Genomic DNA, 57671 nt, shown 5'->3' on the forward strand with positions numbered 1-57671 from the left:
TTTTCAAACAAATCGGCGGGATAGGCACTTGCGTCATTGGCATTGATGGCGACAAAGCCGATGCCGAGTTCCTCAAGATCCCGGGCGTCGCGGACGATGCGCTGGATAACTGCTTTCACATAAGGACAATGGTTGCAGATGAAAGCAACAACCAGCCCCTTGTCGCCTGCCTGCGCCAGAATGGAATGCTGCCGGCCATCGGTACCAATCAGGTTCGCATCAACGGCCTTCCAGCCAAAATCACAAAGGGGTGGTATCGCCGCCATTGTCTTTCTCCTCCGCTCAAGCTGCCGCCCGATGCCTCGCATGATCGGCAGCATGACGGATTGCAGCGATATTGTCAGCATAGGCCGCCTTGCCGGTGCCCTTGAAGACCGCTGATCCCGCGACAAGCACATTCGCGCCTGCCGCCGCAACGAGGGGCGCGGTTTCAGGCGTCACGCCGCCGTCGATTTCAATATGAATCGGGCGGTTGCCGATCAACGCCTTCACACGCCGCACTTTATCCACGACGGAAGGGATGAACGCCTGCCCGCCGAAACCCGGATTGACTGTCATCAGGAGCACGAGATCAAGCCGGTCCAGCACATATTCGATGACGCTTTCCGGAGTCGAAGGGTTGAGTGAAACACCCGCCTTCTTGCCGAGACTGCGGATAGCCTGCAGCGAGCGATCGAGATGCGGGCCGGCTTCCGCATGCACGGTGATGTAATCGCAACCGGCATCGGCAAAAGCGCCGAGATAGGTATCCGTCGGGGCGATCATGAGATGACAATCGAATATTGCGGACGTCCGGTTGCGGATGGATTTTATGATCTGCGGCCCGAACGTGATGTTCGGGACGAAATGCCCATCCATCACGTCGAGATGCACCCAGTCGGCACCCGCCGCCATGACGTCTTCGACTTCCTGGCCGAGCCGGGAAAAATCCGCCGAAAGCACGGACGGCGCGATGAGTACGTTCCTGTTCATGGCGTTTGCTCCTCTCTTGACGATGCGGAAAACACACGGCTGACCCTGATATCGTCCGCGGTAATCGTTGACAACGCCGCCGCATCTGTCGGCCCGTTGGACGCCTCGAACAGCCGGTTTGCGTGGCGCAGTCTCGCCCTGTCCAGCGCGTTGCGAATGGAACGGGCATTGGCAAAATGCGGCTGCTGGCGGCGCCGTTCGATATAGTCGGCCATGATGGCGCGGCCTTCCGCATCGAACGTATAATTCTGCTTCGACAGCATCGTCTCGGAAATACTCAGCAACTCGTCAGAGCTATAGTCCGGGAAATCGATGTGATGGGCGATGCGCGACCGAAAACCCGGATTGCTCTCGAAGAATTTATCCATGCGATCGGCATAGCCCGCGAGAATCACCACGAGATCGTCCCGCTGGTTTTCCATCACCTGCAACAATATCTCGATCGCTTCCTGTCCGTAGTCGCGTTCGTTCTCCTGGCGGTGCAGATAATAGGCCTCGTCAATGAACAAGACGCCGCCCATGGCTTTCTTCAGGATCTCCTTGGTCTTCGGGGCGGTATGCCCGATATATTGCCCGACCAGATCGTCACGGGTGACAGAGACGAGATGGCCCTTGCGGATATAGCCGAGGCGATGCAACAGGTCCGCCATGCGCATTGCAACGGTGGTCTTGCCGGTGCCAGGATTGCCGCTGAAACTCATGTGCAACGTCGGCGTTTCATGCGCGAGACCCATGCGCCGGCGTGCCCGCTCGACCAGCAGCAATGCTGCGGTCTCCTTGATCCGCTGCTTGACCGGCTTCAGGCCGATCAAGTCGCGGTCGAGTTCGTCCAGCACCTCCTTGACGCCGGATTCGACATATTCAGCGCGCAGGTCGATGGCAGACGGAACCTCGAGCTGGGTGATGCTGGCGTCAGCCATAGCGTTGCCCCGCTGGCTTGTCCGTTGCGTAGGACCTCGTCGTGTAACGAACCACGCGGCCCTCGCCTTCCTGGCGGGCAAGGTGGAAGCCTGGCTCTTCCGGCGGGCGGTTGACGAGGAACGACAGCTTGACCGATTCCCAGCCGTGGGTGTTGTCGAAGGCGACAAGGCGAATGTAGTAGTCGCCATAGACCTTGCGGCATTCCTTCAGCTCCATCATGAGGGCGGCTGCATCCGGGTTGTCGAACATCGGATGTCCCCACATGTCCCAGTAGGTGTTGCGCGGGTGCGGGTCATCGGTAAATTCGAGACTGACAGCCCAGCCATTGTCGATGCAATATTGCACCTGCCTGGCGATCTGCTCGTCGGTCAGGTCAGGCAGGAACGAGAATGCTCCTTGAGTGATACGCATGTCGTTTCTCCTATTCTGCTGCTGTTGCCGTCGGAACGAAATCCGGCGAGTCGGTTGAGGTGTAGTTGAAGGAAACGTCCTTCCAGACTTCGAGCGCCTGCTGCAGAGGCTGGCAGGTGCGTGCTGCCATACGCAGGATCTCCGGTCCTTCATTGACGATGTCACGGCCTTCGTTACGCGCGAGCACCATGCATTCGAGTGCGACGCGGTTGGCCGTCGCACCCGCTGCGATGCCGAGCGGGTGACCGATCGTGCCGCCACCGAACTGCAGAACAACGTCCTCGCCCAGGAGGTCGAGCAGCTGGTGCATCTGGCCGGCGTGGATACCGCCCGAAGCCACCGGCATCATCTTGTTGAGCGAGGCCCAATGCTGATCGAAGAACACGCCGTTCTCCAGCCGCATCGGATTGAAGTCCTCGCGGCAGATGTCGTAGTAGCCGCGCGTGGTTGCCGGGTCACCCTCCAGCTTGCCGACGACAGTACCCGCGTGGATATGATCCACACCGGCGAGGCGCATCCACTTGGCGATGACGCGGAACGACACGCCATGCGACTTCTGCCGGGTGTAGGTCGAATGACCGGCACGATGCAGATGCAGGATCATGTCATTGCGCCGCGCCCACTTGGCCATGGACTGGATCGCCGTGTAACCGATGACCAGATCGATCATGACGATGTTCGACCCGAGCTCCTTGGCGAAATCGGCACGCTCATACATGTCTTCCATCGTGGCAGCTGTAACGTTGAGGTAGCTGCCCTTGATCTCGCCTGTCGCAGCCTGCGCCTTGTTGACGGCCTCCATGCAATAGAGGAAGCGCTCACGCCAGTGCATGAAGGGCTGCGAGTTGATGTTCTCATCATCCTTGGTGAAATCCAGACCGCCCTTCAGCGCTTCGTAGACCACACGGCCGTAGTTGCGGCCCGAAAGTCCGAGCTTCGGCTTGACCGTCGCACCCAGCAACGGACGTCCGAACTTGTCGAGACGTTCGCGCTCGACAACGATACCCGTTGGCGGACCCTGGAAGGTCTTCACATAGGCCACCGGCAGGCGCATGTCCTCCAGCCGCAAAGCCTTCAAAGGCTTGAAGCCAAAGACGTTGCCGATGATCGATGCCGTCAGGTTCGAGATGGAGCCCGGCTCGAACAGGTCGAGATCGTATGCAATGTAGGCGAAATACTGGCCTTCACCATTCGGAACCGGATCGACGCGGTACGCCTTGGCACGGTACTTCTCCGTAGCGGTCAGCCGGTCCGTCCACACGACGGTCCAGGTGGCAGTAGAAGATTCACCGGCAACGGCAGCGGCGGCCTCGATCGGATCGACGCCATCCTGTGGCGTGATGCGAAACAGCGCGATGATGTCGGTGTCCTTCGGTTCATAGTCAGGCTCCCAGTAGCCCATCTTCTTGTATTCCATGACACCGGACCTGTAGCGGTCCTTTCCTGTGACCGTTTCTGACTTGTTCGACATGATGAGGTCCTTTCCTTGGTAATTTTGATTTCAAGCAGCCTTGGCTGCAGCGATTTGCGGATCGAGTTTGCCGGCGGCATAGCGTTTGGCCATTTCATCGAGCCCGATAACCTTGATCCGCGATGCGTTGCCCGCCGTGCCGAACCGCTCGAAGCGGTCACGGCAAAGATCGCGCATGGCATCCATGGCCGGTTTGAGGAACTTGCGTGGATCGAACTCCGCCGGGTTTTCCGTGGCAATCCGGCGGAACTGGCCGCTCATGGCCATGCGGCAGTCCGTATCGATATTGACCTTGCGCACACCGTGGCGGATGCCGCGCTCGATCTCCTCGACCGGGACCCCGTAGGTTTGCGGCATCTCGCCGCCGAAGCGGTTGATGATGTCCTGCAAGGGCTGTGGCACCGACGACGAGCCATGCATCACGAGATGCGTGTTCGGCAGCTTGCGGTGGATTTCCTCGATGACTCCCATCGCCAGGATGTCGCCATCGGGGGCGCGGGTGAACTTGTAGGCGCCGTGCGACGTGCCGCACGCGATAGCCAGTGCATCGACCTTGGTGCGCAGCACGAAGTCCACTGCCTGATCCGGATCGGTCAAGAGCTGGTCATGACTGAGTACGCCGCTCGCACCATGACCGTCTTCAGCCTCGGCTTCGCCGCTTTCGAGCGAACCAAGCACGCCGAGCTCACCTTCGACCGAAACGCCGACCCAATGGGCGATCGTGGTGACCCGCTTCGTGATCTCGACGTTGTACTCGTATGAGGCTGGCGTTGCCGCATCGGCTTCGAGCGAACCGTCCATCATGACCGATGTGAAGCCATGACGGATCGCGGTCAGACAAGTCGCCTCGTCATTGCCGTGATCCTGATGCATGCAGATCGGAATGGATGGATAGATATCGACGAGGGCATCGATCATCCGCGCCAGCATCAAATCCTTGGCATAGGAGCGCGCACCGCGCGACGCCTGCAGAATAACCGGCGCATCGCAGGCTGCCGCAGCTTCCATCACGGCCAGGCCCTGCTCCATATTATTGATGTTGAAGGCGGGCACGCCGTAACCATACTCGGCAGCATGATCGAGCAATTGTCGCAAGGTAATCCGGGCCATGATCAATACTCCTTCAGTTCAGTTGATAAGCTTGCGCGCTGTGGCGACGATGTTTTCAGGGGTGATGCCGAAGTGACGGTAGAGATCCGGCGCCGGGGCGCTGGCGCCAAAGCCCTGCATGCCGATGAAGGCACCCTTTTCACCGATCCAGCGATCCCAACCCAAGCGGGCTGCGGCTTCGATACCGATGCGGGGCGCCGCGGCCAGTACCGAGCGGCGATAGGCCGGGGTTTGAGCTTCGAACAACTCCCAGGACGGCATCGAGACAACGGCTGCCGGGATCTTGTACTGACCGCGCAGCATGTCGGCGGCAGTACAGGCGATTTCGACTTCCGAGCCTGTCGCCATCAGCGTAATCGCACGTGGTTCCGCTGTTTCGCGCAGGACATAGGCGCCGCGGCTGGACCGGTTTTCCTCCACATGAGCGTGACGCAGCATCGCGAGATTCTGGCGTGACAGGACGATGACACTCGGCCGGTCAGTGTACTTGAGTGCAAGCTCCCAGCACTCGGCGGTTTCGATGATATCGGCGGGGCGGAACACGTTTATACCGGGTGTTGCACGCAGCATCGCCAGATGTTCGATCGGCTGATGGGTCGGACCATCCTCGCCGAGACCAATCGAGTCATGGGTCATGACGTAGATGACCTGCTGACCCATCAGCGCCGAGAGACGCATCGCACCACGCGCATAATCGGCAAAAGCCAGGAATGTGCCGCCATAGGGAATGAAGCCGCCATGCAGGGCAAGGCCGTTCATCGCCGCCGCCATGCCATGTTCGCGGATGCCATAATGGATATAGCGGCCGGAAAAGCTTTGCGGTGTAACATCCCGCATGCCCGGCGTAACGGTCAGGTTCGAATGGGTAAGGTCAGCCGAACCGCCAATCGTCAGATCGGTGGCATTGTTGACGACACCAAGCACCATTTCCGAAGCCTTGCGCGTCGCGACCTTGGTTGCCTTCTCGACATGCTCGCGGCGGAATGCACCAAGCTCTTCAAACAGGCTCGCCGGCAATTGCTTCAGAACCGCTTGCCTGAGATCTTCGCCATGCGGTGATGCCGCCATCCGTACGCACCATTCGCGCCGTTCGTCGGCTCCACGACGCGCCACGTCGCGCCAGGTCTCGATGATGTCTTCGGGAACCTCGAATGGCTGATGCGGCCAGTCGATTGCCTGACGCGCTGCCGCGATTTCGTTGTCGCCCAGCGGCGCACCATGGGTCTTCTCGGTTCCCTGCAGATTCGGCGCGCCCTTGCCGATGATGGTGCGGCACGAGATCATTGACGGCCGGTCGGAAGACCTTGCGCGGGCGATGGCATCGGCGATTTCTTCGTAGTCGTGACCGTCGATCTCCTGGACATCGAAACCTGCCGCCTCGAACCGCATCAACTGATCCATGGATGTCGAGAGGGACGTAGGCCCGTCGATCGAGATGGAATTGTTGTCCCAGAAGACGATGAGCTTCGACAGTCTCAGATGACCGGCGAGATCGATCGCTTCGTGACTTATGCCCTCCTGCAGGCAGCCATCTCCTGCGATCACATAAGTATGGTGATCGACAATATCCTCGCCGAACCGCTGCACCAGCAAACGCTCGGCCAAAGCCATGCCGACGGCTGTGGCAATACCCTGCCCGAGCGGGCCGGTGGTCATCTCGATGCCCTGCGCATGACCATATTCCGGATGGCCTGCCGTCTTCGCGCCAAGCTGACGGAAACGCTGCAACTCCTCGATCGGCATGTCGGGATAGCCGATCAGATAATGCAGTGCGTATTGCAGCATCGAGCCGTGCCCGGCCGACAAAACGAACCTGTCGCGATCCGGCCACTGCGGATGCAATGGATCGAGCTTGATGAAGCGGTTGAAGAGAACCGTTGCGACGTCGGCCATGCCCATCGGCATGCCGGGATGCCCAGAATTTGCCTTCTGAACGCTATCCATAACCAGCGCCCGGATTGCATTAGCCATATCCCGTTCCGAAACGGTTTCGGTTTCCGGCGTTTCTTGAAGCAAAGCTTGCGTATTCATCGCTATCTCCTTCACGAGGCGCGGTTTTTGCGTTCGATCAACTGCATGATCAGCGGCGTCAGGATAAGTTGCATGGCGAGATCCAGCTTGTTGCCGGGGACGACGATCGAATTGGCCCGCGACATGAAGGAATCGTGGATCATCGACAGCAGATAGGGGAAATCGATCCCGCGGGGCCGGGCAAAACGGATCACCAGCATCGACTCGTCCGGCGTCGGTATCCACCGTGCAATGAACGGGTTTGACGTATCGACAATCGGTACGCGCTGGAAATTGATGTCGGTCAGCGTGAATTGCGGCGTGATGTAGCGCACATAATCCGGCATGCGGCGCAGGATCACATCCATGACCGCCTCGGTGGAATAACCGCGGGTCGAACGATCCCGGTGGATCTTCTGGATCCATTCAAGATTGATCACGGGAACGACGCCGATCTTCAGATCCGCATGGCGGGCAAGGTTGACGCCCTCCGCTACAGCGCAGCCATGCAAGCCCTCATAGAACAGCAAGGTGCTCGGCGGAAAATCGCGCCATTCGGTAAACGTGCCCGCCGGAGTGGCGTATTGCGCGGCTTCTTCTTCGTCGTGGATATAGGTACGCGTCTGGCCAGTACCCCGGCGGCCATATTCCTCGAACACCTCATCGAGCTTGTGCAACTCGTTGGCATCGACGTGGAAATGCGTGAAGTTGGGGTTACCCTTGGCTTCCTCCTCCGCAACCTTTGCCTTCATGGCATTGCGATCATAGCGGTGGAATGCGTCGCCCTCGATGAAAGCGGCCTCGATATGCTCGCGGCGGAAAATCTGCTCGAAAATGCGCTTCACGGAGGTCGTTCCCGCGCCTGACGAGCCAGTGATCGATATGATTGGATGCTTTGCCGACATGATTTCCTCCTCCACTCAAACCCTGAACAGGCCACGCTTGCTAAACAGCGGCGCGCGTTCGCCGATGTTGCTGGGCTCGGTGTGATACCGGCTGATACGGGCGACTTCCCTCGCCGAACCGAAGATGAACGGCACACGCTGATGCATGGTCTTCGGTGTCAGATCGAGTATGCGGCTTGCCGTGTTGGTCGCGGCGCCGCCCGCCTGCTCGATGAGAAAGGCAATGGGATTGGCTTCGTAGACGAGACGAATACGACCATCGCCATAGCCCTTGCGCCTGTCTCCCGGATAGAGAAACACGCCGCTGCGCATGAGGATCCGGTACGTTTCCGCGACCAGGGATGCGATCCAGCGCATGTTGAAATCACGCTCGCGCGGTCCTTCGCTACCCTTCAGACAGTCATCGACATAGAGCTGCACCGCCTCGTCCCAATGCCGGTAATTGGCGGCATTGATGGCGAATTCATAAGCACGTTCAGGAATAACGATACTCGCATAGGCCTGAACGAAGGTCCCGAGCCGTGCCGAAAACACGAATACATGCGTACCGCTGCCAAGCGTAAGCACCAAGGCAAGTTGCGGCCCGTAAATGAAGAAACCGGCAGCGAGCTGGCGATCGCCTTTTTGGAAAAACGATGCGCCAGGCTCGCTGTCCGGCTGGCCTGCCACCGGGAGGATGGAGAAGATTGTCCCTATCGAGACATTGGTGTCGATGTTGGACGAGCCATCCAGCGGATCGATCGCCAACGCCAACGGCGCGCTTGCATCGAGCAAGGCTGGATGGGCGAGTTCCTCGGAGCCATAAAGTGCAACAGGAGCCTGACGCATGGCCTCGAGAAACATGTCGTCTGCAAAGATATCGAGGTCCTTCTGGGAATCGCCATCGGCATTCTTGCTGCCCTGACTGCTGGCGAAGGCCTTGCCGAGCGCGCCCTGATTGATCGTGTTGCGGATCTTGACCGCAGTCAGGGACAGCTGGCGCACGACCAGCGAGACGGAAGCGCGCAGCGTATCGCCGCTCTCCGCATAGGATCCAAGAAAGGCATCTAGTGTTGCCGTGGTCATGGTAGTCCTCCCTGTCCGATTATCTCCGCATCAGACTTCGGGTATGGAACCACGCGGACCACACTTAGTAAAATTTATTATATTTACGTACTCGATAAATTCTATTAACTGCTAGGCATGCGCAATCTGAATTTGAAACAACTGCGGGCGATTCAGGCGATCATGCAGCACGGCACGATCGCAGCAGCGGCTAATTCGCTGGGCCTGACTCCCCCGGCGGTAACGATCCAGCTCAAACTTCTGGAAGAAGACGCCAACATCATCCTGTTCGACCGGACGAACGAGGGCCTGCGGCCGACTGCCGCCGGGCTGGCCTTCCTCGACGCTGCGCAAATGGTCGACGAACGGCTGCGCCTGCTCGAAGACGAGATCGATGCGATAAAGGGGTTGCGCATCGGCAGTCTGACACTGGGAGTCGTATCGACGGCGAAATACTTCGCACCGCAACTGATGGCGATTTTTCGCAAGGAACACCCGGATATCGCCATAAAGCTCGCTATCGGCAACCGCGCCGAGACGATTGCCGGGCTGAAAAGCCATGCGGTTGATCTCGCCTTGATGGGCCGACCGCCGAAGGACGTGCCCTTGCGTTCGGCGGTTTTCGGCGATCATCCGCTGGTGATGATCGCGGCTCCCGACCACCCGCTCGCCAGGTGCCGCGATATCACCAAGGAACGTATCGCGCAGGAGCATTTCCTTATCCGCGAACCGGGATCGGGTACGCGCATATCGCTGGAGATTTTCCTGAGCGAACTGCCGGGCCGGCTTGATGATCTCGGCACGGAAATGTCGTCAAACGAGACGATCAAGCAGGCGGTGATGGCCGGGCTCGGCATCGCCTTTATCTCCGCACACACGATCGCACTGGAGCTCGATGTCGGCAGGCTTGTGATGCTCGACGTGATCGGCATGCCAATCCGCCGCCAGTGGTTTTCCGTCGTGCGCACCGACCGGACAATGTCGCCGGCCATGCGCGCATTCCAGGATTTCCTCAGCCGTAAAGGCGCGCAATGCCTGCCGGCAATCGACCGGCTATACCCGGCAACGGAGAATTAACCCGATTTAGTGAAGCCGATACCGAAGAGAAAAGCTTATCAGCGCTTTGAAATGCCCTCCTGAGGTTCTATATTGCAGGTGAAACCGCGCCTGGTCTGGTGCCGGTGAACGGGGGCAATTTCCATGGACTCAATAGCGGGAATTTTTCGCGCGGCAGTGGCCTTTGCCTTCGTTTTTATGCTCGGCGCAGAAGGCGCGTCGGCACAATCCGCCAATTCCGGATGCGCGCTGACGCAGGTCGGCGGGACCGGAAGGCAGATATTGAAGTGCCGCGGCGGCCTCACCATTACCGCTGAGCGCGGCGCGCGGTACACATTGTTGGACCGCAGCCGTGACGGCATCGTCGATGCAGTTCGGGCGCGGAGCAAGGCGATATTGCTCGATGCCCCGAAATCACCATCCGGATTCGTGGTCGACACGCCGCAGGCTATCGCAGCGGTCAGGGGTACGAAATGGGCTGTGGATGTCAGCGCGGGCAAGACGGCAGTTTTCGTTGTCAGGGGCGCAGTCAGCGTCAGGCGGCAGGCTGCGCCGGCGGCTGTGGTGCTCGGACCCGGTGAAGGCGTTGATGTCGACGAAAGCACCAGCGCTCTTGTTGTGAAGCGGTGGCCCCAACCTCGCGTCAACGCATTGATGGCGCGTCTCGGTCAATAATCACCCATGTCCAGTCGTGCACGGCAGATACTGGTCGCCCTGATCCTTGCGGGCATGTGGGGCACCGGGCTCGGCCTGATGCACATCAGGGGAAACACCTGGTTTCTGGAACGGGTCGAGGCTACCTTCGCCGATCTGCGCACCAATATCCGTGGCAAAAAGCCGGCACCGGATGCTGTCACAATCATAGCCATCGACGACCCGACAGTGACGCTGGTCGGAAGTTATCCTGTTCCCCGCTCGACGCTCGCTACCCTCGTCGACGCAATTGCCGAGCTCAAACCGAAAGTCATTGCGCTGGATTTGCTTCTGGTGGATCGCGGCCAGGAAGATGGCGACCGCAAGCTCGCATCATCGCTCGGGAAAGTCACGACACTTTTGGCGGGAGCGGCCGTGTTCGCGAGTGGCAAGCAACTGATAAAGCCTGCACACGACGACGCACTTGACCGCATTCCGGATGCCGCCAGCTTGTTGCTCCCGCAGCAGCAATTTGCCGATATCTCGCCGGTGGGTATCGTGAACGTCGCAACCGATCAATCCGGAACGCCGCGATTTATCCCGATGCTGTTCAAGAAGGGTGACGAGGTCCAGCCTTCTTTTCCACTGCGTGCAGTTGCGCTTGCCGCCGGAGTCGACCCTGTATTCGAACCCGGCGGCATCGCGCTGGGTGAACGCCACATCCGCACCGATATCGGCCAATCATTTCCCCTGACCTTCTATGGCCCGAGGGGTACGATAAAAACGGTCAGCGCCGCTGCGGTGCTGGATGGCAAGCTTGAGGCCAAGGACGTTACCGGCAAGATCGTCGTTCTGGGAACGACGGTAACCGGCGGCGGCGACGTTTTCCCGACACCATTTGATCAAGTACTTCCCGGCGTGGAGGTCATTTCAACGGCGATAGCTCAACTTGTAGCTGGCGATGCCACGATCCGCGATCGTCATATCCGGCTTATCGATGCAGGCTTTGCTGTCGGTCTGCCGCTCGTTCTCGTGGGACTGCTCGCGTGGCGGCGCAGTATCATTGGCCTTGCCGCAATAGTCGCCGTCGTCTGCGCATGGCTCGTCATCAACATGGTCGCGTTTGCAAATGGCATCTGGCTCAGCGCCGCAATTCCTATCACGGCTGCAGTTCCCCCACTGCTCCTATTCGGAGCGAGCCAGCTCTTGCTAGATCGGCGCCGTGCGCAGCATTTTGCTCGGCAAAGCGCGATGCTGCAAAGCGTGCAGGCGCCGGGACTTGGAAAATGGCTGGCAAGAAACCCCGATTTTCTGGCCGAGCCCGTTCGCCAGGACGCCGCCGTGGTTTTCATCGACCTTTCCGGATTTACCGGCCTCAGCGAGGTCCTTGGACCAAACGCCACGCGCGAATTATTGAACGGCTTTTACGAGCTGGTAGACGAGGAAGTCGCGGCCTGCAACGGAACCATTACGAGTTTCATGGGTGACGGCGCGATGATCCTTTTCGGCCTGCCGGAACCTGATCCGCAAGACGCGGCCAATGCCACGCTCTGCTGCATCAAGTTGTGCAACAGAACGAAACTATGGCTCGCCTCGCTTCCCGCGTCGACCGCTTCGCGCATCGGGTTCAAACTCGGTGCACATTTCGGCACAGTGGTTGCTTCGCGGCTCGGCGGCGGTGATCGCCAGCAGATCACCGCGACCGGAGATACGGTCAACGTCGCCAGCCGGCTCATGGAAGTGGCCAAGAAGAACCACGCGGAACTCGCGCTTACGACCGATATCCTGCACATTGCAGGCCCGGACAGCGCGCCGTACAAGACTGGCGTTCTGAGCGGACCGCTCGAAACGGAAATACGCGGACGCTCCGGCTCGGTCACGATCTGGCTGTGGCGCAGCGACGACAAAATTTGAAAGATGGTGTAGGATTTCCGCTTGCGCCAACGTCCTTTGGTCGTGTCAATCAAATGGAGGTTTTCTATGTCCTACGTCGATGGTTTCTTACTTGCCGTTCCTAAAGCGAAACTGGAAGCCTACAAGGAACTCGCCAGTTTGGCGGGAGAGGTCTGGAAAGAGCACGGCGCGCTCGCCTTTGTCGAGTGCGTCGCCGATGACGTACCCTATGGTGAACTTACTTCCTTCCCGCGGGCTGTACACGCAAAAGACGACGAGACCGTCGTCTTTTCCTGGATCGTTTACGAATCCCGCGAAAAGCGTGATGCCATCAATGCGAAGGTGATGGCGGACCCTCGCCTGAAAGGCGACATGGCCAGCATGCCGTTCGACGGCAAGCGCATGATCTTTGGCGGATTTTCACCTATCGTGGAGCTATAACCGGGCCAATATTCCGCTCAGGCGCCGCGCCGGCAATGACGGCGCGGCGATGAAACGACAGTAAATTCCAGCGACGTTTCCGATATTCTGTGCACCGATACTTTCGATGAGACGACTACCTGTATTTCTCGTTTATGAAATGCTAGGGTGAGGTTCTACGGATTGCGAGTTCATGTCCACAGCCGATTCCGGCAGGGAGGGGACAATAGAATGGCTGTAGTCTTAATTCTTGCTTTTGTTGCAGTTGCGTCAGTCTTGTTTCATCTTTTGAGTCCCTGGTGGTGGACGCCGATCGCGTCCAATTGGCAATACATCGATAATACAATCATCATTACTTTCTGGATCACCGGTTTCGTGTTCGTCGCGGTGGTCTTGTTCGTCGCATATTGCGTCTGGCGTTTCCGCCACAAGCCGGGAAACCGTGCGCATTATGAGCCGGAAAACAGGAAGCTTGAATTCTGGCTCGCCACGGTGACCACCATCGGCGTTGTCGCCATGCTTGCGCCCGGTTTGTTCGTATGGGACCGTTTCATCAATGTGCCGAGCGATGCGACCGAAGTTGAAGTCGTGGGCCAACAGTGGCTCTGGAGCTTCCGGTTGCCCGGAGCCAATGGCAAGCTCGGAACGTCGGAAACACGCGATATCACCGCGGAAAATCCGCTCGGCGTGAACAAGAACGACAGCGCGGGCCTCGACGACATCATCATTCAGGGCGGCGAACTGCATCTTCCGATCGGAAAGCCCGTAAAGATGGTGCTGCGCTCGGTCGATGTCCTGCATAATTTCTACGTTCCGGAATTCCGGGCGAAGATGGACATGGTGCCCGGCATGGTCACCTATTTCTGGATTACCCCGACACGAACGGGCACGTTCGAAGTGCTTTGTGCCGAGCTTTGTGGGGTCGGGCACCCGCAAATGCGTGGAACGGTGGTGGTCGATAACGAGGCCGACTATCAAACCTGGCTGCAGCAGCAGCAGACATTCACGCAGATGATGGCAGCATCCGGAGAACCACAGACGGCACAGTGAAAACGGCACCGCTCTTCGGGAGAAAGAGCGAACACAGGGAGGGCAATAGATGGTCAATATTCCATCCAGCATCAACGACCCCATTCCGGCAGCGGAAGTCGAAGATGTGGAGCTTTATCACCCGCATAGCTGGTGGACGACCTACGTCTTCAGCCAGGACGCCAAAGTCATCGCCATCCAGTATTCGCTGACAGCCATTTCGATTGGCCTCGTTGCGCTTGTGCTTTCCTGGCTGATGCGGCTGCAGCTTGCCTACCCCGGCGTTTTCGCCTTCATCGATGCCGACCGCTACTACCAGTTCATCACCATGCACGGCATGATCATGGTGATTTATCTCCTGACTGCGCTCTTCCTGGGTGGTTTTGGCAATTACCTGATCCCGCTGATGCTCGGAGCACGGGACATGGTGTTTCCCTACGCAAATATGTTGAGCTACTGGATTTACCTTCTTGCCGTGCTTGTTCTCGTCGCGGGATTCTTCGTACCAGGTGGACCAACGGGGGCAGGCTGGACCCTTTATCCACCGCAAGCGGTGCTTTCCGGCACGCCGGGCGGGCAGGACTGGGGCATCATCCTGATGCTGAGTTCGCTGATCCTGTTCATCATCGGTTTCACCATGGGCGGATTGAATTATGTCGTGACCGTTCTGCAAGGTCGGGCGCGTGGCATGACATTGATGCGCATGCCCTTGACGATCTGGGGCATTTTCACCGCGACGGTCATGGCGCTGCTTGCCTTCCCTGCCCTGTTCGTCGCCTCGGTCATGATGCTGTTCGACCGCGTCCTCGGCACGAGCTTCTTCATGCCTGCAATCGTCGAGATGGGTACACAACTGCAACATGGTGGCGGCAGTCCGATCCTCTTCCAGCACCTGTTCTGGTTCTTCGGCCATCCGGAAGTCTATATCGTCGCCTTGCCCGCCTTTGGTATCGTGTCGGACCTTATCAGCGTACATGCTCGCAAGAATATCTTCGGGTACCGGATGATGGTCTGGGCGATCGTGGTCATCGGTGCGCTGAGCTTCGTTGTCTGGGCACACCACATGTATGTGAGCGGCATGAATCCCAACTTCGGGTTCTTCTTCGCAACGACAACCTTGATCATCGCGGTTCCCACCGCCATCAAGGTCTATAACTGGGTGCTCACACTATGGCGCGGCGATATTCACCTGACGATACCCATGCTATTCGCGCTCGGCTTCATCGTTACATTCGTCAATGGGGGATTGACGGGACTGTTTCTCGGCAATGTCGTCGTGGATGTTCCGCTTTCCGATACGATGTTCGTCGTTGCGCATTTTCACATGGTGATGGGCGTTGCGCCAATCATGGTGATCTTCGGCGCGATCTACCATTGGTATCCAAAGATCACTGGGCGAATGCTGGATGAAACCATGGGGCGGATTCACTTCTGGGTGACGTTCCTCGGCGCCTATCTGATCTTCTTCCCGATGCACTATCTTGGTCTGCTGGGGGCTCCGCGCCGCTACTACGAACTCGGCGAATCCGTGGTCAACCCGCCATCGGCCCATGACTTGAATATCTTCATCACGCTGATGGCGCTGACTGTCGGTGCCGCACAGGTCCTGTTCCTGTTCAATGCCGCCTGGAGCCTTCGCAGAGGCAAGGACGCCGGGGGAAATCCCTGGCGCGCAACCACGCTCGAATGGCAGACGCCGACGACACCGCCGCCGCATGGCAATTTTGGCAAGGAACTGCCGGTCGTCTACCGCTGGGCCTATGATTACAGTGTTCCTGGCGCTCCGGAGGATTTCATTCCGCAGAATGAGCCGGATCCTGAAAACCGGTCGCGAGAACACGCATCATGAGCGCAATCCTGATCTTTCTGGCGGGGCTGGCGTCGATCATCATCTGGTGGATGGCGCAGCAGCGGCTGATGTCAAAACCGTGGCTGGAGTCCGCGCGCGCCAGCGACATTTTCCCGGTTACCCGGTCACCGATACCGACCGTAAAAATCGGCCTCGGCGTATTTCTCGCCGTGGTCGGCGCGTTGTTCACGCTTTTCATCAGCGCCTACTTCATGCGCATGGGATTGCAGGATTGGTGGGCCATTCCCCTGCCCGGCGTCCTCTGGGTCAATACGGCTGCGCTTGTCGTGAGCAGCATTGCCCTGGAGATGGCAAAATCCTCGGCACAGCAAAACGACGCCAACGCCATGAAAATCGCGCTTCTTGCAAGTTTCGTAACCGCCATCGGCTTCCTGGCCGGACAGCTGTTTGCGTGGCGCGAGCTGGTGTCTGAGGGCTATGTCCTCGCCGACAATCCCGCCAACAGCTTTTTCTATCTGATTACGGGAATGCACGGACTGCACATTCTCGGCGGTCTCCTGGTGCTCAGCCGGACCACGTTCAACGTATGGCAGGGCGAACCGCCGAAAGAAGCACGGCTCAGCATCGAACTGTGCGCCATGTACTGGCATTTCATGCTCATCGTCTGGCTGGTCATCTTTGCGCTGTTCGCGGGCTGGGCCAATGACTTCGTCGATATCTGCCGGCAACTGCTGACCTGAGGTTGAAGATGACTCAAATCGTGGAAACCGAAACCAGAATATCCCCGTCCCGGCCCGACGGCCTGAGCGGCTTCGCTTCAGACTGGGCTTCCGATCAGCGAACATTCAAGAATGTCTCCTGGGGGAAGGCCATGATGTGGATATTCCTTCTCAGCGATACGTTCGTCTTCGGTTGTTTCCTGCTGGCCTATATGAGCGCCCGCATGTCGACGACTGTTCCCTGGCCTAATCCGAGCGAGGTTTTCGCGCTCAATATCGGCGGAACTGAAGTTCCCCTGATTTTGATCGCAATCATGACGTTCGTTCTCATCAGCAGCAGCGGTACGATGGCTATGGCCGTTAATTTCGGCTACCGGCGCGACCGCCGCAAGACGGCGCTGTTGATGTTGCTGACCGCATTTTTTGGCGCAACTTTTGTCGGGATGCAGGCTTTCGAATGGACCAAGCTGATCTCCGAAGGGGTTCGTCCATGGGGAAATCCATGGGGCGCTCCGCAGTTTGGTTCAACTTTTTTCATGATCACCGGCTTTCACGGCACACACGTTACAATCGGCGTCATCTTCCTGCTCATCATAGCCCGGAAGGTTTGGCGCGGCGATTTTGACACGGAGAAACGCGGCTTTTTCACCAGCCGGAAGGGCCACTATGAGATCGTCGAAATCACCGGCCTCTATTGGCACTTCGTCGATCTGGTCTGGGTTTTCATTTTCGCATTCTTCTATCTGTGGTGAGGGCTCCAATCATGGCACAACCGGCAGCACATACGGAACATCAAGAGCATCCGATCAAGCTCTATCTCGTCGTTTGGGGTCTGCTCTTCGTCCTGAGCCTATTCTCTTATATGGTCGACTACATTGGTCTTCACGGCTATCTGCGGTGGTCGCTTATCCTGCTTTTCATGATTCTCAAGGCGGGGCTGATCATCGCGATTTTCATGCATATGGCATGGGAAAGGCTGGCTCTCATCTATGCCATCCTGCTACCGCCGGTCCTTGTGCTGGTATTCGTGGCGCTGATGGTTTCGGAATCGCACTACGTACTGCTCAGCCGGATGACCTTCTTCGGCACCGGGCCGTAAGTAAAAACAAAAAGGCGGCACCCTTTCGGCACCGCCCCTTTAGCACACTTGCTTAACTATCGCCGGACGCGAGGTTTCGCCAGATTCTGGACTTCCGCGCTAGGAAGCGGTGCGACAACCTTGCGGTAAAGATGCCATGTCGCATGGCCGAGTACCGGGATGAAGATTGCCAGGCCGACGAAAAGTGTCAAGAAGCCGACGAAAAGCAACGCGGCCACTATCAAGCCCCACAATATCATCGGTATCGGATTGGCGAGCACAGACTTGATCGATGTCACAATTGCAGCCAACGCACCCACGTCCCGATCGAGAAGGAGCGGGAAGGTGACGACGGTGGTGCATAGAACAACGACGGAAAAGACAAATCCAATCGCGTTGCCGAGGATGATCATCCGCCAGCCTTCAGATGTGTTGAACACCTGGTTCAGGAAGGCACTGATCGATTCCGGCGCTGCAGGACCGAAAAGGCTCACGTAAAGCGCTTGGGCGGTAAGCAGCCATACGATGAAGATCGCAAAGAGCAATACACCGACGGCAAAGATGGATGGCATGGCGGGCGATCGCCTGACCTCAAGTGCGTGCTGCCATGATGTATCGAGGCCAAGTTCCCGCCTGCGGCTGATCTCATAGAGACCGAGCGCTGCAAACGGACCGATCAACGCAAAACCTGACATCAGCGGAAACAGGATCGGCAGCGCGTTGGCTCCCGACGACCAGCGCGCCAATACCAGGCCAGCGACAGGATAGATCAGGCAGAGGAAAACATAATGGGAGGGCTTCTCCCAAAAATCGTCGAACCCTTGACGAAGCGCAGCAAAAACATCCGCCACGCTGATTTTACGCACCTCAGGATAGGCGCTGGTATCATTTGCGCCAGCGATCACATGAAATTGTGCCATGAGCAATTCTCCCAATCTCGTTTCGAGCGGGAAAGGCACCAGTGGTACCATGCTAGAGGCGGTACCAACGGACCTAAACCTGCACAAGACAAAACATACGCGAATCGGAAAAATTAAGCCAGAGACAAGGTGGTCACTCAGCGGGGCAAAATCATTGCCGAGCCACCATCGTGGCGATCCATGATCGCACGGTATCTGCGGAGTCCAGCTTGAATTCGGCAATGCTCTCGAAAGGCGGATCGCCCACTCTCACCGAGCGTCCCCCCGTTTCGTTGGCAAAGCGGAACATGGTTTCGTCAGTCAGATCGTCGCCCATGACGAGAAGCTTGCGCCCTGCATAGGGTGCGGTCTCCATGAAATGCGCGACCGCGATGCCTTTATTGGTTCCGGCAGGCCCAATTTCGATGACCATCTTCCCGTCCTGGCGCTTCCACCCATAACCGAGATCCTTGACCAGGCCGTCGACCGCATGCGCGGCGGGAATGGCTGCTTCCGGGACCTGCCGGTAGTGCACGGCGAGCCCCAGACCCTTGTCTTCGATCACCATACCCGGCCATCGGCTCGCAAATTTCTGCAGCATCATGCGCGGGCGGTCGAGCGCCGCTGCTTCAATCCCCTTTCGGAGAATTTCCGCATTTTCCCTGCGGATTTCCGCGCCATGCAGACCCGCAACGGTGAAGTGGTAGGGTTCAAACATCGCATCGACTGCAGCGATGGAACGGCCGGTCACAAGTGCCATGGCACCATCTGCCTTTTGTGACAGCTTCATGAGTTGAGATGGTAACTCCGGAGGAACGACGATGCTTTCAGGCGTTGCCGCAAGATCAATAAGCGTGCCATCAATGTCTATGAAGAGCGCCCAACCATTCAGATCGTCAGGCAGTGGGTGATTTGCAGTATCAACCGCCGTGCTCGGCTGCATATCTCTTTCCTTTGCTCGAACTCCCATCATTGAAGAACTCAACCGGCCCTGAATCGTTCAATGAAAGTTGGCTTGATGCCGACTTTTTCCGGAACCATCAAGCCTTTGAGGAGTTGGTTAGAGTCCTGACTGCATGCAAGGGACATCTTATGGGACGGCTAGTCGTAATCTCAAATCGCACTGCGAATTTGGGAAAGAACACTCAAATTGGCGGACTTGCTGTCGGTATCGTGGATGCACTTAAAGCTCAAGGCGGCCTTTGGGCCGGCTGGGACGGAAGTGTCGTAGACGCCGAAGAAGCCGCAACAATCAAGATCCAGACGCATGGCAATGTCACGAGCCTGACCACCCCACTGACGAGCCAGGAACACGAAAAATACTACCTCGGCTTCGCCAACAAAGTGCTTTGGCCTGCCTTTCATTATCGCCTTGACCTGATGGACTATCGCATGGAGTTCGTGGATTGCTACTCTGCAACGAATGCGAAGTTCGCCGAGATGGTCAGTCCGCATCTGCGGGACGACGATGTTATCTGGGTGCATGACTACCATCTGATACCTATGGCTGCGGAGCTCCGCAAACGGGGCCACAAGAACAGGATCGGATTTTTCCTGCACATCCCGTTCCCCTCTGCCGACATCTTCTCCGCCGTCCCTCGCCACGAATGGCTGCGATACTGCATGCTGCAGTTTGATCTCATCGGCTTCCAGACGATCAATGACGTCCATAATTTTCATCGCTATCTCAAAGAGCATTCCGATGCGGCAATCATTTCGCCCGAACTGGTTCGCGTTAACGATCGCACGATCCATATCGGGCATTTCCCCATCGGCATCGATGTGAAGCAGTTTGCGAAAGTGTCGGCCAGAACCGACGATACGATCGAACTCGAACGCATGCGCCGCACCGTTCTGAAGCGCTTCCAGGTCATTTCCGCGGATCGCCTCGATTATTCGAAAGGCCTGCCGCACCGCATGAAAGCCTTTAGAAAATTTCTGGAGATTTGTCCTGAATATCAAGGACATGCCGATTACTTGCAGATTGCCTCGCCCTCCAGGGAAGATGTCACCGCCTATTCCGATATCAAGGCCGAACTCGAGCAGCTTGCCGGCGCGGTCAATGGCAGGTTCGCGGATTTCAACTGGGCGCCTGTCCAATACATCAATCGTAACATTCCAAGAGAAAAGCTGGCCCCGCTGTTTCGGGCAAGTCTGATCGGGCTGGTGACGCCATTGCGGGACGGAATGAACCTTGTGGCCAAAGAATATATCGCCGCTCAGGACAACAAGGATCCAGGCATCCTTATCCTCTCCAAGTTCGCGGGTGCAGCCGAAGAACTGAGCGAGGCGCTCATTGTCAATCCCTACGACATCAGCGAGGTTGCGCACGCTTTGAAAACCGCTGTCACAATGCCGCTGGAAGAGCGGCAACTGCGCCATCGCAAGCTTCTGAAACGCGTCATCGATCGCGATGCGCAATGGTGGCAGCGGGAATATCTTCATGCCCTGCAACATGGCGATCATCACTCCGCCAATGAACGGGTTGCTTGAAGAATATGACCCTACCCAATTCCGCCTATCGCATTCAGTTGAGGAACGGACTGTCCTTCAATGATGTAGCGGCAATCGTCCCGTACCTGAACAATCTCGGCATCGATACGCTCACCATTTCTCCAATTTTCAGCTCGATCGATGTCGGGCGCGGCAAGAAATCCTATAACCCGACGAAGCTGGACAGGGACGCGGGGGGCGAAGATGGCTTCGTCGCCCTTGATTCTGCACTTCGCAAGTTCGGTATGGGGCTCATCGTCGATATCAATCCAAACCAGCTGCCAGCTACGCACCACAATCCCTGGTGGTTTGATGTTCTCGAATGGGGATCAAAGAGCCGCTACGCCGAGCATTTCGACGTGGACTGGAAAAAACGTCTGGCGCTTCCCGTTCTACAACGTCCGTTGGTCGAAGAAGTCCAGGCCGGGACTCTGCAGCTCAAATTCGATCCGAACAAATTTGCCCTCGGCATCTCTTACGGCGAGGTGTTTTATCCACTGCATCCAAAATCCTATGAAACTATCCTTCGCGGCGTCGACAACGCCCTTTCGAATGATTTTCTGGATGCAGTAAACGAGGCCGACCCGCAACGATCCGACGAATTTCATGTCCGGTTGCGAGAACTCTACGACACCAGTGAACTCGCGCATCGTCTCGTGCTTGCGTCGCGCCTGAAAGATATCTCTCAGGACATCTCGATGCTCGAAGACGTGCTTTCGACGCAAAAGTGGCGTCTGGTGACACGTCAGAAGGCTCGCCGCCGGATGAATTATCGCCACTCTTTCGAATCCATGCATTCTGTCGGTGTTCAGGTCGAAAAGACACAGCCATTCAAGGACTTTCACGAGGTTCCGCTCGATCTGCTCGAGATCAGCCAAGTCATCGGTTTTCGTGTCAACCAGATCGACGGTCTGGCCGATCCTGAGACATATTCGCAGGAATTGCGCCGGCACGCCGGCGAAAAAGCCTATCTGGTCGCCGACAAGATTCTTCTGGACGGCGAACCTTATCCCGCTTCATGGCATGTCGATGGAACTGCAGGCTACGAGTTCATCTCTGTGACCGCGAACCTTATGGTCGATCATGCAAAGCTGGCTGAACTCGAACAGCTCTACAGCCACAATATTGGCGCGCAAAGTACGCTCCACTATCGCGTTGCAAAGTCAGCTGTGCTGCACAGCAGATTCGCTGCGGAACTGCAGGCACTGGTCGACCTGCTCATTCTGATAGAGCCGAATACGGCCGACGAACTTGAGCTGAGGCGCGCGGTAAGCGATCTCGTAGTCGAACTCCCGGTTTTCCGGACCTATTCGAATGAGGCGGGAATCCTCGAATCCTATCGATCCATTCTCCAGTCCACCATTTCCGATATTTTGGCACGTCCTGACGCTGCCGATCCCGCTCCGCTGAAGTTCGTGCAGCGCATATTGGAAGCGGCGAATGATCCTGACGGGAAAATTGGTGAATTCATCGTGAGATTCCAGCAATTGACCGCCGCTGTCATGGCCCAGGCAATCGAACAATCTTACCAATACGGTCGTGGGCCGATCGCGCTTGACGAAGTCATATTGCGCTCGAGTGATGCCGGGGATTCGGTGCAGCTCTTCCACGAAAAGATGCTGCGCAAAGCCACGGTGGCACCCAAGGGAATGTTGGCGACAACGTTCTCCTACACCACAAAATTCGGCGAGGATGCGAGGATGCGGCTTCTCGCTCTGTCCGAAGCGCCGGAAATCTGGTGCGAGGCGGTGGCGCGCTGGCGCAAGCTCCATGCGCGCAGTGTTGCAACCATCGAGGAAACGCTGGCGCCTGACCCCCAGACCGAATGGCTGATCTATCAAACCCTTGGCGCGATCTGGCCTTTGACGCTGCAGATCGACGATGAAAATAGTTTGCAGGCCGTTCATAACGATCTCTGCGCATTCATTCAGAAGGCGATCAGCGAAATTCAAAGGGATTCCTTCTGGACCGAAATAAACAAGCCCTATGAGCTGGCCGTGATGGACTATATCGGTCAGCTCTTCGCCGACCGCTCGTTCCTGCTGGACTTCACAAAGACGTTGCGGCCTTTCTGGATAGCCGGGGCGATCAATAGTTTTTCGCAAACTGTCCTGAAGGCAACTGCTCCGGGCGTTCCTGTCATCTACAATGGAGCGGAATCCTGGGATTTCGCCGTATCGAACATTCCGGCATCGAATGACATAGATTTCGATGCGCTGACTGCCCGGCTTTCCTATGCAGATCAGTGCCCCTTGAACATTCTCCTGGAGGATTGGCATACGGGTGCCGTCAAACAGCGGCTTGTCGCCGCCCATCTTCGGGCTCGAAAACGCAAGCCTGAATTGTTCATCGACGGAGAATACATTCCTCTGAAGGTCACCGGCAAGAAGCGAAGAAACGTTATCGCTTTTCTGCGCAAGCATGAATCGGACTATTGTCTGGTTGCCGTGCCCCGCCAACCCTTCGAAGCAGTGAAACGGTTTCACGAACCCTTCATGCCGATACCTGCCTGGGGCGACACGACAGTTCATATTCCGGCGGAAATCAAAGGCAAGGATTTTCAGGACATCATGACGGGCAATCGATTGACCTTGACGGACAAGTGTCTCGTGGCCGATGCGATGCGGGGATTTTCCACGCTGTCGCTGATGTCGGATTAGGAATTACGTCGCATCGAGAGACTGATTGCGTTTCCTGCGTGAAACGTTCATCGCTTTTCTCTCTTTGGCCATATCGCTGACTGCGGCTCGAAGTGCGGGATGCTTCGACATGAAAACATTGAAATCCCGGCGCTCGAGAACCAGGAACTGACAAAAATCGACTGCAATGACGTCCGCGGTCCTGCGCCCACCGCTCAGAAGCGCCATTTCACCAAAGAAGGATCCAGCCTTCAGGCGAACCGGGTCGTCCTCCAGTTGAACCTCCACTGCTCCCGATGAAATGAAATACATGCCATCGCCACGATCGCCGACGCGAATGACGCGTTCGCCCGGCGACGCCACCTTTGGCCGAAACAACAGGAGAAGCTCTTCCTGAGAATTTTCGTCGACCTGGGCAAACATCGGGAAAGTCTCGATCAGCTGCTGCATTTCCAGCTGATGCTGCCTGTTTCTTTCATCGCTGATCTTCCGGATACGCTCCAGCTCGCGGCAAAGTGCGTCATGCTTGCGCTTTCCGTATTGTTCAAACTGAGATGGCCACTTTCGATGGACGGCCTTTTGCAGCCAATCGCCGCCGAGCAGGACGAGTGGGTTGACTGTGATCGACAGTATGGCACCGGCGAGTATGAGGTCCTGTCCCTCACGTGGCAAAAGGCCGAGCGAAACACCGAGACTAGCCAAAATGAAAGAAAACTCGCCGATCTGCGCCAGACCGGCAGCGACCGACAGCCCCATCGCAATCGGATAGCGCAAGAGGACGACGATCAGAAACCCAATCAACGATTTACCAAAGATGATCAGCGCCAGCACGGCAGCAACCGCAAGCGGGTCGCGGATGATGACATAGGGGTCGAAAAGCATCCCGACAGAAACGAAAAACAGTACGGCGAATGCATTCTGCAAAGGTAGGGAGTCGGCCGCCGCACGATGGCTGAGATGCGACTCGCTCATGACGACGCCTGCGACAAACGCCCCGAGCGCAAAGGATACCCCGAAAATCTGCGCCGAGCCGAAGGCGATACCGAGGGCAACGGCGAGAACGGAAAGCGTGAACAGTTCGGGTGAGCCGGTGCGGGCAACCAATGTGAGAATCCACGGAACGACCTTGGGCCCGAAATATATCGCCATCACCGTAAAAGCGCCGACCTTGAGCAGGGTTATGCCGATGGTCAATGTGATGGCAAGGCCACCGCCTGTGGTGGCGGCATCTCCGGCTGCTGCGTCCGCATTACCGCCCAGAACCCCTGAAAAGGCTGGCAACAGCACCAAGGCGAGAACCATCGCCAGATCCTCGACGATGAGCCAGCCGACGGTCACGCGGCCATTTACAGAGTCGACCTGGTTGTGCTCTTCCAGTGCCTTGAGCAGGACCACCGTGCTGGCGACGGAAAGACTTAGGCCAAAGACGATACCCGCACCAAGACCCCAGCCCCACAACGAACAAAGGCCGATACCGAGCAAGGTAGCAAGCAGGATACGCCCCAGCGCTCCGGGGACAGCGACACCTCGAACCGCCAAAAGATCGGAGGCGGAAAAATGCAGGCCCACGCCGAACATCAGCAGGATAACGCCCATTTCCGCGAGCTGCGAGGCAAGCCCGCTATCGGCGACGATGCCTGGTGTATACGGCCCCATCATGATGCCGGCGACGAGATAGCCGACCAGCGGCGGCAAGCGCAGACGATCGGCCAGATAGCCGAAGACCGCGGCAAACACAAAGCCGATAGCAACCGTCGCTAAGAGCGAGACCTCTTGATGCACGTCCCTCTTTCCATGATTTTTCTGCAGGTTTTCACAAAAGGTCGATCTACAGGAAATTGCAATAGATCGTTCGATTATGTTTGAAACCCGGCAGTTACAACTGATCGCACGTAAATTTCAATCCTGCGTAGCGAAATTGGTCCCGGATTCGATGGTTCGCGTGCCGGAATCGGATGTTCGCGTGCGAAAATGACACCATTTCATGCAAAAGCTTTACAGAAACAAGAACATGCTACGCAAAAATCGATTTGCCCCCAGCTCTCTTGCTATCCCCAGTTGAAAACCGCCTATATATAATACCAGTTGGATTTCCAAAAAAATAATGCGAGGGTGAAAATCCAGCCTTTGGGAAGACCGCGGGCAAGGAGAAATCATGGACCGCCAGCAGCTGTTTGCGGAGATCCGGTCGCGGATCGACGCGTTCGAAACGGGAATTCCCCTGCACAAGAAATTGAAGATGGCGCTGCAGGATCTCATCATCAGCAACCGCATAAAACGCGGATCTACTCTTCCAGGCGAGCGAGCGGTGGCGGAGGCTCTTGTCCTTTCGCGTGTCACCGTAAGAAAGGCCCTCGAACTTCTTATCCAGGATGGCCATTTGCGGCGGCGACATGGCGCGAAGACTGAAGTAAGCGTTCCTGTCGAGAAATCGCTTTCGACCCTCGCGAGCTTTTCCGAGGATATGATTGCGCGCGGACTTCAACCCGGATGTATCTGGATTTCCAAGGAAATCAGCCGCCCATCCCCGGCGGAAGCGATGGCGCTCGCCTTGCCGCCAAATGCCGATATCATTCGCTTGAAACGAATACGGACTGCTGACGGAGAGCCCGCCGCCTACGAGACTGCAGTCGTTCCGGCAAAGTTTCTGCCATCACCCGAACTCGTTGGCGATTCCCTATACGAGGCACTGGCAAAGCGCAATGCGCTGCCACAGCGGGCCATACAACGGCTGCGTTCTCGGCCTGCTTCGGTCCTTGACAGCGAGCTCTTGAAGTGTGCGGTTGGCGCACCGCTGCTCATCATTGAACGGCGTTGTTTCCTTGCCGACGATCAGCCCGTGGAATTTACCGAGACAAGATATCGCGGCGATCTCTATGATTTCGTTACGGAGCTAAGCCGCTAATACCAGTTTTTGACTGGTTGCAATCTGGTATGAACTGGATATCGTTCTCGTCATAAGCGAGGATTTTGAAGTGAAAATCGGGGATCTCGAACGCAGCCTTATCGTCTCCTGCCAGCCGGTTCCGGAAGGCCCGATGGATCGTGCCGGCATGGTCACGGCGTTTGCCTTGGCGGCGATTGCCGGAGGTGCAAGCGCACTCAGGATCGAATCGGTGGAATATGTGCGAGCGGTCCGCCAGGTGACGGACGCGCCTATCATCGGCATCGTCAAAAAAGATCTTGAAACGTCACCCGTCCGCATCACGCCCGGTGTGGCTGACGCAGTGGCGCTGATCGACGCCGGCGCACAGATTGTGGCGTTCGACGCAACATCGCGCCCGCGGCTGGATAATGTCGCGGATATCATCGCGGCCATTCACGCGAAAGGCGCTTTGGCGATGGCGGACTGTGCATCGGTCGAGGATGGCCGCGCCGCGCTGGCCGCGGGTGCCGATTGTGTCGGGTCGACGCTGTCCGGATATACCGGCGGTCCGGTTCCCGATGCGCCGGATTTCGAGCTGATCGCCGGACTGCGGAAACTGACCCCTTATGTGATCGCGGAGGGCCGCATCCGGACGCCCGAGCAGGCAGCGGAAGCACTTCGCCAGGGCGCCTTCAGCATTGTGGTCGGCTCCGCCATCACCCGCACCGAGCATGTCACCTCATGGTTCAGGCAGGCAATGGATGCCGGGTTTGCACGCAGAGCCAACCAAGCCGTGCTTGCGATCGATGTCGGCGGTACGAAAACGATGGCGTGCCTGGTGAAGGAAGGCAAAGTCATCGAGGAGGTGCAATTTGCTACCGACCACAATCTTGGTCCCGACGGCTGGATCGACGCTATCGCCGCGAAGGTCTCGAACTGGCGCGGCTCCTATGGGCGGGTTGCTGCTGCCGTCACGGGGATTGTCGTCGACGGAAACTGGCAGGCGCTCAATCCGGCAACGCTCAATCTGCCGCAAGGCTATCCGCTCATCGACAGGTTGCGCGGTACGTTCGGCGTCAATGCTATTGCCGTCAACGATGCGCAATGTGCCGCCTGGGGCGAGCACCGGCTTGGCGCCGGCGCACAGAAGGACATGGTGTTCCTCACGGTCTCGACCGGCATTGGTGGAGGCATCGTCATCAACGGCAGGCTCTTGCAAGGAACCGCCGGTCATTTCGGCTTGTTTCAGGGCTACTTTGAATGTTCGCACCGACCGCTTGAAGACAGCATCTCCGGTCACTGGATGAATGCGGAAGCCTGCAAGGCGGGCTATGAGCTGGACGCCCCGGCCATCTTCGCCGCGGCGAGGTCCGGCGCGCCATGGGCATCGCATATTATCGCAATTTCCGCCCGCCGCCTCGCTATACTCTGCCAGAACATACAGCTGGCGCTCGACCCGAAGTGCATCGTCATTGGCGGCGGGATCGGGCTTGCAGAAGGATATATCGATCAGGTTCGGGGCGCATTTACATTTCCCAAAATATCGCTGCGTCCAACCCTTGTGAGTGCCGGTCTCGGCCGTCACGCGGGGGTAATCGGCGCGGCGGATCTTGCCATTGCACAATCCAACTCAATTATTGGAGGCTAGAACATGCTTAAATTTACAAAAATCACTTTATCGGCTCTCGCACTGGTTATCACATCTCTTGGCGCCGCCAACGCCGCAGTTACCGTTCTGGGCTGGCCGGGCGGTTCGGAGGAAACCGCGTTGCGCGCTGTCGCTGAGGCCTACAACGCACAAAGTGGCGTTGCCGACGCGGATAAGGTAGAGCTTCTTTTCTATAGCCGCGATGGCTTCTACGACAAATTGCAGGCCGACATGGCAGCGGGGTCGAGCGCCTTTGATATCAATCTTCTCGCGACGTATTCGATCGGCCGCTACGCGTCCTACATGGAGCCGGTCGACCTCGGTCCGGATGCCGCCAAGGTATTTGGCGAGTCAGTACTGAAGACCATGCAGTTCGACGGCAAGCAATATGGCGTCCCGACCGATCTCTCCTTGCATTTCATGTATTACCGCAAGGACCTCGTCGACGCCCTCATCGCCGACCCGGCGGCCAAGGCCAAATATGCCGAGATCAGTGAAAAATATCTCGGCAAGGCTCTGGAGCCGAAAGCGCCCGACAGCTGGACCTGGGATGACTGGGCGGCGACCGCGCTCTATTTCGCAAAGTCCGTAAATCCCGAAAGCCCGGTTCGCTACGGCACGGTGCTGCAGATGAAGAACCTCCTCTTCAACATCATGGTGTGGCAATCCGTGGCCCGTGCCCATGGCGGCGACTGGATGGATGCTTCGGGCAATATCACCATCGACTCTCCGGCCTACCGGACGGCGCTGGAACTTTACAAGAAGCTCTATGATGCGGGTGCTTCGCCGAAAGATTCGCTGTCGTACGAATATGCCGAAACGAATGCTGCGTTCGGCTCCGGTCAGGTGGCGACGGCATTGCAGTGGAATGCTGCAGCCAGCGAACTGACTGATCCCGCCAAATCTCCGGCGGTTGCGGAGAATGTCGGCATTGTTGCGCCGCCAGCCGGTGCGGCGGGTCGGGCTGACCATATCCATGGGCTCGGGCTTGGCATCAACAAGAACGCCAGGAACAAGCCAGGTGCGGCGAAGTTCCTCCAATGGCTCGCAACCGAAGACGCTGCCTTGCTTTATGCCCGCAGCGGCGGTTCGCCTGCACTCCTGCCCGATGTCGCGGCAAAGATCGCGAAGGAGCGGCCGGATCTCGTTACGCTCGGTCAATATGCCGGCGCCTATGGCTATGTCATGACCGGCGCTACATCGGCCAATGCCTTTCCGGTTTACGAACTGCAGGCAAAGGAATTCACCGGCTACTGGTCGGGGCAGGAAACCCTTGACGAAGCGCTCGCCAATACCAAGGCCGGCATGCAGAAACTGCTGAAGCCTTAGGCCCCCGGCGCGGTATCTCTCCCCTTGCGGGAGAGAAAGGATTTTCCTGGGTTTAGCCTCTTGGCTAAATCCTTGGAAAAGCCAAGTGGGGGGATTTGGAGTACATCAGCATCCCCTCTCTTGCGACTTCTAGCACTTGGCAAAGAGGCTAAGCTTCTGAAATTGCTACCGGGGCGAGCCACGGGTCTCGCCCGCCTTCGGCCCCCAGGAGGGGGGAGATAAAGAACGCATCTTGTTCCAAGCCAATTGCAAAGGAAAAACATGGTCGATTTGGACCACAAAGGCTGGAGAATTTTTGCGATCCCACTGGTCGGCTTTCTGCTGTTGTTTCTCGGATTTCCGATCCTGATCGATCTCGTCTACAGCCTTTCCCGCGTCAGTTTCACAAATTTGCGCAGCCCGGAAATCGTCGGTTTCGGAAACTACGGCGAGGTGCTCGGCGATGCACAATTCTGGCGTGCCAGCTGGTTTTCGCTGCGTTTCGGCGTGATCACTGCAGTTCTGGAATGTGTTCTCGGCCTCGGACTTGCCGTGTTCCTGTCGCCCCTGATCGAGAAGCGCTCATGGCTCATGGCGCCGCTGATGTTGCCGCTGATGGTTGCGCCAGCGATGATCGGGCTGATGTACCGGCTCGTGCTGCACGAGTTCGTCGGTCCTGTTCCGTATTATTTGTATTTATGGTTTGGCGATAGCCCGTCATTCCTCAATGCGGAAAATGCCTTCTGGACCCTTGTCGTCGTCGAGACATTGCAGTGGACACCCTTCGCGCTGCTGCTCTTCTACACCGCCTATCGGGCCATTCCGAACGATGTGCGCGAAGCCTCGGCCATCGATGGTGCTTCCGCTCGCCAAATCCTTACGGCTATTGAATTGCCGCTGATGCGGCCAACGCTCGTCTTCACTTTTTTCATCCGGTTCATCGATGGATTTCGCGTATTCGACAATGTCTATACGCTGACCGGCAGCGGTCCCGGCGGCTCGACCACATCGCTGCCGATCTACATCTACGAGGCCTTCTTCAAACAGGGCGCCATCGGCAAGGCAATCGCCGCTTCCGTCATTCTGTTCCTGGCGTCCTTCATTGGTTTATACGCGCTGACATGGCTATCCCGCCGCGGGAAAGGCGCAGCGTCATGATCAAACTCGTGCGCTGGATCGTCTATGCCGTGGCTGCTCTTGCCCTGAATTTTCCGGTTATCGTCACGCTGCTCACATCCTTTAAGAGCGGTAAGGAAATCTCGGTCAATCCTGGATTCTGGATTTCGAGCCCTACCCTTGAAAACTATGCGCAGGTTCTGCAGGTGAGCGACCGGTTGAACATTTTCGCCTATCTCTTCAACAGTCTGGCGGCCTCCCTGATCGGCACGGTGCTTGCCATGATCGTTACTTTTCCGGCAGCCTATGCCATTGCGCGCGGCGGATATGGCCGCAAGGTCCTGATGCCGCTGATCGTCAATCTGCGCGCGGTGCCGCTGATCATCTTTGCGATCCCGCTCTACATGATGTTCCAGTTTGCCGGCCTGCTCGATACGCAACTTGGTCTCGGACTGATCCTGACGATCGTCAATCTGCCGCTTTCGCTGATCGTATTCGTCAACGCGATTGCGGAAGTGCCGATCGAGATCGATGAGGCGGCCAAGCTGGACGGTATGGGCAAATGGGCAATCATGAAGGGGATGATGTTGCCGGTCTGCCGTCCGGCACTGGCAACGGTCTTCATATTCGGGTTCATCACAGCATGGAATGAATTCCTGTTCGGACTGATGCTGACGTCAAACAGGGCCGTTCCGATGACAGTCGGTGCTTCTTTCTTCTTCGCGGCGAGCGGCGGCGGCATTCAATGGGGCGCGGCGTCGGCCGTCATGATCGTCGGCGCATTGCCGCCGATGCTCATCGGCATCGTCATGTACCGCCAAATCAGCGGTTCCATGACGGCAGGTGCGGTGAAGGGATAGAGAGTCTACACTGTAGCTCCTCCTTCTCCGTCATCCTCGGGCTTGACCCGAGGACCCATAGCAAAGGAGCATCGTGCGTCCACTGGATTCAGCAGCACAAAACAGTCTCTCATCGAATGATGCGCAGTAGTCGATTGCGTCGCGCGTGGCGCTGTCATGGTGCTTCTCAGCCGTGGGTCCTCGGGTCAAGCCCGAGGATGACGGAGAGGTGGTGAGTAGCAATCTATAGAAACTCCCTTGCTGTCTGAGCCTCGCCGGTACAGACTTGAGCCAAAAATGCGGGGGATCATGCGTACCCAGATCGTCATCATAGGCTCGGGACCATCGGGCTTGTTGCTTGGACAGCTCTTGAGCGATGCCGGTATCAGCAACATCGTCCTCGACCGCGTCGGCAAGGACTATATCCTCGGCCGCGTTCGCGCGGGGGTACTCGAGGAAGGCACAGTTGAGCTGATCGACAGGGCGAAATCCGGCACGCGGATGCATGTGGAGGGCCTGCCGCATGATGGCTTTTCTCTTGTCTTCGACGGACGTGATCATCGCATCGACCTGACTGGCCTTACCGGCGGCAAGCGCGTCATGGTCTACGGCCAGACGGAACTCACCCGCGACCTGATGGAACGGCGCGAAACGAGCGGCGGCGAGAGCATCTATGATGCAAGCAACGTTCAGCCGCATGACTTCGATGGCAACTCGCCTTATGTCACTTATGAGAAAGACGGCACCACCCATCGGATCGACTGCGATTTCATCGCCGGTTGCGATGGTTTTCATGGTGTCAGCCGAAAATCCATCCCGGAGAGGTCGCTGCGCGTCTTCGAGAAAGTCTACCCTTTCGGCTGGCTCGGCATCCTTGCCGATGTGCCGCCGGTCAATCACGAACTGATCTATGCCAATCATCCGCGCGGCTTTGCGCTTTGCTCCATGCGCTCCGCAACCCGCAGCCGCTATTATGTGCAATGCGCGCTCGACCAGAAAATCGAGGACTGGAGTGACGATCGCTTCTGGGACGAGCTGCGGCGCCGACTGCCTCCCCACCATGCGGACGCGGTGATAACCGGACCTTCGTTCGAAAAGTCGATCGCGCCACTGCGCTCCTTCGTTGCGGAACCCATGCGCTTCGGACGTCTTTTCCTCGTTGGCGATGCGGCGCATATTGTGCCCCCTACGGGAGCCAAGGGGCTCAATCTGGCGGCGAGTGACGTCCATTATCTTTTCTCCGGGCTTGCCGAACATTATCGCGACGGTTCGGATAAGGGCATAAACGCCTATTCGGCGCGGGCGCTGTCACGTGTCTGGAAAGCGGTGCGGTTTTCCTGGTGGATGACAACAATTATGCATCGTTTTCCGGATACGGGGGAATTCGACCAGAGGATTCAGGAGACCGAACTCGACTATCTCACTCATTCCCGCGCCGCCTCTACGGTGCTGGCGGAAAACTATGTCGGTCTGCCTTACTGAACGCGATTTTAATTCGACCGGTCTATGGCTGCGCCGGACACCGCGCGCTAGTGTGATTTGCCAGTTCGCTCATTTGGAATAGAGCCTATGATCTCGCGCCACCTGCCGGCTTCGTCATATGTGGTACCGCTGGGGGCGCTCGCACTTGCCATTGCTGTACAGCTGTTCGGTATTCCGGGAGGCCATGGACATGCCTGGGTTACGGTCCTGGTTTCATTCTTCACCCTGTGTGTGCTGCTCGTCACTGTGTTCGTCGTCCTCGAGCATGCGGAAGCCCTGGCGTTCCGTCTCGGCCAGCCCTACGGAACGCTGCTGCTTACCTTCGCCGTTACGACGGTGGAGGTTTCGATTATCGTCTCGATGATGTTGCATGGCGCAAACAATCCGACACTGGCGCGCGAGTCGGTCTTCTCGACGGTGATGATCGTCTGCGCCGGTGTCGTCGGCCTGTGTCTCACGCTTGGAGCATGGCAACATCGCCAGCAGGATCTGAAACGGCAGGGAACAAGCGCCATCCTTTCGGTTCTGACCGCCTTGACGGTATTGACGCTCGTTCTGCCCAACTACACGCTTTCGACCGATCCGGGCACCTTTTCGCCAGTGCAGCTCGTCTTCGTCAGCCTCTGTTCGGTACTGCTCTATGCGAGTTTCGTGTTCGCGCAGACGGTGCGGCATCGTGATGATTTCCTCGATGAAAGCGCCGCCTATGCCGGTGTTCATGCGGGAAATACATCCAGGCGGGCACTTTACGCGAATGCATTTTTCCTGGTGATCGGACTGGTTGGCATCGTCTTGCTCGCGGAACAGGTGGCCGTCGGTATCGAGGACGGCCTTGCCGCGCTGGACGTCGCGCAGAGCGATGCGATCGTCGGCGCCTTTATCGCGACACTGGTACTTCTGCCTGAAGGTCTGGCTGCCATACGTGCCGCGCTTAACAATGAATTGCAGCGCAGCCTCAACATTGCGCTCGGTTCGGCCCTGGCGACAATCGGGCTGACTATCCCCGCTGTCGGCATGGCAAGTCTTGTCACCGGCCGGGAACTCACGCTCGGCCTTTCGTCGGGCGATACGGTGCTTCTGGCACTGGTCCTTTTGATCAGCATTCACAGTTTCGGAACGGGACGAACCAACGTGCTCACCGGAATGGTGCATCTCGTCGTCTTCATCGCCTTCCTGCTTCTGCTTGCAGTTCCTTAAGACAGGAGACGCATTTACCGTATCGTAGCCGTATATTTGCCGCCGCTGCATTTCCAGTGTCGGGCCCAACATCTATTGTTGCCGGGGTGAAATGGATCACGGAGCAATTCGATGAAAAGCAAATTCGGCAAAGTCATATTGGCGGGTGTCCTCGGTCTCTGTCTGGCAACGAACGCCACGGCGGCAACGATCAAGGATCTGCAGGGCGCGTGGACCATGAACGGAACCAAGTGTGAAGACACATTCAAGAAGGTCGGCAAGACAATCGAGTTCAAGGACCGGACGGCTTCGACTTCAACGGGATTGCTGATCAGCGGCAGCAAGGTCACAGGGCCGAATGCCGTGTGCACGACAAAAAGCGTGAAAAAACAGAAAGACCGGCTGTCGGCGACATTGTCCTGCACCGACTCAATGATCGAGAGCGACATGACCCAGACGTTCAAGATCGTCGACGCCAATACGTTTCAGAGGTTCGACCCCTTCGGCGATAACATGTATGTCACCTACCAGAAGTGCGACATGTGATATTTGAGCCTTGCCGCCCGCTCGCGGCGGGCTGGCCTGGCTGTCAGAAATGCATGACGACGCCGAAGATCGGTCCCTGCTGGACGACATTCATGACAAAACCGTCATTGCTGTAATCAACGCCAAGCGCCCGATAACCGGCGACCGCTGAAACCTTTTCGTTGAAACTGTAGCCGATGCCACCGGCAACATCCCAGTCGACATCGGCACCACCGCCGCCAACCAAACCCCACCCCGTAAAATACACCTTGTCGGTGATCGAATATTTGGCGCGTATGCCACCGAGGCCATCGACCCAGGTCGCGCTGTCTTCACGTTTCACACCATCGAGAATGCCGCCACTGAACGCAATCTCGGTGCTCGCATTCCAGACCCTCAACCCGGCAACCAGATCAAGGTTGCCCCTGTCGCTCTGCAGCACGGAATATCCGGCTCCAACGAGCCCGGCAAAGGTTTCGGAGGTCACGCTGACATTGTCGGCGATAATCCCGCGTGGCGTGCCCCGGCCACTGGAGATCTTCGTATACATGATATCGGTGAAAATGCTGTAGCGATCGTAGCGCGCCTCGCCAATGGCCATGGCGGCAAAATCGAGCTCGTTGAGGATGTCGCCAAAGTCCATGTCCATGTGCACTGTCGGCAGGCCGAAGAGACCCGTGTCGCCGGACATGCCCGCCGCCCAGAAATACGGGCTGACTGCAAAGGTCCAACCATCCTTTTCGATCTGCTTGAGTTCTGGCGCCATCGGCGAAGTAATGTCGGCCGCCGAGACGGGGTTTGCAAACAGCAAACCAGCCGCAAGCGCCGATGCCAAAGTATTAGAAAGTTTCATCGCTGTCCCCCTTTTGAACGCCGCGATCAGTCGTCAACCGAATCCCATGTTTGATCCGGATTGAATGACCTTATCTCTTTAACCATCTTGTCGGTAGCCGGTCCGAGGTCCTTTTCGTAAATAGTCCCATGGTGACTGACAACGAAAGTCTTGATTCCGGTTTCGCCATATATTGCCGGCCAGGCGATCAAGGCGTGTCCGGCGATCATGTTGCCATTGATGACAAAATCATACTTGCCGCCGGCAATGTTGCTGCCCTGAGCTCTAAGTATCCGGTAGCGATAACCGAAATAGCCGCGGTCTGACTTCGCGCTGGCTTCGATCTTGGCGTCATCTCCGAAACTGCCTGCAGGGCTTTCCTCGCCGCCGTCCGATTTCCAGTAGAGCCCGTCGTGCTTTCCTTCTTCACTGATGAGCTTCTGAGCAAATTCGAGCACGCCATCATCATCGTGATCCTCCTGCGCGTATGCAGTTTGGGCTAGGATATAATTACGCAACGTCTCGATGGCCGCGGTTTCGTTCTCGCCGATTCGCCGCGCCAGAATCTCCTCCAGCCCCTTCTTCGTATCGAACTGCCAGCCGGCGTCCTGCTTGACCAAGGGGAACGGAAATGGCCAGGCAAGATTGCCAAGAATGACTTCCTTGCTGCCATCTGTCCGGTCTTTCAGTTCGGCGCGCTCCCCGGAGGCCTTCTGAAGATCAGTCAAACGATCATCGAAGTCATCTGATTTCTTGGCCGCCTCGGCGTTCAGGCCAAGGACCTTGGCCAGAGCATCGACATCCTTGGCACCGAGATCCTTTTTCAGAGCATCAAGTGCCTCCCCTGGTTCCTTGAATGTTTCGGATGCTGCGCCAACGAAACGTTCAAACGAAGGCTCCGCCGCAATCAAAGGAGACATTGCCGCCATCGAAAGGAATGCGGAAGCGAGAAGTATTTTCAGAGTTGCGCGATACATTTTCGTAATCCCTTCACAAGGAATGGTGATGGCTTTGACAGGTCAGCGACGGCCGCGACCTCCGCCGCCTCTGCCGCCGCCGCCGCGTTGCACCCTGGGGCCGCCACCGCCCCTGGCGCGCTGGCCGCCACCCTGGACTCTGGCACCACCGCCAGGCTGGGCTCTGGGACGTCCGCCGCCGCCCAAGCTGGCATTGCCGCGCTGCGACGAGGCGCGAGCATCCCGTCCAGAGCCATAATTACCGATGGCGCTTGGCTGCCTTGGACGGTTATCGACTCGGCCACCTGCCGGCTGTTGCCGAGGGCGATCCGGGCGGCTGGCGTTAGGTCTGTCCCGATTCGGGCGGTTGGCCCCTGCGCCTTGTCCGATGTTGCGGTTACCCGCTCCTGCTCCTTGCCCGATATCGCGATTGGCCGGCCGATTTGCACCTTGACCAGGACGATTGCCGGCGAAATTGCCACCATCCCTTTGCTTCAGGCTGTTCTGCACATCGCGTCGCACATCACTGCTCTGGATCCTTGATCCGAGAGCGCCACCCGCGGCGCCTGCGAGCCCGGCACCCGCGAGTCCGCCAAGGTTACCGAGGTTGCCGCCGTTTTCTCTTAGATCGAGCCGGTTCCCCCTGTCCTCGCGAATATTGTTCGTGATGGAATCCCGGTCGAAATTGAATTTACTGCTGTCGAAATTGAGGTTGTTGATATTGTTCTTGTCAAAATTGAAATCGTTGCGATTGATTTCACCGATGTCGATGTCGACGTCATTGCCTCCCCATGAGTGCCAATTGTCCCAGTCGACCGCCGCACCGAAGACCGCCCCGGTGATAAATCCGCTCCAATAGGGAGCGTAGGGATAATAGTACGAAGGATAGGGATCACCATAAACGATCGGGGCCGTCGCCACATAGGTCGGGCTGGTCAAGATGACGGGATCATAAGTCGGAACGTACGTCACTTCCTTCTTGGCGGGACGGATGATGACGTTGTTGTCGTTGTTCGTCTCCACGACAACCTGGTCATTTGACTTGATTGTACCATTGTCCACTGCCTTGTCGCGGAGTTCCTGTATCGCCACAAGCACGTCTTTCTGCTGATTGACGACCGCCTCGCCCAGTTGCTGCGTCCATTCGAGATCGTCGTTCATCATCGTCAGAACTGTTGGATAGTTGAGGAGCGATATGACACTTCCGTCCCATGACGGATCGGGTTTCGCATCAGGCTTTGCTTTCGCCTGATCCTGAAACCGCGCCGCCTGGACGATCTGAAGAGGGTTAAGCGCGGCCGAAAGCACGAGGGCCACAAGGTCGTCGGGATAGAGCGCGATGCGCGCGGTCAGTGTTTGCAGCTCTGACGCCGTCAGCAGTGCCGGCGCGGGTGCTGCTGGTGCAGGCGCTGCCGGCTCCGTTGCAGCGGGCGCAGGCTGCGTTTGTGTCCAAGCTTGCATGCCGGGGCCACACATCAGCAGCGCTGCCGAAGCGACGACGGCAATCGTTTTTTGGTGCAATGACATAGCTGCTCTCCTCAAATTCCACGTTCTGGCGACGTGTGACACCCGGGTAATTTCTTGCAGTCGGTTCGTTCAGGGCATCAAACCTTTTCCACAGACAGGACGGCTCCGGTGGAGTCGATCAGACAAGTCGAACGCTGACCCTTGGCGTCGAGGATGATCTGATATTTGCCACCATCCACCGCCGCCGAACTCACGGGAAGGACCGTCGCGCTGTCGCCGCCAAACTTTGTCGCCGAAGCGCTGGCACAGGCCAGTTGCAAATCGGCTGGTGCCGTTTGTGCCGTGTTTCTTGCCATGTTTTCGGGTGTGGGGCCGTTGTCCGACACACATCCTGCCAGCGCCAAAATACCACTCGCAATAATAATGAAGTTGATATTTTTCAAATGTCCTCGACCTGATTTGCAAAGCATCGTTTTCCCCCTGACTTTGCTGCTCAAACACCTTTGTAAAGTGACGCGCCCTGCATGAGCACGATCACTTTCGCTCCGACCTGGATCTGCGAAGCGAGATCGACAATGTCTTCATTGTTCATTCTGATGCAGCCCGACGACACATTGAGGCCGATAGACCAGGGCTCGGGCGTGCCGTGGATACGATAGATCGTGTCCTGATCTCCCTCGTAGAGATAAAGCGCGCGTGCCCCGAGCGGATTGTCTGGACCGCCTGGCATTCCCCCTGCAAACTTTACAGCTTTGGGGTCACGTGCCACCATCTCGGCTGGCGGCGTCCAGGTTGGCCATTCGGCTACGCGGCCGACGCGCACTATACCCGCCCATCCGAAGCCATCACGGCCAACGCCAATGCCATAACGAACGGCCTGACCGCCACCTTTGACGAGATAAAGGAAATGCTGGTTGCCATCGATGATGATGGTCCCCGGTTTTTCGGCGGTCCGGAACGGAACCACCTGCTTGCGAAATGCCTCGGGCACCTGACCATTCGCCGCGTAATATTTGCGGGCTTTCTTGCTGTCATAGGCGATCCAGGTCCGGGTCTTCGTATCGTAGATCTGGGTCTTTGGAACCTGAGCCGATCCCGCGGCGATACCGCCAATTAGTAATCCCGCTACAGCCAGAAAAGTCGCTGAATGCATACCGAGAAACGATGCGGAACTTCTTTTCATTTCGCCGTCCCCTTCAACCATTTTTCTACCCGGTCGGCGTTCTTTGCGACCCATGCCTTGGCGTAGTCTGCTGGCGGTTGCCGGTCGACTTCGACCGCATAACTCATCTCTGTGATTTCATCGGGCGTGAAATCGATGCTCTCCAGAAACCTGGTAACTTCCGGTTTGCTCGTGGCCAATGCCTTCGAGTAGGCGATATGAAAGCGTGCGGTATCCCAGGCGACGGGCGCATTCGATTTGGCCAGCCAATCGGGGTCGTCCGCTGGCAGAATTACATGCCACTTGGATGCATCGTGGGCGGGCTCCTCAAGTTTGACGATATCGTGCAGCTTGAAGACGACATGGGGGCTGTAGCAGGCAAAAATAATCGGTTTATCTGTCGCTTCGGCCGCATCGACCGCCGCCATGCCCATTTCCTCCGGCATTTCGAGAAGCCGCATTGTCTTGGCATAACCATAACTGTTGGCCCGGATGCGTTCGATGACTGTGGATGACCATGTCTCGGCGCCAATCCATATCTCTCCCTGCCCATCGCCGTCCGTGTCGAAGGCTGCAGTCTTTTTTGGATCGAGGAGATCGGCGACCGCATGGATGCCCGTTTTATCGACTGTCTGCCTGGTCGTGCAAATGCCCTGCCAGGCGGCAACGCCGAAATCCGCGAGCTGGACTTTGTCGCCGTACTTCTCCACCAGTGAATTGAGGTTCGGCAGCCAGACCTCCGGATGGACATCGACCTCCCCGGAAGCAAGCCCGGCGAAAGCGGTCATCGTCCCCATCTCCTCGACGTCGACGCTCACATGCATGTTCGCTTCGAGAGTTGTCTTGATGATGTTTGCGGTGACCTGGCCCGACGGCCAATTAGGCATGGCGACAACCAGGTCGGCTGCAATTGAAATCGCGGGAACCGTCATCCAGACCGACAGGACCAATCCCGCAAATTGACCGAGCCTCTTTAATCGTTGCGTCATCTGCCACGCTCCCACATGATATGGTCGGCATTAGCAGGCATCGATTGCATTATCGTAAGTACGTAACTGTTAATTTTTGCCGGGAAAGCGTTTCCGGTGTAGAACTTGAAGGGTCCATTCGGACGCGTGGGGCGATATGACACGGATTCTGATCGCGGACGATCACGAGATCGTCCGGCAAGGCGTGAAAGCGATTCTGTCGAAGCGAGAACGCTGGCAAATCGTCGGGGAAGCAGCCGACGGGCGCGACGCTGTCGGGCAGGCGCGGCTGACCGAACCGGAAATCGCCATTCTCGACTACGCCCTGCCCTTCATCAATGGTGTGGAAGCAGCACGGCAAATCCGCCTGCACAGTCCAAAGACCGAGGTCCTGATATTTACCCAGCACGATAATGAAGCTCTGCTGCGCAATATTCTTGAAGCGGGCGTGCGCGGCTATCTGCTGAAATCCGATGCCACGCAATATCTCATCCAGGCGGTGGAAGCATTGGAGCACCGCCAGCCGTTCTTTACGAAGACGGTGTCCGACATGCTCGTGTCATCCTATCTCGCTAAATCCGATGCTGCGTCGAGCATTCTCACCTCGCGCGAAACGGCAGTGGTCAAACTGATCGCCGAGGGTCACAGCAACAAGGAGACGGCAGCAGTGCTTGGCCTCAGCGAGAAGACCATCGAAAGCCACCGGGCAGCTGCAATGCGGAAACTGGATGCCAAGTCCACCGCCGCGCTTGTTCGATATGCCATACGAAACCGGTTGATCGAGGCTTGACGATGGTTTCGCGCGCAATACTCAAGCACTACGATTGGTCACCCGCCGCAATTTCCTCGAGCGAAAGCATCAATATGCATGACACCTCCGGAGCGATTGAGCTTCTGCCGCCACCCAGGCGCAATCGCGTGGCTGCATTGCCAGTGCTCGGGCTTTTGCTCACGCTCGTATTGGCCGGTTGCGCCGGGCATGCCAAAGGCGTAATGACGCCAGTGGCTGTGACGGGTGCAACCGGTGGTTCAACAGTCGACATGCTCGTCGTGACCAGCCGCGTACCCTCGCACGATCCGGCAACGTTGTTTACAGGGGAGCGCAGCCCGACGCCCTATTTGACGGATATCACTGTATCCATCCCTTCCGATGCCAAGCGCAAACCGGGAACAGTCCAGTGGCCGAAAAAGGTACCGCCGAATCCGGAAACGGACTTTGCCGTGACAAAAGTGCAGCAACTGAATTCCCCCGAAGAGGGACGCGCCTGGTTCCGCAAGCATGTCGTTGATGGGCATGCGATGGTCTTTGTCCATGGTTTCAACAACCGCTACGAAGATTCGGTATTCCGCTTCGCCCAAATTGTCCACGATTCCAAGGCGAAGGTAACGCCGATCCTGTTCACCTGGCCCTCGAGAGCACGCGTCTTCGATTATAATTACGACAAGGAGAGCACCAACTTTTCGCGCACTGCGTTGGAACAGGGACTGCAAACGCTTGCCAAGGACAAGGACGTCAAGGAAATCACGGTCATGGCCCATTCGATGGGAACATGGCTCGCCATGGAATCACTGCGGCAGATGGCGATACGCGACGGCCGGGTGCAGCCCAAGATAAAGAACGTGATCCTTGCCTCGCCCGATATCGATGTCGACGTCTTCGCAAGACAATGGAACGAACTCGGCAAGGACAAGCCGAAAATCACCATCTTCGTGTCGCAGGACGACAGGGCCTTGAAGGTGTCGCGATTGATCTCGGGCGATGTCGATCGTCTTGGTGCAATCAATCCGGCGGCAGAGCCTTACAAGACCAAGCTGGAAGCAGCCGGAATAACCGTCGTTGACCTGACCCAGGTCAAAACCGATGATGGGTTGCGGCACGGCAAATTCGCCGAAAGCCCGGAAATCGTTCAGCTTATTGGACAGCGGCTCGTGACGGGACAGACGCTTACTGATTCAGACGTCTCGTTTGCTGACGGCGTGACGGCGGTCGTGGCGGGAAGCGTCGGTACAGTGGGCAAGGTCGCAGCGACCACCGTGACCGCGCCGCTCACCGTGCTCGAAGGCAACAGGATCGAATATAGACGCCCTAAATCCGACAGGGTGCACGAGACCCTGAACAGCAAGTCACCCACGCCCGAGCTGAGCTATTGAATTGGGCGACGCAGTTTTGCTCAAGGAAACGACTCCCTCGCCAACGCGGTGGAGGGGCCCGAGCGTGTCCGTAACTGTCCGACTTCGCGGTGGGTGCAAGGGAGAGCGAATTCGCCAATCGCCGGCCCCGCTCGGGCGGGCCAACGGGAAGGGAGGCACCCTGTTTGCCCTTGGCGATGCTGGTCCAAAATAGCGCAGGCAGCAACGATGTTACTGTAACATCGTTGCAAGAAATCCGGCCTCAACGCATCTTTGTTGCCTGAAGGCGTTTCTCGCGCCGATTCCGGCAAAAATACTGAAACAGGCTTACCGCATGAAACGCATACTGCCAGCTCTTCTAATCCTGCTCTGCGTCTCCGAGATTGCCGCAGCCGAGCCGCTGCAATCGCGCATGCTCCAGCGGCAAACGGCTCGCGCCATCCGCAATGCGGGGTTCTGGTGTGACAGGATCACCGACGCTCGGATCGACAAGGCACGATCCGCCGACGGTCCCACGATCGTGCAGGTGACCTGCGATGACAAAACGACATTCGCGCAATACAGCCTGACCATGAACGCCGACAACAGCAAGGTAACGAAAATCGAACCTTGGAAATAAAGGTTTCATCGCCCGCTTCGTAATTTTAATTGGTTGCGTCTGCCACCGGAGCAGGCAGGACAAAACCCGCCTTCGTCAGTCCCGCACCAAGCTGATCGACGATCTCCGGCGAATAGTGGCGGGCCGCCATGTCTGAGCGGAACGATGCGGGGAAGTGCTTGCGCTTGGCGTTCAGGCGTTTCGCCGCTTCGTCTATGTCTGCGGCATTGTTCATCTGGCCAGCTGCCGCAAGTTCAAGAACGTTGGCGATATAGTTTTCCGATCTGCCCATCTGTTGAACGCGAAGCAGAGCTTCCGCAAATTCTCCCCGCCGGTAAGCGTCGAGCGCAAGCGTAAGTCCGGCATCGCTGGGCGGAGCACCATCGATCATCTCCGCTTTGATCGCCATTCCCGCACCCTCCGCCCATCGCCCTGCGGCGAACAGCATCGCTCCGAGCTCGGCCGGAATAAGGCTATTGCCGGGATTGAGTCCCATTGCACGATAACCGGACACGAAAGCCGCTTCCCTCAGGTCATTGCGGAATTGTGCCAGCATCTGGGCATATCCGGCACGGTCGGACATGGGGGCGAGCGAAACGGCTTTGTCTGCCAGCGTCAGTGCCTGCACAGTCAATTCGGTCGGGGCTTCAGGCGCGTCCAGCTCAAGATTGACGATTGCGAGTTCAGCGTTGATGTCTGGATCATTCGGCGCGTTCAGCAGCGATGCCGCGAGGCAGGTTTGCACCTCTTGTAGCAGGCTTGTATCGAGCTGCTCGAGAGCCACGACCGACCGCAGGATGCAACCATTACCAAACGTCGGCGACGTCAGTTCACGCGTCAACTCCAGGCTGTTGATCACGCCGCGTGTGCCGGCAAACCGGTTTGCCAGGTCCGCTATCAGTTCGCGACGAACATCTATACCCGGCCTACCGTCGATGTCGATGCGCTCGACTCCGGAGCGCAGGGCTTCTCCCGTCGCGGGATTGACCACCTGCCACCACACCGCACGTTCGCGGTCGCCAGGGTGATATTTGAGGATTACCTGATACCGGCTATCCACTCGACTTTCGGAACCAAACAGGGACCCTGCTGCCGATCGGATTCCGCCCGTTTCCGACGGCTTGTCTCCGGCAGCAAGCTTGAGAGTCTGATACTGCGACAGGGCCGTCATCAGGTAGTCGCGGATAAGCTCGGCCTCTATATCTGTCTGGTCACCAGCCAATTTCATGTCGATGGCAACATTTGGCTTGTCCGAAAAAACAGGACCCGTTCCAGAAAGAAACCACAAGAAACCGCAAGCGGCTGCTGCAAGTCCTGCAAGAACGAGCCGCCGATTGAAGGTCATGCTCTTCCAGCCGGAATTTGCACTCCCTATTTCGGACGCATCAAGAAGTTCGGCCTCGTCCAGAATTTCGATCTGAGGTGGAGCTTTGGTAAAAACCGGAATATAGCGCCCGCGCGGCAGCTCGATGCGGACGCTACCTTCTTCGGCGTGGGCCTCATAATACTGGGCAAGTGAGGCGCGAAGCCGCGTCGCTTCTATTCGGACAATTGGATCCGTCGTGGGATCAAAGCTGCAGGGGCGACCAAATACATCGACCGCGATCGTATAGGCCTTCACCGCAGCAGCACGGCCCGCGAACATTTCGCTGGCTACAAATCGCAGGAAATTCCTGTTGCGATCGGTCGAGTGAAACTGGGGATCGGACAAGAGCCTGTCCAGTTCCTGCTTCGCCTCCTGTTCGGTGACCTCTTCGGCTTCCGTTGCGTCGACCTTTACGTCAACTTCCATGGCCACCCCCGTGCTTCAGCCTGGACAGAATTGAACGGAACAGGCGAAGAAGCCATAGGGTGAATACCCCAGGTTGCACTGGAATTATACTGAGACACTTAGTTTAAGCAGGATTGATCAGGAAACGAAGAGCTACGCCAGATTGATTGGTCAAGGTATTTTGCTGCGCGCCGCAATGCAAATATCAATAACTTCGTTTTCGATATCGGAACACAAGGTCTCGTATTCCACCAATAGTCTGTCGTCCGAGGAACCGTTTCGCCGCAAGCGGTCGAGCGTTGAACTCGCTTCGTCGAAGGCGTCGCAGAGGCTTACCAAAGTAGAATTCCGGGTACTGAGCATCTGCAGCTGACCGCGCATCGCGGGCAGTTTGAGCATCAATTTCCAGAGCCCCCTTTGGGATGAAGCCGTTGACATTGCCGATGCTGAACCTCCGCTTCCGTCGTAATCCATTCGAGCTATATTCCAGGTCAAAAGGCAGACGAACCGGCAACTACGCAGAACACCCGGTTTCTGTCTGACGATAGTGCATAATCGATGCTCGCCGCGGGAGTACGTTACGGTAAAAACCGCGGGGACAGCTCCTAAGGGGCGCAAAATATTCTGATCGTGTTCAACGTGGATGTATGGCCTTGTCTCTTCTGGCCCCGCCTTTGTTACCGTTACGTACTTACAAGCGGGCATTCCCATAGCGAACGTGTACGCGACGAACAGGGCCAATGACCTTCATGGAACATGCGAATTCAAAATCCCCGTCCGATGCGATTTCGGTGGATTTGTCCGCACGGCGTACTGGAATGTCGTTCCAGCGGACTCGCATGAGCGCCGACCGCACCTTGATGTCGGTGATCCGCACTTCCCTTTCACTGATTGGCTTTGGATTTACAATATTCCAGTTCTTCGAGAAGTTGCGCGATGCCGGCACACTCACCCATGCCGGGGCGCCGCGCAGTTTCGGACTGGCGCTTGTCCTTCTCGGCATATGCATGCTTGTGATCGGCATCGTCTATCACACGCAGTTCATGCTCGAACTTCGACGTACCCGGGAGGAAATGGTGGCGGATGGCATCATTCACGGGGAGAGCCGCTATCCGGTTTCGTACACACTTGTGACGGCGGTAATCCTGCTTCTTATCGGTCTCTTCGCCGTCGCAAGCATGGTCTTTGATATCGGCCCATTTCAGGACGGAACGGGCAGCTGATTCCTGGAGTAATCGTTCAAAGAGAGGAGTTATGAAGTTGGCTAAAGATAAAAAGAGCGGCAAACCAAAGAAGGGCGGCGGTCAACCCAATATTCTCGTTATTTGGGGTGACGATATCGGCATCTCCAATCTGAGCTGCTACAGCCGCGGCTTGATGGGCTATCAGACGCCCAACATCGATCGCCTCGCCAAAGAAGGCATGATGTTTACCGACAGCTATGGTGAGCAATCGTGCACGGCCGGAAGGTCTTCCTTCATCACGGGCCAGAGCGCTTACCGAACCGGTCTTTCCAAAGTAGGCATTCCTGGCGCATCGGCCGGGCTACAACCCGAGATCGTGACAATCGCGGACCTGTTGAAGAACCAAGGGCTATGCTACCGGCCAGTTTGGCAAGAACCACCTTGGCGACCTCAACAAGTTCCTGCCGACGGTCCACGGTTTCGATGAATTCTACGGCAATCTTTATCACCTCAATGCCGAGGAAGAACCGGAGATGTATGACTACTTCCCGGAGAAGGACTTCCCCGGCCTGCGTGCAAGCATTGGACCGCGCGGCGTGCTCCATTCCTGGGCGCAGGACAAGGACGATCCTACGGAAGAAAAGCGCTGGGGCAGAGTGGGCAAGCAGAAGATCAAGGACACCGGACCACTGACCACCAAGCGCATGGAAACCTGCGACGAAGACTTCGTCGATGCGGCCAAGGATTTCATCAAGCGCCAGAACAGCGCCGGCAAGCCCTTCTTTGTCTGGCTCAATACCACGCACATGCATCTGTTCACACATACGAAGAAATCGAGCCTCGGGCAGGCCGGGCGCTGGCAGTCTCCCTATCACGATACGATGATCGATCATGACAAGAATGTCGGCGACATGCTCGACTATCTCGACGAGCTTGGCATCGCCGAAGATACGTTCGTCATGTATTCGACCGACAACGGACCCCACATGAATTCGTGGCCGGATGGAGGCATGACACCGTTCCGGAGCGAGAAGAATACCAATTGGGAAGGTGCATTCCGCGTCCCGCTGCTGGTGCGTTGGCCAGGAAAGATCAAGGCGGGATCGGTTTCAAACGAGATCGTACAGCACCATGACTGGCTGCCGACCTTCGTTGCCATGGCCGGCGATCCCAACGTGGTGGACAAGCTCAAGAAGGGCTACACCGCCAACGGCAAGCCATTCAAGAACCATATCGACGGTTATAATCTGCTGCCCTACCTCACGGGTGAAGAGGCTAGCAGTCCCCGCAAGCTCTTCGTCTATTTCAGTGACGACGGCGATGTTCTTGGTATCCGCTACGACAATTGGAAAGTCGTCTTCATGGAACAGCGTTGCCCAGGCACACTGCAGGTATGGGCGGAGCCGTTCATACCGCTGCGACTTCCGAAGCTGTTCAACCTCAGGACCGACCCCTACGAACGTGCCGACATTACATCGAACTCGTACTATGACTGGTTCCTGCATCACGATTATATCCTGTTCGGCGCCTACACGATTGCCGACAGGTTCGCAGCGACGTTCAAGGATTTTCCGCCTAGTCAGAAGGCAGCGAGCTTCACCATAGATGACGCACTCGCAAAAATGTCCGCAGCTACCAGCGGCAAGTTCAATTAGAGATTATAACGGGCGGCTTTCGCAAGACAGCCGCCCGCCACCCGTCAATCGGCGAGGGAAAGAGACATGACGCTGGCGCAGATCATCGGATTCGCGATCAATGCGAGTATGTTTCTCATTGTCTTCGCACTTGGATTGCGTGCGACCTTCGATGACGTGACGTATCTGTTCCGCAGACCAAGTCTTTTCGTCCGTTCAATTCTCTCCATGAATATCATCATGCTGGCGATTATGGTGCTGTTGTCGCTGCTGTTCAATCTCCACCCGGCCATCAAGATCGCGCTAGTTACGCTCGCCGTTTCTCCGGTTCCGCCGGTGCTGCCGGGCAAGCAGGAGAAGGCCGGCGGCTCGGCCTCCTATACGATCGGTCTGCTGGTGGCGACGGCACTGGTTTCGATTGTGCTCGTTCCAGTGGCAATCGGTCTCCTCGGGAGTTCGTTCAACATCGATATGCACGAACCCGCAAGCGCTATCGCTTCCGTTGTGCTGATCTCCATAATCGTTCCGTTGGTAGCGGGCGTCATCATCCGCCACTTTGCGCCTGACCTTGCTAGCCGCATCGAACGCCCGATCTCCCGGTTTGCAACGCTGCTTTTGATCGTCGCAGTCGTACCGGTCCTGTTCATCGCCTCGCATGCCATCTGGGCGTTGGTCGGAAACGGAGTTGTCATCATGCTCGTGCTGTTCACGCTGATTGGCGTTGCACTCGGTCACTTCCTCGGTGGCCCCGATCCGGATGATCGTACAGTGCTCGCGCTCGCCACGGGGACGCGGCATCCTGGCGTTGCGCTAGCAATCTCTAGCCTGAATTTTCCCGCCGAGAAGGCCGTCATGGCGGTCGTGCTTTACCATCTTGTCATTGGTGCTATCGTCTCGATACCCTACGTGAGATGGCGCACTCGCATTCATGCGCTCCGTCCGGAGATGAAATGATGCTCGACCAACCGGAACGAACGCAAACCAAGACCGCTCCTTTCGACAACATGGTGTGGATTCCAGGCGGCGAATTTCGCATGGGTTCTGACAATCACTACCCCGAGGAAGCCCCTGCGCACAGGGTCCGGGTCAATGGTTTCTGGATGGACAAGTTTACGGTGACCAACCGCGACTTTGTCCGTTTTGTCGAGGCGACAGGTTATGTGACGCTGGCTGAAAGGCCAGCCAATCCAGAAGACTATCCGGGCGCTTTGCCGGAAATGCTGGCGCCGTCCTCAACGATGTTCAAGAAACCCTCGTCTCCAATCGACATGAGCAATCATTTCAATTGGTGGGTCTATGTACGCGGCGCCAATTGGCGCAACCCGCGGGGTCCCGCCAGCACAATCAAGAAGCTTGGCAATCATCCCGTCGTTCATGTCGCCTATGAGGATGTCGAAGCCTATTGCCGCTGGGTCGGCAAGGAATTGCCCACCGAAGCCGAATGGGAATTCGCCGCCTGCGGTGGCCTGGACGGGGCCGAATATGTCTGGGGCGATCAGTTTACCCCGGGCGGAAAGCACATGGCCAATACCTGGCAGGGCAATTTTCCTTATCGGAACACGCTCGACGATGGATACGAGTATACGTCTCCGGTGGGGTCATTTCCGGCCAATGGCTATGGTCTTTACGATATGGCAGGCAATGTCTGGGAATGGACGACTGACTGGTACCGGGAACACGGCAAGGTGACGAGCGCCTGTTGCACGGCGGACAATCCGCGTGGCGGCACACTTGAGGAAAGCTTCGATCCGCGTCAACCCTCGTCAAGGTTGCGCGAAGGGTGACCAAGGGCGGCTCGCACCTTTGCGCACCAAACTACTGCCGGCGTTACAGACCGACGGCGCGCATGTCGCAGCCCGTCGATACCTCGATCTCACATCTCGGTTTCCGCTGTATCGTCCGGCCCGGTAGCGAAGGATAAGACGCGCGATGCTCAGGGACCTGTTGATCCAGCTCACGGAACCAATCGTCTCGATCATCGACATCTTCGCATTGATCATCATCGCGATCGGCACGGTGGATGCATTTATCAACGGCACCAGGGTGATGTTTTCGCACCCAGAAGGGCATCATGCGGTCCGGCACGTGTGGATGCGCTATTCGCGCTGGCTGGTGGCGGGACTGACGTTCCAGCTTGCAGCCGACATCCTCGAAACCTCGGTCACTCCGGCCTGGGACGACATCGGCCGCATTGCGGCGATCGCAGTGGTCCGTACTTTCCTCAACTTCTTTTTAGAGCGCGACCAACGCGACATCGGCGAACTGCAACGCAGCCCTAAACCTTGACGTATGATCTTAACCGCGCACTTTCACCGAAATCGTGGTGCCCTTCTTTCCAGTCGAAATATCGATCGTGCCGTCGAGCGGGCGAAGCCGTGCCTCCATGCCGGAAAGGCCAACGCCGACATTCCGGCGCTTTCGCCTTTCGATACCAACACCATCATCCTTGACGGTGAGCGACAGGATCGTATCGGGCTCGCTCCCCTGCCGGATCAGCCTGATCGTTGCCTTGGCGGCGTGGGAATGACGGTAGATATTGGTCAGCGCTTCTTGGACAATACGGAAAATGGTGAGTTCGACACCCGGTGGTGGACGTTTTGCCGCCAATACGGGATCGACCCTCAGCTCGATTTCCAATCCGCTTCGTTCCTCAAAACCCACGACGAGTAGCTCAAGGGCATTCGGAAGGCCGGATTCGTCAAGCATCGGGGGATGCAGCAAATAAGATAAGGTCCGAAGCTCCTCATTGCTTTGCGAAATGAGTTTCGATGTACGCGCCAGCGCCCGCGAGGTTTCACCGTCATCATCGGGCAGGAGGGATTTCACGTTCGCCAATTCCATCGCCGCGCCGATCAGGTGTTGGCCCGTGGAGTCGTGGAGGTCCCTGGCAATGGAACGGCGCTCCTCATCCTGTGAAACCAGGAGGCGTTCGCTGACGTCACGCAGCGACTCGTTCGAATACATCAGTGCGATCGAACGGCGTCGTGCCAGCCAGGCCGTGGCGAGAAACGCCGCAAGGGCAATGGCCAGAACGGTACCGTAGACGCGTATCGACTGCCGCCAGCCAGCAAGCAAAGCATTCTCGTCAATTCCGTAGGTCACGTAGAATGGGAAACCTTCGACTTTCCGGTAGGCCACCAAGCGGTCGACGCCTTCCGAAACGTGGTGCATTTCACCCGATACTGGATTCCCAGTCGTCGACTGTCTGAACCATTCAGGGACCACTGCGCCGCCCTCCCAGAACGGGACGTTCACCACGACTTCGCCGTTCTCGCGCAAGAACTGGGCAGCATCCGAGGGAGAAGCCGCTCCATCGAACAGTCTGGTGAAATAATCGATCGGCATCGTGATCAGGATCAAACCGTCGAACTTCCCGTCTGGCTGGCGGAGAGCCTTGCTCATAGTCAAGGAAGGTTGCCCGTACACGCGGCCAATCAACGGGTCGCCTATAAATGTGACATCCGATGGATGATCCCGATGATAGCGGAAATAATCCCGGTCGTTCACATCAAGCGAACTGCTGCGATAGCCTTCGCTGGTAGAAACGAGTTTGCCGTCGCGGTCTACGAGGGCAATAACGCCCGAATGCTTCAGAAATTGCTTCTGGGTAGCCAGAAATCTGACCAAACGCTCCGAGGAAGCAATTTCCGGCCATGACATCGGTTCAACCTCGGACGAAATACCCTGAAGCACCATGTCGTTCGCCTCGAGTATCTTGCTGACATAGGCTTCGAGCAGGGCGGTCTTCTGGCGCAACTGGATTTTCGATTGCAAGACCATCCGGTCCCGGCTCTCGACAACACCGACGACGAACACCGTTATGATGACCCCAACACTCATGAGCAACAAGAGGCCATAAGGCAAAAGCGGGAGTGCAGGGGCGTTCATCGGCACGTCGGGCGACAACGCTTTTCCGTCCGGAAGCATAAGGCCAAGACGCCGCAGAAATGCCGGGATGGCGGCGATACCCCAGCGATCCGCGGATCGACGCAGGATTCTCACCGCCTGCTCCCGATGCCGCGCTTCAATATGCGCGGTATGGTTTTGATTTCCTGCCCGATCATCGTCCCCGAATGAGAGTGGCTTTTCCCTCACATGCTACGCTGTTGTTTTCAAACATCCTATCACAAAACAGGTCTTAACTCGCAGCTGTTGGGAAAAATTGATCGGCCATGTTGCTTTGCTTGCAGAGGGAGGCCGGCTTTCAACTTCTTCCAAGATGTGCAAGCGCGGTCCGCAACGGAGCATCGGACACCTGAATAATGCCGAGGTATGGGTGAGCCATATCGATGATCAGAAATACCGCCCCCGCCACTGAAAGAGCGCACACGAACAACATGCCAATGACCGTGGCGTTGGCCGGTGCCAAAAGCCCGAACGAGAAAAAGAGCAACGCAAGCCAGAAGACAAGGATTACAAGGAAAGCCTGGGGCAACCCTTCGCCCCCTTTCTCAAGGAGCAACCAATGGGCCTCCGCAATTTCTCCGCTTATCGCGATGGCACGCGATTGCAGCTGACGTTTGGCGTCGGTTTCGGGGGAAAGGGCCCGCAATGATCCTGAACAGGCTCGATACCGAGGTCGCTCCTGCGCGCGTCCGGCGTTGAATCATCGTGATCCTCGTCGACCCAGGCATCCTGCAGCCGCAGACTGACCAGCTCCGCAAGCAGACGCCGCGCCTCGTTGGTTTCGGGGCCGTAATGCGCCATGACCCGATCGAGAAGGACCACGCGCGCCACCGATGTTCTCAGCTCTGCCTCGGCGTCATCGAATGCCGTCTTTGCGGATGCGATCAAGAACCCGACCGCGAGCGCTGACAATGTTCCGACCACTGCCGTAGCAAGCTTGATGGCCTCTTTTGAATCCGTACTCAGGTGATGTTCTGGCAGGCGGTCACGAATAAATATTCCCGCCACCACAGCAAACGACAGGCACATGAATGCGACGCCGCCGATTGCAAGTGCACTCATTGTCGGAAACTCGCTGCTGCGTTTCGCATCAGTTCACTGAGGTGTCCACGGCCTTTGCCTCGGCCGGACGCTTGCGCGTGGCACGCCACTCTTCAAAGCGTTGCATGACGACGAAGAAAGAAGGAACGAAGAGGACAGCAAGACAGGTCGAGGCGATCATGCCACTGAAAACAGTGATGCCTATAGACTTGCGGGCGCTCGCGCCTGCCCCTGTCGCAAATACCAGCGGGGCAACGCCGAGGATGAAGGCAAACGAAGTCATCAGGATCGGCCGGAAACGAGCCCGGGCCGCGCCCGTTGCGGAATCGATGATCGATTGCCCGGAGGCACGCAGCTCACGCGCCATTTCGACGATGAGAATGGCATTCTTGGCAGAAAGCGCAAGGAGCAGAATAAGGCCGATCTGCACGTAGAGATTGATCGCGACGTGCAGACCCAGAAAAATGGAAACGGGACCGATCAAGGACAACGGCGCAGCAAGCAGCACCGATACCGGAGCGATCCAGCTTTCATATTGTCCGGCCAGAACCAGATAGACCAGCAACAGCGCAAGGGCAAAGACCAGGATCATCTGGTTGCCGACCAGCTTCTCCTGATACGACAGCGCCGTCCATTCGTAGCTCGTGCCATTCGGCAGAGTGGCCGCCGCGATCTCTTCCATAAGGTTCATCGCCTCGCCCGACGAAAATGTCGCCGCTGGTACGCCGACGATCGAGGCCGAAGGATAGAGATTATAGAGACTGATCAAAGAGGGTCCGACGCTCGGTATGATGGTCAACACCGTTCCGAGCGAGATCATGTCGCCATTATTGTTACGCACGGTCAGGCTGTTGATGCTGTCCGGCGTCAGGCGGAATTGTGCATCCCCCTGGACATAGATCTGGAACACCCGGCCGAATTTGTTGAATTGAGCGACATAGCTAGAGCCAAGATAGCTTGCGAGGGCGTCGAAAACCAGATCGGTCGTCAGCTGGAGGGACTCAACCTTCTCGCGATTGATCTCCACCGTGTATTGCGGCGCATTCGCCTGAAAAGGTGCATTGATGCTTTGAATGCCGGATTGGGATTCAGCCGCTTTCACTATCGTATTAGTCAGGCTCTGCAGCTTGGCGAGATCGAAACTGCCGTCGCGCAGTTCCGTCTGCATGGTGAACCCGCCGGCATTGCCGATACCCTGGATCGGCGGTGGCGGCAGAACGAGAACCCTGCCCTCGCCGACGCCTTTGAGTTTCGCGTTGAGTGTTTTGTAGAGGGAAGCCAGGTCCTCGCCAGGTCCGCGCTTGCTCCAGTCATCGAGCATGATGTAGGCAAGACCCGCATTGGCGAGCGCTGAATTATTGTCGAGCGCGGAGATGCCGGCAATCGTGATGACCTGGGAGACGCCCGGCGTTTCCTTCGCGACGCGCCCCAGTTCCTCCAATGACTTTTCCGTACGGCCTAGGGCAGCGCCATCCGGCAGTTGCACCGCTGCCAGCAGATAACCCTGATCCTCGATAGGCAGGAAGCCAGTTGGCGCACGCGACATGCCATAACCGGCGGCGGCGATGATGGCGAGAGCTATTACCGCCATGAGGTTACTGCGCGCAACCATCGAACCGATCACACGTACATAACCGTTTTCCAGGCGCTGGTAGACCGCATTGAAGCCACGATAAAAGAAATTGCGCCTTTCCGGCGGCACCGGTGGCCGCAACCACATCGCGCACTGGGTCGGCTTCAATGTGGCGGCGTTGATGGCGCTGATGAACGCAGTGGCTGCAATTACGAGAGCAAACTGCGAAAATATCTGGCCGGTGATGCCTGGCAGAAATGCAGCGGGCAGAAACACAGCCATGAGAACCAGCGTGATGCCGACGATCGGTCCGAATAGCATATCCATGGCGCTAATGGCCGCGTCATGGCCGGACATGCCGCGCTCCATATTGTGCGAGGCGCTTTCGACCACGACGATTGCGTCGTCGACGACGATGCCGATTGCCAGCACGATGGCGAACAAGGTCGAGAGGTTGACGGAAAATCCCATGGCAGCCATCGCTGCGAAAGCGCCGATGATGGTCACCGGCACAGTCGTCGCGGGTACCAGCATGGCGCGCCAGTCCTGCAGGAAGACGAGAATGACAATCAGCACCAGAAGCGCCGCTTCAAACAAGGTCTTGTAGACCTCGCCGATTGCCTGACTGACGAAGGTCGTCGTGTCGAATGGAATGGAATAGGCCACGCCCTGCGGAAATCCGGCAGCAAGCGTCTTCATCTTGGCGCTCACGCTCTTGGCCACATCAAGCGCATTGGCACCCGGAGACAGGAAAATCGCGAGGCCCGCGGAATCCGACCCATCGAGCCGGAACACCTGACTATAGGTCTGCGCACCGAGCTCAACGCGGCCGATATCCCGCACTCTTGTCATGCCGCCATTGGCGTCGGTCTTGACGATGACCGCACCAAACGCTTCGGGATCATTGAGGCGACTCTCGACGTTGATCGTATACTGGAAGGATTGGTTTTCCGGCGCAGGCGGCATGCCCACCTGACCGGCGGTCACCTGTTCGCTCTGCTGCTGCAGCGACTGGATGACGTCCTGCGCCGTCAGGCCGCGTGCCTGCATCTTGTCCGGATCGAGCCAGATACGCATCGAATATTGGCCCGCCCCGAATACCGTAACATTGCCAACGCCGGGTATCCGGGCGATTTCATCTTTCAAAGCGATCGTTGCATAATTGCTGAGGTAGAGACTGTCGTGGCTGTTGTCCGGCGAAGTCAACGTGACGATCTCGAGGATTGATGTCGACTTCTTCTGGACATTGACGCCCTGCACCTGCACCGATTGCGGCAGCGAGGCCAGGGCGGCAGAGACACGGTTTTGTACCAGCACCTGTGCCGCGTCGAGATCGGTGCCGATAGCGAATGTGACCGTGAGCGCATAGCTGCCATCGGAAGCCGCGTAAGACTGCATGTAGAGCATGTCTTCGACGCCGTTCACCTGCTGCTCGATCGGCAATGCGACCGTATCGATCAGCGTGCGGGCGCTGGCTCCGGGATAGCGGGTCGTGACTTGTACGGTTGGCGGCACGACATTCGGATATTGCGCGACCGGCAGCGAATACAGGGAAACAAAGCCGATGACGACCATGAGGATGGCGATCACATTGGCCAGTACGGGCCGCTCTATGAAGAACTTCGAGATCATTGCGCTGCGCCATTCGCCGCAACGGCGCCAAGATCCTTCAACTGTGGCTCAATCTTTTGACCGGGTATGGCCGAGAGCAGGCCCGAGACGACAATGCGATCGTCTGGCTTGACGCCGGTGGTCACCACCCGCAATTCGCCCACCAATTGACCGATCTCGACCTTGCGCTGCTCGACGATATCATCCTTGCCGGCAACGAGGACATAGCGCCCGCTCTGATCGCTGCCAATGGCACGATCCGGCACCAGCAGCATCCCAGGCTCTTCGAACAAGGGAACGCGGACGCGGACGAAGTAACCGGGCAGCAATTGCCGATCGGCATTGGGCAGGACAGCACGGACGGCCAGCATGCCGGTCGACGCGGTTATAGTGGGTGCGACGTAGTCAAGCGTTCCCACATGCGGGAAACCGGTTTCGCTTTGCGTACCGACTTCGGCACGCACCTTTTTCAAATCCTGCGCGGTCATCCCGCGTTTCACCATATCAGCACGGATGCGCAGCACGTCCTTCTCACTGACGTTGAAATTGACGTAGATGGGATTGAGCTGGACAATCGTCGCGAGCGCCGTGGTGGACGCGATGACGAGTTCGCCTATCGACACCAGCCGCGCAGTAGCGACACCCTCGAACGGCGCTTTCACCTGCGTATAACTGAGATTGAGCTGGGCCTGCTGGACATTGGATGCCGCCTGTTGCTGAATGGCCAGGTCGGCTTCACGTTGCGCCTCCGCCTTTTGCAGATCCTGCTGTGTAGCGAAGGTTTTGGCCACGAGCGCTGCCTGACGTTCGTATTCCGCCTGCGACAGCTTTACAGACGCGTCGGCTGATGCCTTTGCAGCATTCGCCTGGTTTAATGCTAGCTGGTAGGATTCGGGCTCGATGACGAAAAGTACCGTACCGGCTTTTACCGCATCCCCGTCATTGTACTCGATTTCCTCGATAAAGCCCTGTACCCGTGCAACCAGCGCAGTCTGGTTAACTGCTGCAGTACTACCGGTCGCCTCGAGATAGGGCGTGACGTTCTGTTTTGCCGGAAGCGCCACATCGACCTTGGGCGGTGGTGGCGGAAGGTAAGTGTTCTCTTGACTACAGCCAGCCAATGCCAGACCAAATAATGTGATGCAGGCAAAGCCTGCCCTCCGGCGAGCGCCGAAAGAGCGTTCAAATTGCCGTGTGTGCAATCCACTTATTCCGGCCATTATATCCCCCGATTGGCCTTTGCAGAAAACGCATGATCGATGCTACGTTATTCCGTATCTGAGAGATAGCTCTCCATAAAAAATTGTAGGGGGTTGTGATGCGGATGATTTTGACTGTCATTGGAATTGGGATGTTTTGCAGCCCGGCCATGGCGCAGACTGCCGCCGAACGTGCCGCATGCATGGCGGACTTTCAGAAATACTGCTCCGGCGTTATCCCAGGTGGCGGGCGGGTTATCGAGTGCCTGGCCAAGCAATTGGACAAGCTCACACCCGAGTGCAAAAAAGTCGTCCAGTCGCACGCTCCGAAATAGGCGGACCGTCCGCTCCTCAAATCATGATGTCGCCTAGTTCCTGTTTCGCGACAGCGCGCAGGCGTTCGGCCTCGTCTTCGCTGATCCAGCGATAGGGGAAACGCAAGCGCGTGCCCACAGGCCCCCAATTGTCGATGGCGCAAAGCAATTTATCCAGCGCAGCATTTGAATAGCCGGACTTCTGCCGGAATGGCACGATGTGCTCATCCATGAATTTGCAGATCCGCTGTTCGGTTTCAATGGCAGCGTCGATGTCGGTTTGCATAAGGTCGGTCCAACGCTGCGCGCCGCGTGGACTAAGACAAGCGACGTTGGAAAATGCACCTGCTGCCACCCCTTCCCTGATGCCGGTCGCGAGGTGATGCCCCGGCACAAAAAGCGAGACGCCGCTCAGATGGTCGCGTGCCTCGACGTACCAGTTTGAATCGCCATCGGCCAGCTTCACGCCAATCACGCCCGGGGTTTCAGCCAATATCGTACCGAGTTCCTTTGGCGCAAGAACTCGTTTTGCGTGTGGAGGGTTGTAGAGGATAATCGGAATGCCATTGGCAATCCCGGATGCCCTGTTGAGATAGTCGATTGCCTCTTCGTCCGCCAGCGGCCACCAATCCGGCAAGATGACCTGAATGGCAACGGGATCCAGTGAAGCTGCGCGTCGTACACGATTCAGCATGATCGTTGGGTCAGGCTGGCAGGCACCGATGATGAAGGGCATGCCGGCTTTCTGGCAGCGCTCGGCCAGCATCAGCTGAATGCGATCGAACTCTTCTTCCGTCTGGTTGTGGAATTCGCCTGCGGTGCCATTGGAGTAGATGCCATCGACATTCGCAT

At 57.3% G+C, this 57671-nt stretch carries 50 protein-coding genes and 3 pseudogenes (2 of these 53 only partly in view); 28 read left to right on the forward strand and 25 right to left on the reverse strand.

Features of this window, described 5'->3' with window-relative positions; all coding sequences use genetic code 11:
- The 9 genes in view from N8E88_RS00895 to N8E88_RS00935 are tightly spaced (at most 30 nt apart) and all read right to left on the reverse strand, a layout consistent with a single transcriptional unit that may run on beyond the window.
- A protein-coding gene (locus N8E88_RS00895) for a thioredoxin family protein (RefSeq protein ID WP_262290604.1) crosses the window boundary here: on the reverse strand, nt 1-266 show its beginning. The gene continues 292 nt to the left of window position 1, outside the view; 266 of the gene's 558 nt are visible here — the first part of the coding sequence; its start codon is at nt 264-266; its stop codon lies off the left edge, out of view.
- 16 nt (nt 267-282) lie between these two features.
- Nucleotides 283-972: a ribulose-phosphate 3-epimerase gene (rpe, locus tag N8E88_RS00900; RefSeq protein WP_262290605.1), complete on the reverse strand. Its 690-nt coding sequence runs from the start codon at nt 970-972 to the stop codon at nt 283-285.
- Nucleotides 969-1892, reverse strand: coding sequence for a CbbX protein (gene cbbX, locus N8E88_RS00905; protein WP_262290606.1), 924 nt, complete (start codon nt 1890-1892; stop codon nt 969-971). The genes rpe and cbbX overlap by 4 nt, the downstream gene beginning before the upstream one ends.
- Nucleotides 1885-2304: a ribulose bisphosphate carboxylase small subunit gene (locus tag N8E88_RS00910; RefSeq protein WP_262290607.1), complete on the reverse strand. Its 420-nt coding sequence runs from the start codon at nt 2302-2304 to the stop codon at nt 1885-1887. The genes cbbX and N8E88_RS00910 overlap by 8 nt, the downstream gene beginning before the upstream one ends.
- Before the next feature lie 10 nt (nt 2305-2314).
- Nucleotides 2315-3775, reverse strand: coding sequence for a form I ribulose bisphosphate carboxylase large subunit (locus N8E88_RS00915; protein ID WP_224506287.1), 1461 nt, complete (start codon nt 3773-3775; stop codon nt 2315-2317).
- Nucleotides 3776-3805: 30 nt separating this feature from the next.
- Nucleotides 3806-4885, reverse strand: a complete 1080-nt coding sequence (fba, locus tag N8E88_RS00920) for a class II fructose-bisphosphate aldolase (RefSeq protein WP_262290608.1) — start codon at nt 4883-4885, stop codon at nt 3806-3808.
- Between the two features lie 18 nt (nt 4886-4903).
- Nucleotides 4904-6916, reverse strand: coding sequence for a transketolase (gene tkt / locus N8E88_RS00925; RefSeq protein ID WP_262290312.1), 2013 nt, complete (start codon nt 6914-6916; stop codon nt 4904-4906).
- 11 nt (nt 6917-6927) lie between these two features.
- Nucleotides 6928-7800: a phosphoribulokinase gene (locus N8E88_RS00930; RefSeq protein ID WP_262290313.1), complete on the reverse strand. Its 873-nt coding sequence runs from the start codon at nt 7798-7800 to the stop codon at nt 6928-6930.
- 15 nt (nt 7801-7815) lie between these two features.
- Entirely contained in the window at nt 7816-8865 is a 1050-nt protein-coding gene (locus N8E88_RS00935; protein ID WP_262290314.1) for a class 1 fructose-bisphosphatase, read from the reverse strand.
- Between the two features lie 117 nt (nt 8866-8982).
- On the opposite strand from N8E88_RS00935, the gene N8E88_RS00940 reads away from it, so the two are divergent.
- From N8E88_RS00940 to N8E88_RS00980, 9 genes are all read left to right on the forward strand, one after another.
- On the forward strand, nt 8983-9921 hold the full coding sequence (locus tag N8E88_RS00940; RefSeq protein WP_262290315.1) for a LysR family transcriptional regulator: 939 nt from the start codon (nt 8983-8985) through the stop codon (nt 9919-9921).
- 123 nt (nt 9922-10044) lie between these two features.
- On the forward strand, nt 10045-10575 hold the full coding sequence (locus N8E88_RS00945) for a FecR domain-containing protein (RefSeq protein ID WP_410010495.1): 531 nt from the start codon (nt 10045-10047) through the stop codon (nt 10573-10575).
- 6 nt (nt 10576-10581) lie between these two features.
- Complete coding sequence (locus N8E88_RS00950; RefSeq protein ID WP_262290316.1) at nt 10582-12447, forward strand: CHASE2 domain-containing protein; 1866 nt, start codon at nt 10582-10584, stop codon at nt 12445-12447.
- Between the two features lie 66 nt (nt 12448-12513).
- The gene (locus tag N8E88_RS00955) at nt 12514-12867 is read left to right on the forward strand and encodes a DUF1428 domain-containing protein (protein WP_262290317.1); all 354 of its coding nucleotides are present in this window, start codon (nt 12514-12516) and stop codon (nt 12865-12867) included.
- Between the two features lie 210 nt (nt 12868-13077).
- Nucleotides 13078-13896, forward strand: coding sequence for a cytochrome c oxidase subunit II (locus N8E88_RS00960; protein WP_262290318.1), 819 nt, complete (start codon nt 13078-13080; stop codon nt 13894-13896).
- 49 nt (nt 13897-13945) lie between these two features.
- Complete coding sequence (gene ctaD / locus N8E88_RS00965) at nt 13946-15724, forward strand: cytochrome c oxidase subunit I (protein ID WP_262290319.1); 1779 nt, start codon at nt 13946-13948, stop codon at nt 15722-15724.
- On the forward strand, nt 15721-16425 hold the full coding sequence (locus tag N8E88_RS00970; RefSeq protein WP_262290320.1) for a cytochrome c oxidase subunit 3: 705 nt from the start codon (nt 15721-15723) through the stop codon (nt 16423-16425). Before ctaD ends, N8E88_RS00970 begins: the two co-directional genes overlap by 4 nt.
- An 8-nt stretch (nt 16426-16433) precedes the next feature.
- Nucleotides 16434-17156, forward strand: coding sequence for a heme-copper oxidase subunit III family protein (locus N8E88_RS00975; protein WP_262290321.1), 723 nt, complete (start codon nt 16434-16436; stop codon nt 17154-17156).
- Nucleotides 17157-17167: 11 nt separating this feature from the next.
- Nucleotides 17168-17503: a cytochrome C oxidase subunit IV family protein gene (locus N8E88_RS00980; protein WP_262290322.1), complete on the forward strand. Its 336-nt coding sequence runs from the start codon at nt 17168-17170 to the stop codon at nt 17501-17503.
- A gap of 56 nt (nt 17504-17559) precedes the next feature.
- Here N8E88_RS00980 and N8E88_RS00985 read toward each other — a convergent pair whose 3' ends face one another.
- Nucleotides 17560-18402, reverse strand: coding sequence for a DUF2189 domain-containing protein (locus N8E88_RS00985; protein ID WP_262290323.1), 843 nt, complete (start codon nt 18400-18402; stop codon nt 17560-17562).
- 151 nt (nt 18403-18553) lie between these two features.
- On the reverse strand, nt 18554-19324 hold the full coding sequence (otsB, locus tag N8E88_RS00990; RefSeq protein WP_262290324.1) for a trehalose-phosphatase: 771 nt from the start codon (nt 19322-19324) through the stop codon (nt 18554-18556).
- Nucleotides 19325-19512: 188 nt separating this feature from the next.
- Here otsB and N8E88_RS00995 point away from each other — a divergent pair, with 188 nt between their 5' ends.
- Nucleotides 19513-20874: an alpha,alpha-trehalose-phosphate synthase (UDP-forming) gene (locus tag N8E88_RS00995; RefSeq protein WP_315975180.1), complete on the forward strand. Its 1362-nt coding sequence runs from the start codon at nt 19513-19515 to the stop codon at nt 20872-20874.
- Between the two features lie 5 nt (nt 20875-20879).
- On the forward strand, nt 20880-23534 hold the full coding sequence (treY, locus tag N8E88_RS01000; RefSeq protein ID WP_262290624.1) for a malto-oligosyltrehalose synthase: 2655 nt from the start codon (nt 20880-20882) through the stop codon (nt 23532-23534).
- A 3-nt stretch (nt 23535-23537) separates the two neighbouring features.
- Here treY and N8E88_RS01005 read toward each other — a convergent pair whose 3' ends face one another.
- Nucleotides 23538-25295: a cation:proton antiporter domain-containing protein gene (locus tag N8E88_RS01005; RefSeq protein WP_262290326.1), complete on the reverse strand. Its 1758-nt coding sequence runs from the start codon at nt 25293-25295 to the stop codon at nt 23538-23540.
- A 373-nt stretch (nt 25296-25668) separates the two neighbouring features.
- Between N8E88_RS01005 and N8E88_RS01010 the strand changes: the two genes are divergently transcribed.
- From N8E88_RS01010 to N8E88_RS01045, 8 genes are all read left to right on the forward strand, one after another.
- Entirely contained in the window at nt 25669-26418 is a 750-nt protein-coding gene (locus tag N8E88_RS01010; RefSeq protein ID WP_262290327.1) for a GntR family transcriptional regulator, read from the forward strand.
- Nucleotides 26419-26488: 70 nt separating this feature from the next.
- Nucleotides 26489-28027 (forward strand): putative N-acetylmannosamine-6-phosphate 2-epimerase, encoded by a 1539-nt coding sequence (locus N8E88_RS01015; protein ID WP_315975181.1) that lies wholly within the window; start codon nt 26489-26491, stop codon nt 28025-28027.
- 3 nt (nt 28028-28030) lie between these two features.
- The gene (locus N8E88_RS01020; protein WP_262290328.1) at nt 28031-29356 is read left to right on the forward strand and encodes an ABC transporter substrate-binding protein; all 1326 of its coding nucleotides are present in this window, start codon (nt 28031-28033) and stop codon (nt 29354-29356) included.
- 261 nt (nt 29357-29617) lie between these two features.
- Complete coding sequence (locus tag N8E88_RS01025) at nt 29618-30493, forward strand: carbohydrate ABC transporter permease (protein ID WP_262290329.1); 876 nt, start codon at nt 29618-29620, stop codon at nt 30491-30493.
- Complete coding sequence (locus N8E88_RS01030; protein WP_262290330.1) at nt 30490-31311, forward strand: carbohydrate ABC transporter permease; 822 nt, start codon at nt 30490-30492, stop codon at nt 31309-31311. The genes N8E88_RS01025 and N8E88_RS01030 overlap by 4 nt, the downstream gene beginning before the upstream one ends.
- A 288-nt stretch (nt 31312-31599) precedes the next feature.
- The gene (gene pobA, locus N8E88_RS01035) at nt 31600-32772 is read left to right on the forward strand and encodes a 4-hydroxybenzoate 3-monooxygenase (protein ID WP_262290331.1); all 1173 of its coding nucleotides are present in this window, start codon (nt 31600-31602) and stop codon (nt 32770-32772) included.
- 87 nt (nt 32773-32859) lie between these two features.
- On the forward strand, nt 32860-33969 hold the full coding sequence (locus N8E88_RS01040) for a calcium:cation antiporter (RefSeq protein ID WP_262290332.1): 1110 nt from the start codon (nt 32860-32862) through the stop codon (nt 33967-33969).
- A gap of 111 nt (nt 33970-34080) precedes the next feature.
- Nucleotides 34081-34494, forward strand: coding sequence for a hypothetical protein (locus N8E88_RS01045; RefSeq protein WP_262290333.1), 414 nt, complete (start codon nt 34081-34083; stop codon nt 34492-34494).
- A 43-nt stretch (nt 34495-34537) separates the two neighbouring features.
- Here N8E88_RS01045 and N8E88_RS01050 read toward each other — a convergent pair whose 3' ends face one another.
- The 6 genes from N8E88_RS01050 to N8E88_RS01075 form a co-directional block, all read right to left on the reverse strand.
- Nucleotides 34538-35326, reverse strand: a complete 789-nt coding sequence (locus tag N8E88_RS01050) for a DUF481 domain-containing protein (RefSeq protein WP_262290334.1) — start codon at nt 35324-35326, stop codon at nt 34538-34540.
- Between the two features lie 26 nt (nt 35327-35352).
- The gene (locus tag N8E88_RS01055; protein ID WP_262290335.1) at nt 35353-36282 is read right to left on the reverse strand and encodes a DUF2950 family protein; all 930 of its coding nucleotides are present in this window, start codon (nt 36280-36282) and stop codon (nt 35353-35355) included.
- Between the two features lie 42 nt (nt 36283-36324).
- Entirely contained in the window at nt 36325-37788 is a 1464-nt protein-coding gene (locus N8E88_RS01060; protein WP_262290336.1) for a DUF3300 domain-containing protein, read from the reverse strand.
- Between the two features lie 77 nt (nt 37789-37865).
- Entirely contained in the window at nt 37866-38225 is a 360-nt protein-coding gene (locus tag N8E88_RS01065) for a hypothetical protein (RefSeq protein ID WP_262290337.1), read from the reverse strand.
- The gene (locus tag N8E88_RS01070) at nt 38222-38911 is read right to left on the reverse strand and encodes a L,D-transpeptidase (RefSeq protein ID WP_262290338.1); all 690 of its coding nucleotides are present in this window, start codon (nt 38909-38911) and stop codon (nt 38222-38224) included. The genes N8E88_RS01065 and N8E88_RS01070 overlap by 4 nt, the downstream gene beginning before the upstream one ends.
- Entirely contained in the window at nt 38908-39879 is a 972-nt protein-coding gene (locus tag N8E88_RS01075) for an ABC transporter substrate-binding protein (RefSeq protein WP_262290339.1), read from the reverse strand. Before N8E88_RS01075 ends, N8E88_RS01070 begins: the two co-directional genes overlap by 4 nt.
- Before the next feature lie 136 nt (nt 39880-40015).
- Here N8E88_RS01075 and N8E88_RS01080 point away from each other — a divergent pair, with 136 nt between their 5' ends.
- From N8E88_RS01080 to N8E88_RS01090, 3 genes are all read left to right on the forward strand, one after another.
- Nucleotides 40016-40648 (forward strand): response regulator, encoded by a 633-nt coding sequence (locus N8E88_RS01080; protein ID WP_262290340.1) that lies wholly within the window; start codon nt 40016-40018, stop codon nt 40646-40648.
- 2 nt (nt 40649-40650) lie between these two features.
- Nucleotides 40651-42009, forward strand: coding sequence for an alpha/beta hydrolase (locus tag N8E88_RS01085; protein ID WP_262290341.1), 1359 nt, complete (start codon nt 40651-40653; stop codon nt 42007-42009).
- Between the two features lie 313 nt (nt 42010-42322).
- Complete coding sequence (locus tag N8E88_RS01090) at nt 42323-42607, forward strand: hypothetical protein (RefSeq protein ID WP_262290342.1); 285 nt, start codon at nt 42323-42325, stop codon at nt 42605-42607.
- A 25-nt stretch (nt 42608-42632) separates the two neighbouring features.
- Here the strand turns inward: N8E88_RS01090 and N8E88_RS01095 are convergent, their stop codons facing one another.
- Nucleotides 42633-44378 carry a tetratricopeptide repeat protein gene (locus N8E88_RS01095; protein WP_262290343.1) on the reverse strand — a complete coding sequence of 582 codons (1746 nt, stop codon included), beginning with the start codon at nt 44376-44378 and terminating at the stop codon, nt 42633-42635.
- Nucleotides 44379-44528: 150 nt separating this feature from the next.
- Nucleotides 44529-44759, reverse strand: coding sequence for a hypothetical protein (locus tag N8E88_RS01100; protein ID WP_376772095.1), 231 nt, complete (start codon nt 44757-44759; stop codon nt 44529-44531).
- A 338-nt stretch (nt 44760-45097) separates the two neighbouring features.
- Here N8E88_RS01100 and N8E88_RS01105 point away from each other — a divergent pair, with 338 nt between their 5' ends.
- The 5 genes and pseudogenes from N8E88_RS01105 (at nt 45098) to N8E88_RS01125 (ending at nt 49461) form a co-directional block, all read left to right on the forward strand.
- Nucleotides 45098-45580 carry a YidH family protein gene (locus N8E88_RS01105; protein ID WP_262290344.1) on the forward strand — a complete coding sequence of 161 codons (483 nt, stop codon included), beginning with the start codon at nt 45098-45100 and terminating at the stop codon, nt 45578-45580.
- A gap of 31 nt (nt 45581-45611) precedes the next feature.
- Nucleotides 45612-47196 (forward strand): annotated as a pseudogene (locus tag N8E88_RS01110) (arylsulfatase).
- A 66-nt stretch (nt 47197-47262) separates the two neighbouring features.
- The gene (locus tag N8E88_RS01115; protein ID WP_262290345.1) at nt 47263-48129 is read left to right on the forward strand and encodes a bile acid:sodium symporter family protein; all 867 of its coding nucleotides are present in this window, start codon (nt 47263-47265) and stop codon (nt 48127-48129) included.
- A gap of 50 nt (nt 48130-48179) precedes the next feature.
- Nucleotides 48180-49096, forward strand: a pseudogene (locus tag N8E88_RS01120) (formylglycine-generating enzyme family protein).
- A gap of 8 nt (nt 49097-49104) precedes the next feature.
- Nucleotides 49105-49461, forward strand: coding sequence for a DUF1622 domain-containing protein (locus N8E88_RS01125; RefSeq protein WP_262290346.1), 357 nt, complete (start codon nt 49105-49107; stop codon nt 49459-49461).
- A 9-nt stretch (nt 49462-49470) separates the two neighbouring features.
- On the opposite strand, the gene N8E88_RS01130 is transcribed toward N8E88_RS01125, so the two are convergent.
- The 4 genes and pseudogenes from N8E88_RS01130 to N8E88_RS01145 form a co-directional block, all read right to left on the reverse strand.
- Nucleotides 49471-51177 (reverse strand): cache domain-containing sensor histidine kinase, encoded by a 1707-nt coding sequence (locus N8E88_RS01130; RefSeq protein WP_262290347.1) that lies wholly within the window; start codon nt 51175-51177, stop codon nt 49471-49473.
- Nucleotides 51178-51379: 202 nt separating this feature from the next.
- Nucleotides 51380-52143, reverse strand: a pseudogene (locus N8E88_RS01135) (DUF4239 domain-containing protein).
- 28 nt (nt 52144-52171) lie between these two features.
- Nucleotides 52172-55327 (reverse strand): efflux RND transporter permease subunit, encoded by a 3156-nt coding sequence (locus N8E88_RS01140; RefSeq protein ID WP_262290348.1) that lies wholly within the window; start codon nt 55325-55327, stop codon nt 52172-52174.
- The gene (locus N8E88_RS01145; protein WP_262290349.1) at nt 55324-56526 is read right to left on the reverse strand and encodes an efflux RND transporter periplasmic adaptor subunit; all 1203 of its coding nucleotides are present in this window, start codon (nt 56524-56526) and stop codon (nt 55324-55326) included. The genes N8E88_RS01140 and N8E88_RS01145 overlap by 4 nt, the downstream gene beginning before the upstream one ends.
- A 182-nt stretch (nt 56527-56708) precedes the next feature.
- Between N8E88_RS01145 and N8E88_RS31435 the strand changes: the two genes are divergently transcribed.
- Complete coding sequence (locus N8E88_RS31435) at nt 56709-56840, forward strand: cysteine rich repeat-containing protein (protein ID WP_315975186.1); 132 nt, start codon at nt 56709-56711, stop codon at nt 56838-56840.
- Between the two features lie 16 nt (nt 56841-56856).
- Here N8E88_RS31435 and N8E88_RS01155 read toward each other — a convergent pair whose 3' ends face one another.
- Nucleotides 56857-57671, reverse strand: the 3' portion of a protein-coding gene (locus N8E88_RS01155) for a dihydrodipicolinate synthase family protein (RefSeq protein WP_262290351.1). The gene runs 115 nt beyond the window's last position; the window shows 815 of its 930 coding nt (coding positions 116-930); its start codon lies beyond the right edge, outside the window; it ends in the stop codon at nt 56857-56859.

It is taken from the genome of Phyllobacterium zundukense (genome assembly GCF_025452195.1).
In the GTDB taxonomy this organism is placed as follows: domain Bacteria; phylum Pseudomonadota; class Alphaproteobacteria; order Rhizobiales; family Rhizobiaceae; genus Phyllobacterium; species Phyllobacterium zundukense_A.

Coding starts and splice junctions, on each gene's coding strand:
- N8E88_RS00950 (WP_262290316.1), top strand. CDS start 10,582: ATGTCCAGTCGTGCACGGCAGATACTGGTCGCCCTGATCCTTGCGGGC.
- N8E88_RS00935 (WP_262290314.1), bottom strand. CDS start 8,865: ATGACCACGGCAACACTAGATGCCTTTCTTGGATCCTATGCGGAGAGC.
- N8E88_RS01075 (WP_262290339.1), bottom strand. CDS start 39,879: ATGACGCAACGATTAAAGAGGCTCGGTCAATTTGCGGGATTGGTCCTG.
- ctaD (WP_262290319.1), top strand. CDS start 13,946: ATGGTCAATATTCCATCCAGCATCAACGACCCCATTCCGGCAGCGGAA.
- cbbX (WP_262290606.1), bottom strand. CDS start 1,892: ATGGCTGACGCCAGCATCACCCAGCTCGAGGTTCCGTCTGCCATCGAC.
- N8E88_RS00955 (WP_262290317.1), top strand. CDS start 12,514: ATGTCCTACGTCGATGGTTTCTTACTTGCCGTTCCTAAAGCGAAACTG.
- N8E88_RS00985 (WP_262290323.1), bottom strand. CDS start 18,402: ATGGCACAATTTCATGTGATCGCTGGCGCAAATGATACCAGCGCCTAT.
- N8E88_RS01105 (WP_262290344.1), top strand. CDS start 45,098: ATGACCTTCATGGAACATGCGAATTCAAAATCCCCGTCCGATGCGATT.
- N8E88_RS01050 (WP_262290334.1), bottom strand. CDS start 35,326: ATGAAACTTTCTAATACTTTGGCATCGGCGCTTGCGGCTGGTTTGCTG.
- N8E88_RS01010 (WP_262290327.1), top strand. CDS start 25,669: ATGGACCGCCAGCAGCTGTTTGCGGAGATCCGGTCGCGGATCGACGCG.
- N8E88_RS00980 (WP_262290322.1), top strand. CDS start 17,168: ATGGCACAACCGGCAGCACATACGGAACATCAAGAGCATCCGATCAAG.
- N8E88_RS00930 (WP_262290313.1), bottom strand. CDS start 7,800: ATGTCGGCAAAGCATCCAATCATATCGATCACTGGCTCGTCAGGCGCG.
- N8E88_RS01045 (WP_262290333.1), top strand. CDS start 34,081: ATGAAAAGCAAATTCGGCAAAGTCATATTGGCGGGTGTCCTCGGTCTC.
- N8E88_RS00910 (WP_262290607.1), bottom strand. CDS start 2,304: ATGCGTATCACTCAAGGAGCATTCTCGTTCCTGCCTGACCTGACCGAC.
- N8E88_RS01115 (WP_262290345.1), top strand. CDS start 47,263: ATGACGCTGGCGCAGATCATCGGATTCGCGATCAATGCGAGTATGTTT.
- N8E88_RS01020 (WP_262290328.1), top strand. CDS start 28,031: ATGCTTAAATTTACAAAAATCACTTTATCGGCTCTCGCACTGGTTATC.
- N8E88_RS00945 (WP_410010495.1), top strand. CDS start 10,045: ATGGACTCAATAGCGGGAATTTTTCGCGCGGCAGTGGCCTTTGCCTTC.
- N8E88_RS01060 (WP_262290336.1), bottom strand. CDS start 37,788: ATGTCATTGCACCAAAAAACGATTGCCGTCGTCGCTTCGGCAGCGCTG.
- N8E88_RS01040 (WP_262290332.1), top strand. CDS start 32,860: ATGATCTCGCGCCACCTGCCGGCTTCGTCATATGTGGTACCGCTGGGG.
- N8E88_RS00970 (WP_262290320.1), top strand. CDS start 15,721: ATGAGCGCAATCCTGATCTTTCTGGCGGGGCTGGCGTCGATCATCATC.
- tkt (WP_262290312.1), bottom strand. CDS start 6,916: ATGAATACGCAAGCTTTGCTTCAAGAAACGCCGGAAACCGAAACCGTT.
- otsB (WP_262290324.1), bottom strand. CDS start 19,324: ATGCAGCCGAGCACGGCGGTTGATACTGCAAATCACCCACTGCCTGAC.
- pobA (WP_262290331.1), top strand. CDS start 31,600: ATGCGTACCCAGATCGTCATCATAGGCTCGGGACCATCGGGCTTGTTG.
- fba (WP_262290608.1), bottom strand. CDS start 4,885: ATGGCCCGGATTACCTTGCGACAATTGCTCGATCATGCTGCCGAGTAT.
- N8E88_RS01030 (WP_262290330.1), top strand. CDS start 30,490: ATGATCAAACTCGTGCGCTGGATCGTCTATGCCGTGGCTGCTCTTGCC.
- N8E88_RS01090 (WP_262290342.1), top strand. CDS start 42,323: ATGAAACGCATACTGCCAGCTCTTCTAATCCTGCTCTGCGTCTCCGAG.
- N8E88_RS01125 (WP_262290346.1), top strand. CDS start 49,105: ATGCTCAGGGACCTGTTGATCCAGCTCACGGAACCAATCGTCTCGATC.
- N8E88_RS01025 (WP_262290329.1), top strand. CDS start 29,618: ATGGTCGATTTGGACCACAAAGGCTGGAGAATTTTTGCGATCCCACTG.
- N8E88_RS01080 (WP_262290340.1), top strand. CDS start 40,016: ATGACACGGATTCTGATCGCGGACGATCACGAGATCGTCCGGCAAGGC.
- N8E88_RS01140 (WP_262290348.1), bottom strand. CDS start 55,327: ATGATCTCGAAGTTCTTCATAGAGCGGCCCGTACTGGCCAATGTGATC.
- N8E88_RS01085 (WP_262290341.1), top strand. CDS start 40,651: ATGGTTTCGCGCGCAATACTCAAGCACTACGATTGGTCACCCGCCGCA.
- N8E88_RS00915 (WP_224506287.1), bottom strand. CDS start 3,775: ATGTCGAACAAGTCAGAAACGGTCACAGGAAAGGACCGCTACAGGTCC.
- N8E88_RS00940 (WP_262290315.1), top strand. CDS start 8,983: ATGCGCAATCTGAATTTGAAACAACTGCGGGCGATTCAGGCGATCATG.
- N8E88_RS01055 (WP_262290335.1), bottom strand. CDS start 36,282: ATGTATCGCGCAACTCTGAAAATACTTCTCGCTTCCGCATTCCTTTCG.
- N8E88_RS01070 (WP_262290338.1), bottom strand. CDS start 38,911: ATGAAAAGAAGTTCCGCATCGTTTCTCGGTATGCATTCAGCGACTTTT.
- N8E88_RS00975 (WP_262290321.1), top strand. CDS start 16,434: ATGACTCAAATCGTGGAAACCGAAACCAGAATATCCCCGTCCCGGCCC.
- N8E88_RS01095 (WP_262290343.1), bottom strand. CDS start 44,378: ATGGAAGTTGACGTAAAGGTCGACGCAACGGAAGCCGAAGAGGTCACC.
- N8E88_RS31435 (WP_315975186.1), top strand. CDS start 56,709: ATGGCGGACTTTCAGAAATACTGCTCCGGCGTTATCCCAGGTGGCGGG.
- N8E88_RS00960 (WP_262290318.1), top strand. CDS start 13,078: ATGGCTGTAGTCTTAATTCTTGCTTTTGTTGCAGTTGCGTCAGTCTTG.
- N8E88_RS01145 (WP_262290349.1), bottom strand. CDS start 56,526: ATGGCCGGAATAAGTGGATTGCACACACGGCAATTTGAACGCTCTTTC.
- rpe (WP_262290605.1), bottom strand. CDS start 972: ATGAACAGGAACGTACTCATCGCGCCGTCCGTGCTTTCGGCGGATTTT.
- treY (WP_262290624.1), top strand. CDS start 20,880: ATGACCCTACCCAATTCCGCCTATCGCATTCAGTTGAGGAACGGACTG.